We start from the raw sequence: 45742 nt of genomic DNA, 5'->3' as shown, positions 1-45742 counted from the left end.
AAGGCAAGTGAAGCGAAATGACTACCTATCAAGATCTGAAAACTCTCGGTCTCACCCATTTTTCTTCACAATCCAATCAAGCGATGTTCCGCACAAATCACGGTTAAAGCGGCCCTTTCCCACGCCACCCACTCGCTTCACATCTCACGATTGCTCACTGCGGACACTTCAGTCTCGCGGTCCTGATCTTCACGCTTATGCCCAGCAGTATTTACAGGAGTTAAGTACGGCACTGATTGATGATGTGGTGAAAGTAATGGATACGCCGTCCGACAAGCCGTTGATGTAAACACCGATGCCCTTGCAGATGCGAGGGCATTTGGCATTTCAGACCTGACTGATCTCAAGCACAAACGAAATCTTCTGCTGACTCGCACTCCACACATAGCGCAGATGCTTGCCCTGCTTTGGAATCGACACCGCCGGGGGCCTGAATGCGGCAACACATTCGTGGCCCGGCAAACGGACGCTGTTGTACAGCAAGCCCCAGGATTGAGACTCACGCAGTTGTCGGGCAAACGTCTGGGAAGGACCATAGGCGTCTGGATCGGGTTGATGTAAATCGGGAAAGTCGTGACGAACATCATGCAGCGGTTTCACCACGCGATTGACGTAAGTACGCATGGTCAACTCAAGATCCACCTCGTTGGTGGCCGCAAGGAAACGTTCCTGGTGATAGCAGGTTTCGGCGATGGCGGCGGCCTGGCTGCTGGCGGCGTAGTAGACGCCGAAGGTGCCATCGGTGAAGCGGCTGCTTTTGCCGATGTGGGTAAATGCCGCCATCACCGGCGTTGAACCGGGGCCGGAGAGTCGGTCTTCGGGGCGTACGCGGGCGAGGACGCCGGCCTGTTCGATCAGGCGATCATTGGTCAATGCTTCCAGCGCGTAGGCGATTTCCAGGTCTTCGGGATCGAGCACGTCTTCGAACAGCGCAATCGGCGGGAAGCTGCTGTTGACGATCCGATAAGCCTTGGGCCATTGCGGCTCGGCCAGCGGCGGGGCCTTCAACCGCGCACCCCATCGAGGTAGCGGCGCACGTCGGCAATGTCGACCACCCTCCCCGCCAGCATGTAATCCAGCGCCGTTCGCCCATTGAATGGCGCAGCCGTGTTAGGGCTACTGACCCACGTATAAGCGCGTTCGCGACTGTTGCTGAAGATGATGCTCAACGCCTTGTGGATACCCATCAGGTACGAGATGCGCTCCAGCGTGTCGTGCGGCAGGCGAATGTTCGGCGGCAGGTGTTTGTACTTGTAGAACGTGGTGTTGCCGACGCCACCCAGCAGCGTGCGTTGCTGCTCGGCGTTGCAGCCCCAGCGCTCCATGAGGTTGAAGAAAAACTTCAACGCCACGCGCCCGGCTTCGGGGACGTCGAGTTGTTCACGCGGGGTGAGGGCTGGGGATGAGGTAGGCATGTTCGTCCTTTTTAACTGTCACGCAACTTGAGCGTAGTACAAATATGAATATTTTCCATGAAATTATTCGCATACGAATAAACGCCTAAGAATTCCCAAGTTGACACGTTAATGTTCCGTGGCAGAGGATCTGCCTCAAGAGCGCGAAACCGACTGCCATCAGGTGGCGATAGTCGGCGTTAGGAACCCCGTTGATGACCTGAAGATCAGCGCTCGGGTGAGACCTCTACCCTTGTTTAAGGGAGCAAAAAGCCGACAGCAATGTCGGTTTTTTTATTGCCTGGTTTATTTGAGCATTTCGCTTGCCTAATCGAAGTGCTGGCGAATTTTCCCTATGTGCATTCACATGCGGACGCTCTTCAGCGCCCCGTGAATGGCAGCTCCAGAGTCGCAACAACCTGGTGAAGAAGAAATTGGAAAGCATCCCTGATGCTAAGGGTACTCGCGCTCAAAGCTGAAAAATATGCGCCTATCTCGCCGGGGAAATTACAGGAGCCATAAGCCGTTTCTCCTCGAAAAACCCTCCCTGCGCACCAAAACCACGCACTTTTCTTGACCCCAATCACCCCCACGTCATCAAAAATCCCGATCCTGTGTCAGCTTCCAGCCATCGGCGGGGACATCAATTCGCTACTAAACCCGCGACAACTATGCTCAGGTGCTGGAATATAGCCGGCATATGACGGCGGATCGGCCGTCTCGTAAACAACAATACCCAGCCCACTTCAGAGGGCATTACCCATGGATAGCAGAACCTTACGCAACCTCATGCGCATCGTGCAGACCGGCTCGTTGTCGGCCGCAGCCGAGCATTCGTGCCTGACTGTGCAGGCCCTGGCCGCGCAGTTGAACAAGGTCGAAGAGCAGTTCGGTTTCCGCTTGTTTCGTCGTTCCAACAAAGGGCTGACGCTGACGCCACAAGGCACTGAGCTGACGCCCTACATGGACAAAGTGCTGATTGCCACGCGACAGATGGAAGAAAAGGTCGAGGCGCTCAAGGTGCCCGGCCAGCGCACATTGAAGGTTGCGTTGAACAACACGTTGTCGTCTGACTTCAACCGGCGAATGATCGGGCGCCTGATCGAGGTGTTTCCCGATTACCAGATGGAATTCAGCTACGCCGAGTCGATGGAAAACCTCAGCAAGCTGAAGAACGAGGACTTTGACCTCGCAGTGCTGATCGGCCCGCAGCGGCCGGGTTTGCCGAGTATTGTCCTGCCGGATGTGCAGGTGCAGGTGGTCGGTGCCCATTGCGGGCAGGAAAACGATCCACTGACGTTGCTGGGCAACAAGTTTCAGGTGCGTCCTGCGGAAGATTGTCCGTATTCCCACAGCTTTTTGCGTTTTCTCGACGCAGGCCTTGGCAATCACGAGAACGGTCAGCGCATGGTCTATTCCTGCAGCGAGACCCTGACGCTGTCGTTGATCACGCAGATGGACGCGGTCGGCATGGTGTCTCGTGAGGCCGCGCAAAAGAACGGCCTGACGATTTTTCCCGGTTTCGAGGATTTCCTCGAAGTGCGACTGGCGGTGAACAACCCGAACCTGTCGGGCCAAGCCCTGAACGACGTGGTCGATCTGCCGCTACATGAACGAGCCGAGCGCAATGTACGCAGCCGTCCCAACCGCCACACTGAGAAAGAGGTTTTTGCTGAAATACGCACATAACAGCGTCGGAATGGCTGCATAAAATTCCGGGCGATCGAGCTGTATGTGCTGATCCTTGATCAACAAGGGTGTCAGGCTGATCGCAGCGACGATCGCCACCGGCAGGTATTCCAGCGCTCGTGCAACGAATGGCGGCCAGTGCTCGGTGTTGACCTGCAGTGGCAGCGCGCGTGGCAGAAAGGTCACGGCCATCATCAGCGCGACCACCAGGATCAGGAACGTCTGGTCAGGCATACACCCACTCCGCAGCCCACAAACGTGGCGATGAATACATTGAATGGCGAAGTGCCGACCAGGCTCAGTGCGCCCATGCACGCCACGGCAGCTGCTGCGGCGATGAGTTTGTTGCGGGTGTTGCACAGCGACACCAGCACGTAGAGCATCATCGCGGTCAATGCGTAGTCGAGCTGATATTTGATCAAGTGCGACGCATATTGCGCGCAGACGGCGCCCAGCAAGCCGCCCAGTACCCACGAGGTGTGGCAGAACAGGTTGAAGCCGATCAGATAACGGATGTTGACCGGCGCGCCGGTGCCCAGTTTGACGCTGTGAAACGCAAAGGACTCGTCGGTCAGGCCACCGGCATAGGCCCAGCGTTCCATGCGGCTCAGCCCCAGTGCGCGCAGGGCTTTGGCCATGTACACCGACATCAGCATGTGCCGCGCGTTGATCAGAAACGTGGTCAGCACGATGGTGGTCAGCGAAGCCCCACTGGAGATCAGCGCCAGCGCGGCAAATTGCGAAGCACCGGCGTAGACGAACAGGCACATCGCAACCGGCAGCCACATCGGCAGCCCGGCGTTGACCGCCATCAGCCCGAACACGAACGACACCGTGAAATAACCGGCCACCACCGGGCTGGCTTCGGCAAACGTGCGCGATGGCTGATGGGCAGCCATCAGCGGCGCACTGCCGGACGTTTCATTCATAGATCCCTCTCAAATGTCCGCTCGCCGTGGGGTTCGCAAAAACCCTGGGCAGTCCAGAATCGCTTGCCCGCGAGGTTAGCATCGTCGACGAACAGAAACATCCGTAATACACCGACCCGCTTCATGTCGGCCGACGCCGCTTCCACCAGCCGCTGACCGACGCCCTGGCTGCGATAGCGCAGGCTGACCGCCAGATGGTTGATGGTGCCGCGGCTGCCAAGCATGCCGCCGAGCACCGCGCCAACGATCTCGCCCTCCACATCGAAGGCCAGATAGGCTGTGGTGGTCTTCTGGATCAATACACCGCGCAGACATTTCGCGTCCTGCCACTCACAGAACGACACTTCGTCGAACTGGCGGAAGAAGCGCTCCATGCGCTGCGCGTCCTTGGCGGTGGCGCGTCGCAGCACCACCGGCGTCGAGCACTCGACGCCATCGATTGGGGTGATCTGATTAGCGAACAATGTCGAAAGCGGTCCCGGGCCGCGAGAAGGAAATCGCCAGAATCTGCCGGTACGCCATCGCATGAGTGTGCGTATTGCGGGCTGGGGTCACGTAGTGGCGCATATCACGATCAAGGAAGTAGGTGGTGTCGAGAATTTCCTGGTAGGTGGTCGACGCCAATTGATGCTCGTGGATATCGTAAAGACGACTCTCCGCCCCCTCGACATTGTTGCGTCCCCAGAAGTGCACGCCGCTGAACGGATAACCGTCGCAGTGAATCCCTTCCGGGGTGATTTCCAGTTGCTTGCCGGGTTTGATCTCGATACGGATCTGATGGATCTGGCACTGCCAGATTTCATCGTGCAATTCTTCCGGCAGCACGCTTTTGTACACTTCAAAATCGGTGTCGATCAGGCTGCGCATCACCGGCGAAGTAATCACTTCATCGGAGAAGTCCTGGAAGTGCCGTACAACACCGCCCACATAGGCGTTGTTTTCTTTGGACTGAACGTAGGCGCGATGCTCCAGTTGCTTGAGTTCGCGTGTTTTCGGGTTGTACTCGAAGTCGCTGTAACGACGGTAACGCATGCCGGCTTCGGCCTGACCGTAATAGCTGTCAGGCTCCATGTTTTCCCAACTTTTGGTCAGTCTGACGAAGTCGGCAAAATGACCGTAGAGATTGAAGTCACCACCCTGGACGTTGACATATTTGTCGCGCCGTAGCGATTCGCCCACTTCTCTGTTCAAAACGATCATTACCAAATTCTCCGCTGCGTTGAGCGGCCTAATCTATTAGGTGGAGAATTTGCGTCCATGAGAAAGAATTTCAGGCATTTAAAGCCCTGTTTGAAACGGTACTTGAAGACGCTTGAAAACAACTTTTACGTGACAAAAACACGGGTTTTTTACGGTTTTTGCAGAAAAGACCTCGAAAAAAAACCCCGAGGTAAGTCGGGGTTTTCTCATGTTTCTTACACCCGATCGTTCATCAGAAGATGTTGATCGGGTAGTCCACGAATACACGCAGCTCGTTGCCGCTGACGTTGTACTCGCTGGATTTCTGCGACACACGCAGGATCGAGCTGCGCAGTTTCACGCTCAGATCTTTAGCCGGACCGCTTTGTACGACGTATTTGACCTGGTTGAAGATCTCGCGCTCGGTACCGCCTTCGCTGGTGGAGGTGGTGATGTTGTCGCCACGCACATAAGCGAAGTTGTAGCTCAGACCCGGTACGCCAAATGCGCCGAAGTCCAGACCGTAGCCCAACTGCCAGCTGCGCTCGTCTTCAGCGTTGAAGTCCGACCAGTAGGAGTTGGCCAGGTAGATAGTGTTGCCACCGTCACCGACACGACCTTGCTCTTTCTGATAGCCGCCGTAGGCGTAGCCCAGGTTGCTGTCGCCGGTGGAGCGCTGGTGCGCCACGGTGAACGAGTGAGGGCCGGTGGCGAACGTCGCTGCCAGGCTCCAGATCTTGTTGTCATCGCCGGTAGCGCCACTTTCGCGGACGTAAGAGTCGTCCAGCTTGGTGCGATAGCCATTGAAGTCCAGGGTCAGGGACTGATCCTTGTCGATCGGGAACACGTAGTTGGCGTTCACGTATTGCTTCTTCAGCACGTCCTCGACGTCGGAAGCGTACAGCGCCGCCTTGAATCGTTCGGTGAACTGGTAGCTACCGCCCAATACGTTGATCGCCTTCAGACCACCGCTGTCACGGCCTTCAGCGCTTTTGCGCGACTCGGCAGTGAAACGACCGGCGTCCAGTTGCAGGCCTTTGATCTCTTTGGAAGTAATCAAGGTACCCGTGTAGCTTTCCGGCAGCAGACGCGAGTTGTCGTAGTTCAGCACCGGCAGAGCCGGCATCTGGTCGCCGTAGGTCAGCACGGTGTTGGACAGACGGAATTTGACCGCAGCACCGCCCTTGGACAAGTCGTTGGCAGGTTTGCCGCTGTCGCCACGCTTGAAGAAGTCGATGCCGCCGGCACCGCTGCGATCTTCGCTGCGCTCCAGGTTCAATGCGTACAGACCGAAAGCATCGACACCGACACCGATGGTGCCTTGGGTGAAGCCGGACGAGAACGTACCGATGGCCGCTTGGCCCCACTCGGATTTGTCCGCGTTGCCGTCTTTGTAATCACGGTTGATGTAGGCATTGCGCAGCAGCACTTTGAGACTGCTGTCTTCTACAAAACCCTTGGACTCGGCCTGGCCGTCAGCCATGGCCTGTGTGGCACTCAACATCCCCAGTGCGATCAGACTGATTCGCTTGTTCAACATTTTGTTTTCCTTATTACGGGTTGAAACGCGCTGTGTCGAACGGCTGAAACGGCGCTATTGCACTCTTTTTTCACCCCGAAACAAAAAGACCCGCCCACGGCAAGACCGTGTCGGGCCCTTTTATTATTTTGAGTCATGGCGGTTGGCCACAGGCGTTGGGCCGAATCGTAGCCGCGCCCTCAATAATGTGTCAATTTCAAGAATCGTCTTTAAATAGGTAAAAATCGTCTAAGAATCGTAAATTTTGCGATAGCGCATTGCTCGGAAATGCGCTGAGCCAGTGAATCCAGTGCGATTACGCGCAGCCGTCGAGACGGCATTGCGCGGCGGATTGTCCCGGCTCAACCGCGACCACCGCTTGTCCCAACCAGTCGGCGAAAGCCTGCGGCTTGCCAAGCCATGGGCTGATGTCGATCAGGGTGAATTGCCCGTCCTGCTCCAGCGCCAATGTCGGAAAACCCTGGCCGCCCAGTCGCGCCAAGAGTGCACGGCTGGCTTTTACATGCGCGGTCGTATCAACGGACTTAAACGCAGCCGCAAAGGTGGTCTCGGCGTAGCCCAACTCACTGGCGAGTTCGAAAAGCACGGATTCTTCGGCAATCCGCCGTCCTTCAACGTAATGCGCCGTTTGCAAACGCCCAAGCAATTGAAGGCCGCGGCCGTCGATGGACTCTGCCGCCATTACCGCCGCAATCGGCGGGGTCGAATCGAAAACCGCCGAGTGATCGCGCAGGAGACCTTCGAAATACGCCTCACCAAAGGGTTGCCCGGTGTACTCGGCAATACGCCGATCATGGGGCATGACGTAGTCGCGCAGTTGCGGCGAAACGCGCTGACGGTTCGCACCGCTCATCATTCCGCCGGCATGGCCAATGACCGGCAGCACTTGCTGCGCCGCTTGCACCAGCGGTTTGGCGCCGTAGCACCAGCCGCACAATGGGTCGTAGATGTAATGAAGGATCATGGGAGGACTCCGGCAGGCAATCAGGAAAAATCGATGGCGGCAGATTATTCCTCCGCGCATAGGGGAAAAACGCCGGTATGGCTTTCAGACTGTTTCGCGTATCGGTCGAATGAACCGATCGGTCAGGTTGTATCGAGATCGACACAAATTGAAACAATCCCGCAAAGGAACTTTTCAGGAATAAATTACGGAAGCAAATGTAAAGCATTACCATTCGCGCGTTTGAATTTCCCTACCCTTTCGGATGCGCTTTTTCATGCCTGCCCCGTTCCGTCTCACGCCCGTTACCCTTGGATTGTCTGCCGTTCTGTCCAGCGGTTTTGCTTACTCCGCCACCGAATTGCCCGCCACCGCAATCAGCGCCGAAGAACAAGCGGAGGACCCGCGCGTCAAGATCAGCAACACCGCGACCCGCACCTCCACCCCGGTGCGTTATGTGCCGCAGGCCATCGACTCGATCAAGACCGCGAACGTCGCCGACTACGGCACCAATGACATCGGCGATGCCTTGAGCGGCATTCCCAACGTCAGCAGCAGCGCCGACACGCGCTTCGACAGCCTGCGCATCCGCGGCTTCGACGCCAGCAACGACTTTTATCTGGACGGCATTCGCGACGACAGCCAATACAAGCGCGACCTGCACAATATCGAGCGGGTCGAAGTGCTCAAAGGTCCGGCAGCCGTACTTTATGGCCGTGGCAGCCAGGGCGGGATCGTCAACCGCGTGAGCAAGCTGCCCGAGTTCGGCCGTCGCTCGACCATCGAGGCCCAGGGCGGCACCGAAGACCTGCGCAGCCTGTACGCCGACCTCAGCACCGACCCCAGCGAAAACCTCAGCCTGCGCCTGAACATGGGCAACATGGATGAAAACAGCTTTCGCGACGGCGTCAGCGGCAACCGGCAGTTGTTCGCGCCATCGATGAGCTGGCAACTGACCCCTGACCTGAACTGGCTGGTGCAATACGAATACAGTCGCTACAACCGCACCCCGGATCGCGGCATTCCCGGTGTGAATGGCCGCCCGGCGGACGTTGGTCGCGACACTACTTACGGCAACGATCACGATTTCATCGACGACAAGGCGCAATCCCTGCGCTCGAAACTCACCTACGAGTTCAACGACGCCTGGCAACTGCGCCAGACCTTCGGCGTGTTCAAGCTCGACAGCGATTTCGACAACACCTACCTGACCGGCTTCGATCCGAAAACCAACAAGGTTGCGCGCCAGCACTGGCAGCAGGACCTGACCACCCGCAACGTCTACAACAACCTCGAACTGGAAGGCGGATTCGATACCTTTGGCCTCGAGCATCGCCTGTTGACCGGCGTCGAGATCGGCAGCCAACGCCGCGATCCGAAGTTGTACAACGCCGCCACCGGCAAGACGCCCGGCGCACAACCGGTGCCGTCGCTCGACCTGTTCAACCCCAACCGCGAGCTGCGCCACACCGGCAGCCTGCAAACGTTCAGCGACAGCCACACCGAAGTCGAGAGCCGCGCAGTCTACGTGCAGGACCAATTGCGCCTGAACGATCAATGGCAACTGCTGGCCGGCCTGCGCTACGACACGTTCGATATCGAGTCGACCAACAAACTCAAGAACATCACCGAAGACCGCGACAGCCACAGCACCAGTCCGCGTTTCGGGATTGTCTGGACGCCGCTGCAGAACCATTCGTTCTACGCCTCCTGGTCCAAGACTTTCTCGCCGGTGGGCGGCGGCCTGATCGGCATCACTCCGGGCGCTGCCGGCAACACCAATGACTTGAGTCCGGAGCTGACCAAACAGAAAGAAATCGGCGTGAAGAGCGACTGGCTCGATGATCGCTTGAGCACCACGCTGGCGGTCTACGACCTGGAACTCTACAACCGCCGCACCAGCGATCCGAACGATCCGACCCTGACCGTCATGACCGGTTTGCAGCGCTCACGGGGCGTCGAGCTGACCGCCACCGGCAAACTGGTCGGCAACTGGTACATGCGCGGTGGCGTCGGCGTGCAGGACACCACCATCGAGAAGGACAACAACGGCCTGGAAGGCAAACGCGTCAACAACGTGGCCAAACACAACGGCAGCCTGTTCCTGACCTGGAAACCGGAGATGGGCTGGTACGGCGAAACCGGCTTGACTCTGGTCGGTCAGCGTTATGCCGACAACGCCAATACCACCGTGCTGCCGGGTTATGGCCGCTGGGATGCGCTGCTTGGCTATCGTTTCAAGGACTGGGATTTACGCGCGGCGCTGAACAACATCACCGATCGTGAATACTACGCCTCGGCCACCAGCCAGTATCAGATCCAGCCAGGCGCACCGCGCAGCGTGGTGATGACCGGCACCTACAGTTTTTAAAAAAAGGATCAAAAGATCGCAGCCTTCGGCAGCTCCTACAGGCACACCACCCCATGTAGGAGCTGCCGAAGGCTGCGATCTTTTCTGTTTTCCATAAAAAAGCGCCGCCATCCCGGCAGCGCTTTCAGCAATCCTTGTTGTTTTTTCTTATCCCTGCATTACAGCCCATAACGCTTCCAGTTCGGCCTCGCTGAACAGGCCAGCGGGGTAGCGCTCGATCATCATCCGGCGCGGATCAGGTTCCCTGATCTGACGCGTTCCGTTGGATTTCAAAAAGTGCGCGACAATCTGGAGCGATTCACCGTTTACGACCATGGGATGCATATTCCGCTCGCTGACTACGTTCACTTCGGCGTTCATTTCAGCGCTCTCTCCCCGTTCGTGAGCGGCTAAGTTATCCAAGGTTTATGACAGAACTGTTGAAGTTCCCCCCTCTCCCTAGTGCGCGTAGTCCGATACAAGAGCTATGCCAAGGTCGGCGTATTGTCGACAAGCGGATACAAAGAAGCCCGCAGTCCAGTGGGGCCGCGGGCTTCTGCGCATACATAGCAAGCTAATCTTCACTTGATTGATTTATTAATCAACTCAAGCTGTTACGTCTCAACTCACTCTTTGTGCGGCGCGGGTTGCTGTTGGGTAAGGCAGTGGATATTGCCGCCACCCAGTAACAATTCACGGCCCGGCACCATCACCACTTCGTGCTGCGGGAACAGCGTCTGCAGGATTTCCCGCGCCGGGGCATCCATTGGATCGTCGAAGCTCGGCGCGATGATGCCGCCGTTGACGATCAGGAAATTCACGTAGGAACCGGCCAGGCGCACGGACGGGTTACGCTCCTGCGTACCGTCAACCGGATCGACACCGGCGCACTCTTCTTCGGTGGCGTACAGCGGCCCCGGAATCGGCATCTTGTGCACCGTGAACGGGCGACCTTTGGCGTCGGTGCTGCTTTGCAGCACGTTCATTGCGGCCTGGCAGCGCGGGTAGTTCGGGTCCTGCGGATCGTCGGTCCACGCCAGCAGCACTTCGCCCGGGCGCACGTAGCAGCAGAAGTTATCCACATGGCCGTCGGTTTCGTCGTTGAACAGGCCGTCCGGCAGCCAGATGATCTTGTCCACAGACAGATTGTCGCGCAGCACCGCTTCGATCTCTTCGCGGCCCAGATGCGGGTTGCGGTTGTGATTGAGCAGGCACTCTTCGGTGGTGATCAGCGTGCCTTCGCCATCGACGTGAATCGAGCCGCCCTCGAGCACAAAACCTTCGGTGCGATAACGCGGGCTGCGCTCGATTTCGAGGATCTTGCCACCGACCTGCGAATCACGGTTCCACGGCGAATACAGACCGCCCTCGAAGCCACCCCAGGCATTGAAATCCCAGTTTACACCGCGCACTTCACCGCTGTTATTGATGACGAAAGTAGGGCCGCTGTCGCGCACCCAGGCATCATCGCTGGACATCTCGACCACGCGGATATTCGGCACGTCGAGGCGCGCGCGAGCATTTTCGTACTGGCCGGCGGACACGGCGACGGTCACCGGTTCGAAACGCGCGATGGCCTTGGCCACGGCAGCATGGGCCGCCTGCGCCGGCTTGCCACCCAGGCGCCAGTTGTCCGGACGCTCGGGCCAGATCATCCAGGTCTGGGTCTGCGGCGCCCACTCGGCCGGCATGTAGAAGCCATCGTCACGCGGGGTACTTTTCAAAGTGGTCATCGGCACAGGACTCCTGGGGAACCGTCGAAGGGTTACAAAGCAATGGCGACTTTATAACCGATAAATATCGGCATTAAAAGCTAGCCAACAACCGAACATCTAAAATCCCACAACAATTATCGATATAAATCTGAATCCCTGTAGGAGCTGCCGCAGGCTGCGATCTTTTGGCTTTGCCTTTGAAAAGCCAGATCAAAAGATCGCAGCCTGCGGCAGCTCCTACAGGGGTATGGGTTACAGGCCTTCTTCGAGCACCTGATCCAGCATGTCGACGAAGAAATCCACACTGCGCCGCGAGGTGACCATCGGCGGTTTGATCTTGAGAATGTTCAGGTCATCTCCGGTCGGCTGCATGAAGATCCCCAGCTCGCGCAAGCGATCGCACAACAGCGTGGTTTCTTCGGTAGCCGGCTCCAGGGTCTCGCGATTGCGGATCAACTCCACGCCCAGATAAAACCCGGAACCGTGCACCGCGCCCACCAGCGGATGTTTATCGATCAAGGCTTCCAGCCGCGCCTTGAAATGCCCACCGACCACCTGGGCGTTTTCCCAGAGTTTTTCTTCTTCCATCACATCCAGCACCGCCATGCCGATCTGGCAACTCACCGGACTGCCGCCAGCGGAGGAAAAGAAGTAGCCCTCGGCTTCCAGCGCTTCGGCGATTTCCCGGCGCGTAATGACGGCGCCGAGCGGCTGACCGTTGCCCATGCCCTTGGCCATGGTAATGATGTCCGGCACCACGCCCTGCTCTTCGAAACCCCAGAAAAAATGGCCCATGCGTCCGTAACCGACCTGTATTTCGTCGGCGATGCACACCCCGCCCTGGGCACGTACCAACGCATACACTTGCTTCAGGTAATTGGGCGGCAGGGAAATACCGCCGGCGTTGCCATACACCGGCTCGCAGATGAACCCGGCCAGTTGACGCTTCTGCGCGGCGATATGCGCCAGTTGCGCTTCGACGCTACGCACATAACCCGCCGCAGAATCGAGGCCACGGAATTCACCGCGATAGATATTCGGCGCGGTCACCGGATGCACCCAGTCAGGGCGACTTTCAAGTGCACGCGGATTGTCGGCGATTGACGTCGATACCGCATCGGCACCCACCGTCCAGCCGTGATAAGCCTCAAGCACGCTGAGCATGTCGCGGCCGCCGCTGTAAGCCCACGCCAGGCGGATCGCCAGATCGTTGGCCTCGCTGCCGCTGTTGACCAGAAACACCCGGTCCATGCCTTCCGGCGCCAGGTTCAGCAAACGTTCGGAGAACTCCGCCACGGCTGCATAGTTGAATCGCGAGTTGGTGTTGAGCAGCGACCACTGCCGCGCTGCCACCTGCGCCATGCGCGGATGACCATGACCGAGCACCGCGACGTTGTTGAGCATGTCGAGGTAGGAGCGGCCCTGCATGTCGATCAGGTGATTGCGCCAGCCGCGTTCGATGCGCGGCGGGTCGACGTAATAGTGTTTTTGCGTGCGGGCGAAACTGGCGTCTCGCCGCTCAAGCAAGGTTTTCGCGTCCAGCTCCGGCTCGGCATCGCAGGCCAGGCCCAACAGCGTCGCCGGTGACGGACACAACCCCTGCCACGCAGCCGCGCGCGAAGGGCTGCAGAACAACGGCGCATCCAGCGAAGCGACGCGGCTCAACTGCACAAGCAGTGGCCCATTGACCGCACCCAGCACCTGACCTTTGACCAACGCCGCGCCACTGTGCAACGAGGCGTTCACGCCCCACAGGCGCACGCTCAGCTGCGGCCCGTCGAGTTGCAGCACACCGTACGGCGCGTGATGCAGCACACCGGCAAACGGCGCTTCCACGGCCGAACCCTGCGGCACGCGCAGTTCAACGTGCAGCGGGAAGGTCTGGGGTTCAACCGCACTGTCCGCTCGCGTCTGCGACAAGCGATATTGCCCGTAACGACTCGCCGCCAGGCCATGCGCGGCGGCAGCTTCAGTCAGCAGTCGCTGATCGATGCCCTCCTGCTCCCAGTTGCCCGCCTCGAAATGCGGACTCAGAACGCCAAGATCGATCAGCGCGAATTCGCGCCCGACCAGTTCCGGCAGCAAAGGTGCGAAGCCATCACTGCCAATGGCCGGCAGCGACTGGCCGACCGCCGTGAGGATCGCCGCTTCCATCAGCGCCAATGGCACCGAAGTCGCCACGTGGAAAATTTCCCATTCGTGGCCAAGGTTGTCGCGGCTGTAGGTGTTGCCCGGGTCGATGCTGACCTGCTGCTCGCCACTGAGTACCAGCACCGCCGCCCGCGCAACGATCAGCGGCCACAGTGCCTGCAACTCTTCGTGCTGCAGCGGATTGACCGCGTGATAGGCCTGCACCGCCGGCAGAATCACGAACGGATCACCACCGGCATGGTGCAGCAACGCCGCGCAGGTCACCGACAGATCGGTGATGCGCCATGTGCGCACCAGATCGCCAAAATCGATCACGCCCTGCAATTGCCAATGACGTTTGGCATCGCGTTGCCACACGGCGTTGTCATCGGTGATGTCCATGTGAATCGCCTGCACCGGCAGTTTGTCCTGCAACGGCTGCAAGCGGCGTTCGGCCTGTTCGGCCGCATCAGCGATCAGTGCGCGTTGCTGTTCATCCTTGATCACCGGCAGCAGATGGTTGATCAGCGCACTGGCGTGGCGTGCATCCCATTGCAGCGTGCGCGCAAGGCCCGGGTGATCGAAGCCGGCCAGCGCCAGGTCCATCTCGCCACACAGCCGCCCGAAACCGGCCACCACCTCCTGGCCCAGATGCTCAAGATGAGTCAGCGACTGGCCTTCGATGTAGTCCAGCAGCCGCACGTGTACCGGCCCGCCGTTGGCCGGCAGCGACAACAGGTCTTCGCCATTGATGGCCGGGATCACCTTGGGTACGTGTATCGATGAATGCTCGGCAAGGTATTTGAGGCCTGCATGCTGGGCCTGCAGCTCCACCAGCGCGTAATCGCCACGGCAGATTTTCAGGACAAAGCGCCCACGCTCACTGTCGACCCGGTAATTGAGGTCCTGCTGACTGCCCAGCGCCTGTAACGTGCCGCTGAGGCCGTAATGCTCTGCCAGCCACTGCCGGGCCAGTGCCTCAGAGACCTGCGGGCTGGGCAAACTGGCGCGATGAATCAACGTGGCGAGCGGCATGGAACGACCCCTGAAATTTTATTAGGCGCCTATATCGCCATCGGCTCGAAGGATAATCAACCCCCGACCGGTGAGCGTACCCTCGGCCATGTGCGAATCGGCAACGCCCGTGCGTCGAATATCCAGCGGCAAAACGCGGCGCAGACAAAATAGCGGGGGCATCCCTCTTGCACCGCCCCTCACCTGCCGACAAGCTATGCTCCACTCGCTTTATCGTCTTACGGAAAAAGGCCAACCTGCATGCGTATTCTCATCACCGGTGGTGCCGGTTTCATTGGCTCCGCACTGGTTCGCCATCTGATTCGCAACACTGACCACGAGGTGCTTAACCTCGACAAACTGACCTATGCCGGCAATCTGGAGTCCCTGACCAGCATCGCCGACAACAGTCGTTACGAATTCGTCCAGGCCGACATCGTCGACCAGCCCACGGTGAGCGCCATCCTGCAGCGCTTCCAGCCTCATGCGATCATGCACCTGGCTGCCGAATCCCATGTCGACCGCTCCATTGACGGTCCGTCGGAATTCATCCAGACCAACATCGTCGGCACTTACAGCCTGCTGGAAGCGGCCCGAGCCTACTGGTCAGGGCTGAGCGAGCCGCGCAAAAGCGCTTTCCGCTTTCACCATATCTCCACCGACGAGGTCTATGGCGACCTGCATGGCGTCGATGACCTCTTCACCGAAAACACGCCTTATGCGCCGAGTTCGCCTTACTCCGCGAGCAAGGCCGCGTCCGACCACCTGGTCCGCGCCTGGCAGCGCACCTATGGCTTGCCGGTCCTGCTGACCAACTGCTCGAACAACTACGGGCCGTATCACTTCCCGGAAAAACTGATTCCACTGATGATCCTCAATGCCCTGGCAGGCAAACCGCTGCCGGTGTACGGCAATGGCCAGCAGGTACGTGACTGGCTGTTCGTCGACGATCATGCGCGGGCACTGCTCAAGGTGGTCACCGAAGGCGTGGTTGGCGAAACCTACAACATTGGCGGCCACAACGAGCAGAAGAATATCGACGTGGTAAACGGCATCTGCGCGCTGCTCGAAGAGCTCGCCCCGCACAAACCGCAAGGCGTCGCCCGGTTCGCCGACCTGATCACGTACGTCGAGGATCGTCCCGGCCATGATCTGCGTTATGCGATCGACGCCGGCAAAATCGAACGCGAGCTTGGCTGGGTGCCGGAAGAAACCTTCGAGAGCGGACTGCGCAAGACCGTCCAATGGTATCTGGACAACCTCCAGTGGTGTGCTCGTGTCCAGGACGGCAGCTACCAGGGCGAACGCCTCGGTTTCACGGATATCAAGGATCTGCACGCATGATGAAAGGAATAGTTCTGGCCGGTGGCTCCGGTACGCGGTTGCATCCGATCACACTGGGTGTATCGAAACAGCTGTTGCCGGTCTACGACAAACCGATGATCTATTACCCGATCTCGGTACTGATGCTGGCCGGCATCAAGGACATCCTGGTGATTTCCACCCCCCAGGATCTGCCGCAATATCGCAATCTGCTGGGCGACGGGAGCCAGTTCGGCGTGTCGTTCAGTTATGCCGAACAACCGTCCCCGGACGGCCTCGCCCAGGCCTTTCTGATCGGCGAGCAGTTTATCGGTAACGATCCGGTTTGCCTGATCCTCGGCGACAACATTTTCCATGGCCAGTATTTCGGCGAGCAGTTGAAGAAGGCTGCCCAGCAAAAGGCGGGCGCAACCGTATTCGGCTACTGGGTCAAGGATCCGGAGCGTTTCGGCGTGATCGATTTCGACAGCGAGGGGCGCGCGCTGTCCATTGAAGAAAAACCGGCGAAACCAAAGTCCAGCTACGCCGTCACCGGGCTGTATTTCTACGACAACGATGTGATCAGGATTGCCAAGGCGGTCAAACCCTCGCCCCGTGGCGAACTGGAAATCACCGACGTGAACAATGCCTATCTGCAGCGAGGCGATCTGCAGGTCGAGCGCTTCGGTCGCGGATTCGCATGGCTGGATACCGGCACCCATGACAGCCTGCTGGAGGCCTCTCAGTACGTGCAGACGATCGAACACCGGCAGGGCCTGAAGGTCGCGTGCCTGGAAGAAATCGCTTATCAGAACGGCTGGATCACTCGCGATTACCTGCTCGAACGCGCCCAGTATTTCGGCAAGACCGGATATGGCCAGTACCTGTTCTCGATTGCCGGAGACCACCAATGAATGTCATTGAAACCGGCCTGCCGGGTGTCGTGATCATCGAGCCGAAGGTATTCGGTGACGAGCGCGGTTTTTTCTATGAAAGCTTCAATGCCAGGGCGTTCGCTGAAGCGACGGGAGTAAACGCCCGGTTCGTCCAGGACAACCACTCGCGTTCGCAAAAAGGCGTGTTGCGAGGCCTGCACTATCAGCTGGAAAACACCCAGGGGAAACTGGTACGGGTGACCGTAGGGGAAGTGCTGGATGTGGCCGTGGACATCCGCCGCAGTTCGCCGAATTTCGGCAAATGGGTCGCCGTACGCCTGTCCGCCGACAACCATCGTCAGCTCTGGGTTCCGGAAGGCTTTGCCCACGGTTTCGTCGTGCTGAGCGAGGTGGCCGAGTTTCTCTACAAGACCACCGACTACTACACGCCGTCGGCCGAACGCAGCATTCGCTGGGATGACCCGACATTGGCCATCGACTGGCAATTGCAGGAAGCGCCGAAGCTGTCTGCCAAGGATCAGGACGGCAAAAGCCTGCAAGAGGCCGACCTGTTCCCATGAAAATCCTTATCTGTGGTCGCAATGGACAGGTCTCGCAGGAGTTGCAGGCGAGCCTGGCCGGTCTCGGCAGCCTGGTGGTACTGGGGCGCGACCGCCTCGACCTCGCGCAACCGGCGCAAATTCGCCAGCATGTCAGGCAAGTCGCGCCTGATCTGATCATCAACGCAGCGGCGCATACCGCCGTCGATCAGGCACAGAGCGAACCGGAGCTGGCGTTCGCCATCAACGCGACCGGCCCCGGCATCCTGGCCGAAGAAGCCGCCTCGCTGGGCGTTCCGCTGATTCATTACTCCACCGACTACGTATTCGACGGCAGCAAGCACGAGCCTTATGTCGAGTCCGACGCGCCCAATCCGCTGGGCGTCTACGGTGCAAGCAAGCTGGCCGGCGAGCAAGCCATTGCCGCCGTTCATGAACAACATCTGATCCTGCGCACCAGTTGGGTCTATTCGACCCATGGCCGCAATTTCCTGTTGACCATGCAGCGCCTGCTTCAGGAAAAACCCGAGTTGCGGGTCGTCGCCGATCAGATCGGAGCGCCGACCTGGGCCGGTAGCATCGCCCGCAGTACCCGCGCACTGATCGAGCGCTGGCAAGCCGGTCAGCCGGGGGCCTGGGGCACCTACCATTTGACCGCACAAGGTGAGACATCCTGGTTCGGCTTCGCCCAGGCCATCGGCAACGCGCTGCGTGAACAAGGCAAGCCTTGCGCAACGCTGCTGCCGATTCCCTCCAGCGACTATCCGACGCCTGCCGCCCGGCCATTGAACTCGCGTCTGGATTGCAGTCGTTTGCAACGCGAATGGGGCGTCAGTCAGCCCGACTGGCAAACCGCGCTGCATGAGTGTCTTGCCCGGCAAGCCTAGGCATAATGCGCCTGTACCCACAGGCGCACGCTCATGAAACCAACCCAACCCCGGCGTCCCCGTTGGCGCAGCCTCGCCCTGCTGGCCCTATGTCTGGCACCGCTGCTGTGGCCGCTGGAACATCTTGCCGAGCGCTATTACCGCAGTGAACTGGCCGGGCAGAACCGCCAGACCCTCGACCTCTACGTCGCCAACCTGCTGGGCACCCTGCACCGTTACGAAGTATTACCGCAGATTCTCGGCGACCTGCCGGCGCTGCGCGCCGTGCTCGGTGCACCGGACGACGGCGTCACCCAGGGCAATGCCAATCGCCTGCTGAAAAACATCGCCGCCCAGACCGGCGCCGAAGTCATGTACCTGATGGACACCAGCGGCCAGACGCTGGCGGCCTCAAACTGGGACAAACATGACAGTTTCGTTGGGCGCAACTTCTCCTTCCGGCCGTATTTCAGCGAAGCGATGGCCGGACGCCTCGGACGCTTCTTCGGCCTGGGCACCACGTCGGCCAAGCGCGGTTACTTCTTCGCGGCGGCAGTGCGCAACGGCGAAAAGATCATCGGCGTGCTGGTGATCAAGGTCGACCTGGACCATACCGAAAGCCTCTGGGGCAAAACCCCGGAACAACTGCTGGTGACCGACCACAACGGCGTGGTGATCCTCACCTCGCGCCCGGAATGGCGCTTTCGTTCGACCCGCGTCCTCAGCGACAGCGAGCGCGCTGCCATCACCGCGATCCAGCCCTACCCGACCCGCGAGCCGCGCCCGTTGAACCTCAGCCCCAGCGCGTGGCTGATCCAGACCCACGACATCGCGGAAACCGGCTGGAGCGTGAGCATTCTCGCCCCGCGCACCCTCATCGACCGCCCGGTGCGCACCGTCGTGGCCATTGGTGGCGCCACCCTGCTGGTGGTGATGTTGCTGCTTGGCCTGATGATGCAGCGCCGTCGCCATTATCTGGAGCGCATCGCTTTCGAGGCCAAGGCGCGACGTGAACTGGAAGGCCGGGTCGCTGAACGGACCAGCGACCTCGAAGGCCTCAACCGGCGCCTCAAGGAAGAAGTGCTGGAGCGTGAACAGGCCCAGCAGGAGCTGGTGCGCGCCCAGGACGATCTGGTCCAGGCCGGCAAGCTGTCGGCACTGGGGACAATGTCAGCGAGCATCAGCCACGAACTCAATCAACCGCTGGCGGCGATCCGCAGCTACGCCGAAAACGCCGAAGTGCTGCTCGATCATCAACGCACCGACGACGCCCGTGGCAACCTCAAACTGATCAGCGAACTGACCGGGCGCATGGCTTCGATCATCGCCCACCTGCGAGCGTTCGCCCGCCGTGATCGCCACGCGCCGGAGAGCGTCGCCCTGCAACCGGCGCTGGACGATGCGTTGGCGTTGCTGGCCAAGCGGCGCCGCAGCATGGAGGTCGAACTGATTCGCGATCTGCCCGCCGCTACGCTGTGGGTCGAGGCCGGGGAAACCCGCCTGCGTCAGGTGCTCGGCAACCTGCTCGCCAACGCGCTGGACGCCCTCACCGAAAAAGGCCCGCCGCGCAAACTGTGGCTGAGTGCCGAATCCACCGCCGAGGGCGTCAATCTGTACATTCGCGACAACGGCCCGGGCTTCTGCATGGAAGCCCTCGGTCGCGCCAGCGAGCCTTTTTACACCACCAAGACCCGCACTCAAGGCCTTGGTCTGGGCCTGGCAATCTGTGAAACCCTGATGCGCGCCTTCGGCGGTGAACTGTCGTTTGCCAACCACAAGCAAGGTGGCGCCTTGATTACCCTGCGCCTGCGCGCCGGCGCGCCCGGGGTCAGCCTGCAACCGTCCGAGGATCGAAGTGCATGACCATCGACAATCGCATTCAGGTAGTGCTGATCGACGACGATCCGCACCTGCGTCAGGCCCTCGGTCAGACACTGGATCTGGCCGGCCTGAAAATCCTTCCGCTGTCCGAAGCCAAAGGCCTGGCCGCACAACTGGAGCGTGACTGGCCCGGCGTAGTGGTCAGCGACATCCGCATGCCGGGCATGGACGGACTGGAATTGCTCAGCGAACTGCATGCGCAGGATCCCGAGCTGCCGGTGCTACTGATCACCGGTCACGGCGATGTGCCGCTGGCGGTGCAGGCGATGCGGGCCGGCGCCTATGACTTTCTGGAAAAGCCGTTCGCCAGCGATGCCCTGCTCGACAGTGTGCGCCGTGCCCTGGCCCTGCGCCGACTGGTACTGGACAACCGCAGCCTGCGCCTGGCCCTGAGCGACCGCAACGAATTGAGCGCGCGACTGGTCGGCCATTCGGCGCCGATGCTGCGCCTGCGCGAGCAGATCGGCGCGCTGGCCGCGACCAAGGCCGACGTGTTGATCCTTGGTGAAACCGGTGCCGGCAAAGAAGTCGTGGCCCGGGCGCTGCACGACTTGTCGAGCCGGCGCAACGGCCCGTTCGTGGCGATCAACGCCGGGGCACTGGCCGAATCGGTGGTCGAAAGCGAACTGTTCGGGCATGAACCGGGTGCCTTCACCGGCGCGCAGAAACGCCGGATCGGCAAGTTCGAATTCGCCAACGGCGGCACACTGTTCCTTGATGAAATCGAAAGCATGAGCATGGACGTGCAGGTAAAACTGCTGCGCATGCTGCAAGAGCGCGTGGTCGAACGGCTGGGTGGCAATCAGTTGATCCCGTTGGACATCCGTGTCATCGCCGCGACCAAGGAAGACCTGCGTCAGGCGGCCGATCAGGGTCGCTTTCGCGCCGACCTGTATTACCGCCTCAACGTCGCGCCGCTACGCATTCCGCCACTGCGCGAACGCGGCGAAGACGCGCTGGTGCTGTTCCAGCATTACGCTGACGAAGCCAGCGCCCGCCATGGTCTGCCGCCCCACGAACTGCAACCGGCGCAACGGGCGCTGCTGCTGCGCCACCCTTGGCCCGGCAACGTGCGCGAGCTGCAGAATGCGGCTGAACGTTTCGCCCTCGGCCTGGAACTGGCGCTGGACGACAATCAGGCGAGCACCAACGCCGACAGCCGCGTGCAAGTGCTCGACGGCGGCCTGAGCGAGCAAGTGGAGAATTTCGAGAAGTCGCTGATTGCTGCCGAACTCGCACGCTCGCACAACTCGGTACGCAGCCTCGCCGAGGCCTTGGGCATTCCGCGCAAGACCCTGCACGACAAGCTGCGCAAGCACGGCTTGAATTTCGCTGACAGCGCCAGCCATGGAGACGAAAACGAATGAGCCGCGACGCTGCTTACCTGCAATCGATCCTGCACCACGACATTCCCCTGACCCGGGACATGGGCCTCACGGTACTCGACTGGCATGAGCAGCAATTGCGCCTGCGCCTGCCGCTGGAGGCCAACATCAATCACAAGAGCACGATGTTCGGCGGTAGCCTCTATTGCGGCGCGGTTCTGGCCGGTTGGGGCTGGTTGCACTTGCGGCTCAAGGAAGAAGGCATCGATGACGGGCACATCGTGATTCAGGAAGGGCAAATCAGCTATCCGCTTCCCGTCACCGAGGACGCCACGGCGATCTGCCCGGCGCCGGATGCAGCGGTGTGGAAGAAGTTTCTGACGATGTACCGGCGCTACGGACGCGCTCGCCTGACCCTGAACACGCGCATCGTCAACGCTGCGAGCGATGAAGATGCCGTCAGGTTTACCGGGCAATATGTGCTGCACCGCTGACGCAGTGACAGGCCTTGTTTGAATAATGGCCATCAGCCAATTTTCTACTGAACGAATCCCCGCAAACCCGCGTCATACCCCTCCTTGAGCTAGCGTAGGAAAACTACCGCTTGGCCGTGCGATTAGTCCTTAGCGCCCCATCCATGTTTAACTTGAACGTTCATTCAAGTTAAACCGGTGGTTCGCTGCCCGCTCACAACAGGAGGCTTGCCTTTGCTGAGTCCGATCATTTCAGCCACGTTTCAACCCCTCGAGGTGCACGTTTCATGAGTGCATCGTCCACCCCCGCCAGCGGTCTGGTACGCATGAATCCGCCGGTGTTCTACTTCGCCGCGACGGTCATTCTGCTGTTTGGTCTGGTTGTCATTGCCATGCCGCGAGAGGCCGGCGCCTGGTTGCTGGCCGCACAAAACTGGGCGGCCAACACGGTCGGCTGGTACTACATGCTCGCAATGACGCTGTATCTGATCTTCGTGGTGGTCACCGCGTTGTCGGGCTACGGCAAGATCAAACTCGGTGCCGACCACGACGAACCCGAATTCAGTTATCTGTCCTGGGCCGGCATGCTGTTCGCCGCTGGGATCAGCATCACGCTGTTTTTCTTTTGCGTATCCGAGCCACTGACGCACCTGGCCCAACCGCCACAAGGCGAGGCCGGCACCGCCGATGCGGCGCGCCAGGCGATGCAGATCCTGTTTCTGCACTGGGGCCTGCACGGCTGGGGCGTGTTCGCCTTTGTCGGCATGGCGCTGGCCTATTTCGCCTACCGGCATAACCTGCCGCTGGCACTGCGTTCGGCGCTGTACCCGTTGATCGGCAAACGCATCAACGGCCCCATCGGTTACGCGGTGGACGGCTTCGGCATCATCGCCACGGTGTTCGGTCTGGGTGCCGACATGGGTTTTGGTGTGCTGCACCTCAACTCCGGTCTGGACTACCTGTTCGGCATCGCTCACACCCAATGGATTCAGGTCGGCCTGATCACCCTGATGATGGGGGCGGCAATCATCGTCGCCGTCTCCGGTGTCGATAAAGGCGTGCGGGTGATGTCCGACATCAACATGCTGCTGGCCTGTGCGCTGCTACTGTTCGTGCTGTTCGCCGGCCCCACCCAGCACTTGCTCAATACCTTGATCCAGAACCTCGGCGATTACCTCGGCGCCTTGCCGATGAAGAGTTTCGATCTCTACGCCTACGACAAACCGAGCGACTGGCTCGGCGGCTGGACCGTGTTCTACTGGGCCTGGTGGATTGCATGGTCGCCGTTCGTGGGCCTGTTCATCGCACGGATTTCCCGCGGCCGCACCATCCGTGAATTCGTCTTCGGCGTGCTGCTGATTCCGCTGGGTTTCACCCTGGCGTGGATGTCGATCTTCGGCAACAGCGCCATCGATCAGGTGCTCAACCACGGCATGTCGGCACTGGGGATGTCGGCCCTCGACAATCCGTCGATGAGCCTTTACCTGCTGCTGGAAACCTACCCGTGGAGCAAGACCGTCATCGCGGTGACGGTGTTCATCAGCTTCGTGTTCTTCGTCACCTCGGCCGACTCCGGCACCGTGGTGCTCTCGACCCTGTCGGCCAAGGGCGGCAACCCGGACGAAGACGGGCCGAAATGGCTGCGGGTGTTCTGGGGCGCGATGACCGCGCTGATCACCAGTGCGCTGCTGTTCTCCGGCAGCATCGATGCACTGAAGTCGGCGGTGGTGCTGACCTCGCTGCCGTTCTCGATGATCCTGTTGCTGATGATGTGGGGCCTGCACAAGGCGTTCTATCTGGAGTCGCAGAAGCAGATCGCGCAGTTGCATTCGCTGGCCCCGGTCTCCGGTTCACGCCGTGGCAAGGGTGGCTGGCGTCAGCGTCTGAGCCAGGCCGTGCACTTCCCGTCACGCGACGAGGTGTACCGCTTCATGGACACCACGGTGCGGCCGGCGATCGAAGAGGTGACGGCAGTGTTCGCCGAGAAAGGCCTGAACGTGGTCACCCAGCCGGATCCGGCGCACGACAACATCAGCCTGGAAATCGGTCATGGCGAACAGCATCCGTTTGTCTACCAGGTGCAGATGCGCGGCTACTTCACGCCGTCGTTTGCGCGCGGAGGCATGGGTTCCAAGCAACTGAACAACCGCCGCTACTACCGCGCTGAAGTGCACTTGAGCGAGGGCAGTCAGGACTACGATCTGGTGGGCTACACCAAGGAGCAGATCATCAACGACATCCTCGACCAGTATGAACGCCACATGCAGTTCCTGCATCTGGTGCGTTGATCAGCGGCTGGGCGCCGGGACGTTTCACGACTCGGCGCTCAGCACCATGAACAACACCATCGCCGCCATCGGCACCCCGAACACCGCACTGCCCACCGCGATTTCCGACCCCAGCGGCTGCCCGGCATGCACCACCCCCACCGCGCCATTGATCACCGTCAACGCCAGCCACAGCGCGGCGAAACTGTAGGCCAGCGTCTGCCGGCTGAAGCCAATGCGCTCGCCGATGTAGAGCATCAGGGCGAGCAGGACCAGGCCGAAGAAGATGATGATGGCGGTGTGCATGATCGGGGTCTGCCTGATAGGGATGTGTTGTTTGGCGGGACCTCATCGCGAGCAGGCTCGCTCCCACAATGGACCTCGATTGTTCACTGATTCCGTGTTCACCGCAGATCCCTATGGGAGCGAGCCTGCTCGCGATAGGACCAACTCGGTGTTTTTTAGAGCATAGCCAATTCAGTCCACATCCATTCAAGCCAGGCTCAATCGTTGGCATAACCAAGAACCTGTAGGAGCTGCCGCAGGCTGCGATCTTTCGCTTTTAAAAGCCCGAATCAAAAGATCGCAGCCTGCGGCAGCTCCTACAGAAGCATGTGCGTCAGGTACTTTCGCGCTCGATCATTTGGCACTGCAGCAGGTTCAGCCGCTGCACATCATCGCTCGGCAACACCCCGAGGCTTTCCAAAACCCGTGTTGCCGCCAGTACGCCAATCTCCAGTGCCGGCGGTTTGATCGTGCTCAGGCTCGGCAGCAGCATTTCGGCGAAGGGGTAATCGCCGAAGCCGAGCACGGCGCAGTCTTCGGGGATTTTGAGGCCGGCGCGTTGTCCGGCGAGCAGGCCGCCGGCGGCGAGGTTGTCGTTGGCGAAGATAATCGCGTCGGGGCGGGGAGCGGCGCTCATCAGCGCTTCCATCGCTTGCTTGCCGGCTTCGAACGGCGCGCGGTCGGCGTCCGGGGCAAAAACCCACGGCTCAAGGCCGAACCCGCGCACGGTCGCGGCGTAACCGTCGCGGCGTTCGAGGGCACTGAGGTCACCGGGAGCGCTGTTCTGCACGAAGGCGATGCGGCGATAGCCTTTGTCGTGCAGATAACGGGCAGCGGTCACGCCGACCTCATAGTGCGAAAAGCCGATCTGCATCGGTTCGCGATCCGGCTGGTAATCCCAGGTTTCGATCACCGGAACATCCGCTTCGGCGATCATCTTTTCCGTGCCCGAACTGTGAAAGTGGCTGGTCAGCACCAGCGCTGCCGGCGACCAGCCGAGAAACGCGCGCACGGCGTTTTCTTCCTGCTCGGTGCTGAAGTAACTCGACGCCAGCAGCAACTGATAACCGTGGCGGCTGAGGGTGTCGCTGAAGCCCTGAATGGTGTTGGCAAAGATCGGCCCGGAGATGTTCGGGATCACCATGCCGACGATCCTCCCCCGCGCTGAGGCCAGCCCGCCGGCCACCAGATTCGGCACATATCCCAACTCGGCCACCACCGCCGCAATTCGCTCGCGACGTTCCGGCGAGACGGTTTCCGGTTGATTGAAATAGCGCGACACGGTAATCGCCGACACCCCCGCCTCGCGCGCCACCGCATTGAGGGTCACGCGTCCGGCACCACGGCGTTTGCGGGGCTTTTCCTGACTCAAGGCTCGATCCCTCTTAAAAACCAAAACGCATATAAAAGTAATTTTTCAGTATTGGACGCTCTATGCCCAGCTTGCCAATACTGGCGATGTTAGCGCTAACAAAGCGCTTTGTCTGCTACTCGCTCGAGCGAATGCCCAAGACACCGATTCAGGCGCTGTCGTCGCAGAACGGCAGCGGTTCAGGGCCAATTTCGAGCGGGCAACCATGCACAACATTCCTGGGGCGACACACAAACTGGCGCAATCGATTCGCGCCGCTGGCTGGATTTTTACCGGGCTGGCGGCGTTGCCCCTGGCCGATACTTTCGCCGCCGACAGCAGCGATCAGGAGCCAACCCTCAAGTCCGTCACGGTCACTGCCACCCGCCGTGAAGAGTCACTGCAAAAGGTGCCGGTGGCAGTCTCGGTGATCGATGGCGAACAACTGGAACGCGACAACCGTAACGGCGTGGCGAGCATCGTCCAGCAGGTGCCGTCACTGAATTTCCGTACCGGTGCGTCGAACAAGGACACCTCGTTGTTCGTGCGGGGCGTCGGTACGATTTCCACCTCCCCCGGCGTCGAGCCAACGGTGGCCACGGTGATCGATGGCGTGGTCTACGCGCGTCCCGGTCAATCGACTCTCGACCTGCTGGATCTGGAGCGCGTCGAAGTGCTGCGTGGCCCGCAGGGCACGCTGTTCGGCAAGAACGCCTCGGCCGGTGTGCTCAACATCACCAGCAAGGCGCCGACCAACGAGATCCACGGTTACATCGACCAGTCGTACTACAGCGGTAACGAAAGCCGCACCCGTTTCGGCATCGGTGGCAGCCTGATACCGGACACGCTCAAGGGTTCGATCAGCACCCTGTTCGGCACTTACGACGGCAACGTCGATAACCAGCACAACGGCCAGGAGGTCAACGGCTACAACCATCGCGGTGTGCGCGGCAAACTCGAATTCACCCCGAACGATGACGTGACCTTCACCCTGATCGCCGACTACATGCAGTCCCACGACGACGGCCCCAATGGCGTCGTCAGCAAATCGCTGACCCCGGCCTTCGCCAACGCGCTGAGCCCGGTGAACGCGACCAGCCACAACCGTGACATCAACACCGACACCCGCACTCACGTCGAGGACACCAACAAAGGCCTGTCCGGCCAGCTCGACTGGCAACTGGGCGATTACACCTTGACCTCGATCACCGCGTGGCGCGGCTGGGACAACACTCAGTATCAGGACGGCGATCGGCTGAGCACGATCACCCCGGCGTTCCCCGGCACCGCCGACAAGGGCGCCCTGGCCTTCGATCAGTACTCGCAGGAGCTGCGCCTGGCCTCGCCGAAAGGTGAATTCCTAGAGTACGTCGGTGGCCTGTTCTATATGCACGGCAAGGACGACGAGACCTATCAGCGCACCTTGACCACCACCACGCGCACCGACCGTGGCGTCGCCGATTACAGCACCACCAGCGACAGCTACGCCGCATTTGGCGAAGCCACGCTGAACTTCACTTCGGACCTGCGTGGCATCGCCGGCCTGCGCTACACCCACGATGATCTGGAATACGATCACCGCCGCGTCTCGACCTCGGCGACCACGGTCAGCGGCATTCAACCGGCCACCAGCAGTTCCGGCTCGGTGGACGAGGACGGCTGGTCCGGCCGGCTTGGCGTGCAGTACGACCTCAGTGATGCCGTCACCACGTACCTGACCTATTCGCGCGGCTACAAAGGCCCGGCGTACAACGTGTTCTTCAACATGCAGCCGCGTGACACCGAGGCGCTGAAGCCGGAAACCTCGAACACCTGGGAGGCAGGGATCAAGGCCACCAGCTGGAGCAACCGGCTGACCACCAATCTCGCGGTGTTCCACAGCGATTACGACAACTACCAGGCGAACTTTTTCGACACGGTCGCCGGGCAAGTGGTGACGCGTCTGATCAACGCCGGCAGCGTCAGCACCGAAGGCGTCGAACTCGATTACGCCTTGCAGGCGACCCAGCAACTGAAGTTCTCCGGGGCGCTGGCCTACACCCGCGCGCGCATCGACCAATTCAGCTGCCCGGCGGGGGCTGCGGCGTCGTGCAACGTCAATGGCAAGCCGTTGCCGTTCAGCCCCGACTGGAAAAGCTACGTGCGCGCCGATTACAGCATCCCGCTGGACAACGGCCTCGATATCGAACTCGGCACCGACTACAGCTGGCAGAGCGAGGTGCAGTACGACATCAGTCAGAACGCCGACACCAAACAAGGTGCCTACGGCATCTGGAACGCCAGCGTCGCTCTCGCCGATTACAGCAACGGCTGGCGCGTGGCGCTGCTGGGCAAGAACCTCGCCGACAAATCTTATTCACCCCTGCTCGCCAGCGGCGGCAACTACATCTACCGCGCCGTGCCACGGGATGACGAGCGCTACTTCGGCGTGCAATTGCGCAAGGATTTCTGAGATGAGCAGACAGCTGAAACTCGGCGCCTTTCTCATGGCCACCGGGCACCACGTCGCCGCGTGGCGTCACCCGCAGGTGCCGGCCAATGCCGGGCTGGATTTCGCCCACTACAAGCGTCTGGCGCAGATCGCCGAGGCGGCGAAGTTCGATGCGCTGTTCGTCGCCGACAGCGTTGCCGCGCCGACCCAGACCATCGCCAGCCGCATGGCGCGCTCCGATCACTTCGAGCCGCTGACTCTGCTCTCGGCCCTGAGCGCCGTCACCGAACACATCGGCCTGATCGCCACGGCGACCACCAGCTACAACGAGCCGTACCACGTGGCGCGCAAATTCGCCTCGCTTGATCATCTGTCGGGCGGGCGTGCGGGGTGGAATCTGGTGACTTCGGACAACGCTGCCGAAGCGCTGAATTTCGGGCGCGAAGAGCACATCGCCCACGCCGAACGCTACAGCCGCGCCCGGGAGTTTCATCAGGTGGTCACCGGGCTGTGGGACAGTTGGGAGGACGATGCCTTCGTGCGGGACAAGGCCAGCGGCGCGTATTACGACCCAGCGAAGCTGCATGTGCTGGATCATGTCGGTGAACACTTTCGGGTGAAAGGCCCGCTGAACGTGGCGCGCTCGCCGCAGGGACAACCGGTGATCGTGCAGGCCGGTTCATCCGAAACCGGGCGCGAACTGGCGGCTCAAACCGCTGAGGTGGTGTTCACCGCGCAGACGTCGTTGGCCGGCGCGCAGGCGTTCTACGCCGACCTCAAGGGACGCCTGACCAAATACGGGCGCAGTGCCGATTCACTGAAAATCATGCCCGGGGTGTTTGTCGTCGTCGGGCAGACAGAAGCCGAAGCGCAGGAAAAATGTGAAACGTTTCAGCAATTGGTCGAGCCGGAGGTTGGCGTGGCGTTGCTTGGGCGTATGCTGGGCAACTTCGACTTGTCGAAATACCCGCTGGACGGACCGTTGCCCGAGTTACCGCTGACCGACAGCGGCCAGCAGAGCCGGCAGAAATTGCTGACTGACCTGGCGGGCCGGGAGAACCTGACCCTCGCCGAATTGGGCCGCAGGATTGCCGGTGGGCGTGGGCATTACAGCCTGGTCGGCACCCCGGCGCAGATCGCCGATCGCTTGCAGGCGTGGTTCGAACAGGGCGCGGCGGACGGTTTCAATGTGCTGGTGCCGCACCTGCCGGGCGGGCTGGAAGATTTCACCCATGGCGTGGTGCCGGAACTGCAACGGCGTGGGTTGTTCAGAACCGAGTATGAGGGTCGGACCTTGCGCGAGAACCTGGGCCTTGCCCGACCGCAAAACAGATTTGTGTAAACACCCTGTGGTGAGGGGATTTATCCCCTCACCACAAAATTGGGATTCACCCTCAATTTGCTGTTAATCAAACAAGAGAGGATTCGATGACTTACACCGCTGCCGAAAACCGCTACGACTCCATCCCTTACCGCCGCGTCGGCCGCAGCGGTCTGGTGCTGCCGGCGTTGTCGTTGGGCCTGTGGCACAACTTCGGCGACAGCACGCCGATCGACACCCAGCGTGCCCTGCTGCGCACCGCGTTCGACCTGGGGATCAACCACTTCGACCTGGCCAACAACTACGGCCCGCCGTACGGCAGCGCCGAGATCAATTTCGGTCGTTTGTTGCGTGAAGATTTCAAGCAGTACCGCGATGAGCTGATCATCTCGAGCAAGGCCGGTTGGGACATGTGGCCTGGCCCGTACGGCCAGGGCGGCGGTTCGCGCAAATACGTGCTGGCCAGTCTCGACCAGAGCCTGCAGCGCCTGGGTCTGGACTACGTGGATATCTTCTATTCGCACCGCTTCGACCCGGACACCCCGCTGGAAGAAACTGCCAGCGCCCTCGCCACCGCCGTGCAGCAGGGCAAGGCGTTGTACATCGGCATCTCGTCGTATTCAGGGGTGAAAACCCGTGAAATGGCAGCGCTGCTCAAGGAGTGGAAAGTGCCGCTGCTGATTCATCAGCCAGCGTACAACCTGCTCAATCGCTGGGTGGAAAAAGACCTGCTCGACACCACCGAAGAGCTCGGCACTGGCGTCATTGCGTTCACGCCGCTGGCGCAAGGTCTGCTGACCGACAAGTACCTCAACGGCGTGCCGGCGGATGCGCGGGTCAATCGCCCGGGCGGCGGTTCGCTGCAGGCTTCGCACCTGTCCGAGGCCAACATTGCCCACGTGCGTGCGTTGAACGAGATCGCCAAGCGTCGCGGCCAGAGCCTGGCGCAACTGGCGCTGGCCTGGACCCTGCGTGATCCGCGAGTGACCTCGGCGCTGATCGGCGCGAGCCGGCCGGAGCAGATCATCGAGAACGTCGGGGCGTTGAAGAACCTGAGCTTCAGTGCCGAGGAACTGGCGGAGATCGACCGCTTTGCCCAGGAGGGCGGGATCAATCTGTGGGAGAAGCCTTCGACGGCGGAATAATTGTCAGGCGCCGGTTGATCTGGCGCCTGCATTGACGCTTTCGCGGGCAAGCCCGCTCCCACAGGATTCCAGTCGTACACAAAGTCTGTGAACGGTGCTGTACCTGTGGGAGCGGGCTTGCCCGCGAAGGGGTCAGTTCAGACAACGAGGAAATCGGGTCTTATCTGAAGAACGGCACATCCCCCAACACCGTCGCCCGCTGCATCACCCGTCGTGCCGGGCGGTAATCATCCACCGCGTAATGCTGGGTCACGCGGTTATCCCAAAACGCAATGTCGTCCTGCTGCCAGCGCCAGCGAATGGTGAATTCCGGGCGGGTTGCGTGGGCGAACAGAAATTTCAGAATCGCCTCGCTCTCGGTATCCGACAACTCGTTGATCTTCGAGGTGAAGCCTTCGTTGACGAACAACGAGCGGCGCCCGCTCACCGGGTGCGTGCGGATCACCGGGTGCGACAGCGGTGGATTCTTGCGCCGTGCCTCTTCCCACTGCGCCAGCGCTTCTGGCGTATTGCCGTAACGCTCCAGCGGAAACGAGCGAGTGAAGTCGTGGGTCGCGGTCAGCCCTTCGAGCAGGGTTTTCATCGGCGCCGACAGCGCTTCGTACGCGGCAATCCCGCTGGCCCACAAGGTGTCGCCACCAAACTCCGGCAGCAACTTGGCGCTGAGCACCGCGCCCATCGCCGGGGTCGGCAGGAAGGTCACGTCGGTGTGCCAGATCGCGTTGTCACGGACGTCGGTGACGGCGGTGTCGAGGATCAGCACTTCGGGCTGTTCCGGCACGTTCGGATAGATCGGGTGAATGTGCAGGTCGCCAAAATACGCGGCGAAACGCGCCTGTTGCGAAGGCTCGATCGGCTGGTTGCGGAAGAACAGCACTTGATGCTTGAGCAGCGCCTGCTCGATGGCGTCGCGCTGTTCCAGGTTCAACGGCTGGCTGACGTCGACGCCGCTGATCTGCGCGCCGAGGGCCGAGCTTAAGGGGGTGATGGTCAGGCTGCTCATGGTGGTTCTCTTCAATTCCGGATAACCGACCCTGTGTAGGAGCTGCCGCAGGCTGCGATCTTTTGATCTGGTTTTTAAAAGATCAGGATCAAAAGATCGCAGCCTGCGGCAGCTCCTACACAGGACGATTCATAAATTATTCAGTGCGCCTGGCCGTGCCACGGCACCAGTTTGCGCTGCAGCGCACGCAGGCCCATTTCCATGGCGAAGGCGATCAGGGCGATCACCAGAATCCCCAGCACCACCACATCGGTGACCAGAAATTGCGCGGCCGACTGCACCATGAAGCCCAAACCGCTGGTAGCGGCGATCAGTTCAGCGGCGACGAGGGTCGACCAGCCGACGCCCAAACCAATGCGCACACCGGTGAGAATGTCCGGCAGGGCGCTGGGCAAAATCACATGGCGAATCAGTTGTGCGCGAGTGGCACCGAGCGACTGCGCGGCGCGCAATTTCGCCGGGTCGACAGTGCGCACGCCGGTCGCGGTAGCGATGGCAATCGGCGCGAAAATCGCCAGGTAGATCAGCAGCACTTTCGACAACTCGCCAATGCCGCACCAGATCACGATCAGTGGCAGATAAGCCAGTGGAGGAATCGGCCGGTAGAACTCGATCAGCGGATCCAGCACGCCACGGGCAATGCGGTTGGCACCGATGGCAATGCCCACCGGCACTGCGGTCAGAATCGCAAAACCGAGGCCCAAACCGATGCGGCTAAGGCTCGCGCCCAGGTGCTGCCACAGGGTCGAATCCATGTAACCGGTGGTCGCGAGCAACCAGCCTTTTTGCAGCACGGCGGAGGGTGGTGGCAGGAACAGCGGTTCGATCAAACCAGTGGCGGTCACCGCCCACCAGATCACCAGCAAGGCGAACAGGGTCAGCAGGCTGATCCACCGCGTGCTGAGGCTGCGGCGCACGGGAATCGCCACCGATGGGCTTTTCACTGCGGGGGCGGAAACGTCGTAACTGCTCATGCGCGCTCCTGCCGTTGTACGGCGCTGCGTTGCGAGAACACTTTGCTCAGCACGTGCTCGCGGGTTTCGATAAAACGCGGATCGGATTTGATCGCTCGCGCCGACTCACCGGCGGCGTAGCGCTGACCGAAATCCAGATGCAGACGCTCGACGATCTGCCCCGGATTCGGCGCCAGCAGAATCAGGTCGGTGGCGAGGAACACCGCTTCTTCGATGTCGTGGGTAATCAGGAACACCGGTTTGGCCGTGCGCTGCCAGACTTGCAGCAACAGCTCCTGCATCTGCTCGCGGGTGAAGGCGTCGAGGGCGCCGAAGGGTTCGTCCATCAGCAGCACGCGCGGGTCGGCGGCGAGCGCGCGGGCCAGGCCGACGCGCTGCTTCTGGCCGCCGGAAAGTTGCCAGATTCGGCGGTGTTCAAAACCTGTGAGGTCGACCAGCGCGAGCATTTCACGAGCGCGCTGTTCGCGTTTGTCTTTGGCGACACCCGCCAGCTCCAGACCGAAAGCCACGTTGGCCAGCACATCCTGCCAGGGCAGCAATGCGTCGTCCTGGAACACCACGCCGCGCTCGGCGCTCGGGCCTTTGACTGGCACGCCGTCGAGAGTGATGCGCCCGGCGCTGGGTTCGACGAAACCGGCAATCAGGTTCAACAGCGAAGTCTTGCCACTGCCGGACGGGCCGAGGGCAACCAGCAACTGCTGAGGCCCGAGGGTCAGGGAAATGTCCGCCAGCACCGGTGCAGGGCTGCCGGGATACTGTGCGCTGATGCGCTCCAGCTGTAGCAAGGCCATCGCAGTCAACTCCCGATCAGTTGGTGATGTATTTGGCGCTGACGTACGGCGCGTAGTCCGGCAGGACAGCTTCGACCTTGCCTTGCTCCTTGAGGAACGCGGCGGTGTCGGTAATGGCTTTGGTGGTCGGCGCGCCGAGGGTGATCACCTGATCAGCCGCCAGCGGGTAGACGTTGCCTTGCAGCAGCAATGGAATGTCGCTGGCCTTGGCGCCGGAGAGCTTCACCAGTTTGTCGACGTGGGACTGGTCGGCGAGCCAGGCTTTGGGATCCTTGCGGTAGTCGGCGTAGGCGTCGAGGGTGACCTTGGCGAACGCGGTGACGATTTCCGGGTGCTTCTCGGCAAAATCCTTGCGCACGATCCAGGCATCGAAGGTCGGCGCGCCGAACTTGGCCAGTTCGCCGGAGGTGATCAGCACTTTGCCGTTTTCCTTGGCGACACCGAGTGCCGGATCCCACACGTAAGTCGCGTCGATGTCACCGCGTTTCCAAGCGGCAATGATCGCTGGCGGGGCGAGGTTGAGCACGGTGACTTTCGACGGATCGATATTCCAGTGCTTCAACGCAGCGAGCAGGCTGTAGTGACCGGTAGACACGAACGGCACGGCGATTTTCTTGCCGATCAGATCCTGCGGCGTTTTGATGCCGGAGCCGTCGCGAGCGACCAGCGCTTCGGCAGCACCGATCTGGGTGGCGATGAGGAAGGTTTCCACCGGCACCTTGCGAGTGATCGCCGCGGTCAACGGGCTGGAACCGAGGTAACCGATCTGCACGTCACCGGAGGCAATGGCGGCGATGATGTCGGCACCGTTGTCGAACTTGCGCCAGCTGATGTCGGCCTTGGTGGCTTTCTCGTAGGCGCCATCGGCCTGAGCGACTTTCGCCGGGTCAACGGTGGTCTGGTAGGCGACGGTGAGGTCGGCGGCCTGCGCCAGAAAGCTCGCAGCAGCCAACGAGGCCACGGCCAGCAGGCGAAGCGGGAAATTCAGTTTCATGGGGGAGTGCTCCAAGTCAGGCGACCGATGATCGGCGTGAAAGGAGACTAAATGATCTAAGAATCTAAAAATAAATAACTTTTTAGACTTAGCTTATGAGCGGAAAACTCTAAAGATCAAAAGATCGCAGCCTTCGGCAGCTCCTACAGGGCATGCCCATATCCCATGTAGGAGCTGCCAAAGGCTGCGATCTTTTCAAAGACAGCGCCTAGTTGCTGATCGCCAGAATGCTCGCCTGATACGACCCGACAAACACGTCGAAATCGCCGACTTCGTTCTGCTCAAGCTCCGCCTGTTGCGCCAGCGACGAACGCGCCAGTTCTTCAAACTTTGCTTGTTCCTCGGCCGCCAACGGCTCGCTGCGGAAGAATTCGGCATGTGCCTGGCTTTGACGCAGGGAGAACTGCGCGAAGCTTTCCTTGTGTTCGGCCATTGCCGCCAGTACCTGGGCCGAAGGTGTCAGGGATGGGTCCTTGACCTTGGCCAGTTGCGCGTCCAGCGCCTTGTTGTGCGCATCGCCGCCGTGGCTTTGATCAAGCAGGGCGGCCAGCGGAGCGATTTGCTCCAGCAGCTCGGCGGCCCACTCCTTCAGCTCGACTGCCTGACCGTCGCGCTGCAACTGCAGGCCCGGACGCCGGCCTTCCTTGACCACGCTGAGGAAGTTCGAGGTGGCGTTGCCGCACGAGGTGCTGGTCAGCAGCGGGCTGTCGTTGAGCGCGCAGTACAGCAGGAACGCGTCGAGGAAGCGCGACTCGGTGACGTCGATGCCCATCGGCAAAAACGGGTTGATGTCCAGGCAACGCACTTCGACGTACTGAATGCCACGGGCCATCAGCGCCTGGATCGGCCGCTCGCCGGTGTAGGTCACGCGCTTGGGGCGGATGTTGGAGTAGTACTCGTTTTCGATCTGCAAGATGTTGGTGTTCAACTGCACCCACTCGCCATCCTTGTGCGTGCCGACTTCGACATACGGCGGGTACGGCGTAGCAACGGCCTTGCGCAGGCTGTCGGTGTAGCTCGCGAGATCGTTGTAGCACGGCGTCAGGCCGGCCTGAGCGTTGCTCTGGTAACCGAGATCGCTCATGCGCAGGCTGGTGGCATACGGCAGGTACAGGGTGTCCGGGTCCAGTTGTTCCAGCTGATGCGAACGGCCACGCAGGAAGCCGGCGTCCAGCGCTGGCGAAGCGCCGAACAGGTACATCAGCAGCCAGCTGTAGCGGCGGAAGTTACGGATCAGCGCGATGTAGGACGACGACTGGAAATCGCGGTCGGTGCCGACGAACCCCTCGGCTTCGCGCAGCAACGGCCAGAGCTTTTCCGGCAGGGAAAAGTTGTAGTGGATCCCGGCGATGCACTGCATGGTCTTGCCGTAACGCAGGGCCAGGCCCTTGCGGTAGACATACTTGAGCTGACCGATGTTGGAGGTGCCGTAATAGGCAATCGGAATGTCTTCCTCGGCCGGCAACGGGCACGGCATCGATGGACTCCACAGGTACTCGCTGCCGAGCTTGCTGTAGGCAAAACGATGAATCCTGTCCAGGCTCGCCAGTGTGTCAGCGGGGTCAGGCAGAGCCGGTGTGATGAATTCCAGCAACGACTCGGAATAGTCGGTGGTGATCTGTTCGTTGGTCAGCGCGGAACCCAAGGCTTCCGGGTGCGGCGTTTGCGCCAGACGACCTTCACTGGTCACGCGCAGGCATTCACGTTCGATACCGTGGAGGCACTGTTCGAGCAGAGAGAGGTTGGCGCGCTCGCCGAGCAGAGCCAGGCGGCGGTTGAGAAGTTCGCTCAATTTGGATTCCTTCACGCGTCAGTCGCCCCAATATGGGGGTGGGCAGGACGGTCTACAAGGGTGAAGTTGAAACTGGCGTTTTCGCCTGGTTTTCTAGCCGGTCAGCCACACACATAAACTGTAGGAGCTGCCGCAGGCTGCGATCTTTTGATCTTGCTATTGAAAAACAAAATCAAAAGATCGCAGCCTGCGGCAGCTCCTACAGGATTCGTTGCGCCGAAATTAACTCAAAATGATGAACAACATCTACAGGACAGCGAACGTGCCTTGCGCTTTTGCGACCAGTTTGTCGCCCTGCATCACGTCGGCTTCGACCACCAGCGTGCGGCGGCCCGGGTGGATGACCCGGGCCGTGCACAGCACCTCGCCGTCAGCGACGGCGCGGATGTAGTTGATCTTGCACTCGATGGTCGCGCTCTGCTGGTCGAAGCCGTGGGTGCTGGAACAGGCCAGCCCCATGGCGATATCCACCAGACTGAACAGCGCGCCACCGTGCAACTTGCCGCCGCGATTACGCAGTGGCGGTTCCAGCACCAGGGCGACTTGCGCCACCCCGGTTTCCAGGCTGTGCAGGCGACAGCCCAACAGCTTGAAAAACGCGCTCTCGACGAGCCCGGCCGGAATCTCCATCAGCGTTTCTTCAGCTGCTTGGCGTTGGCGAACAGCGAAGCCATGGCGTTGTTCACCGGCGCGGCGGTGGCGGTTTCCTTGCGCGGCGCGTTGCCCGCAGACTGACGCGGTGCCGAGCCCGGACGCGAACCACGAGCGCCGTCGATTTTCTCGCCCGGGGTGTCGCTCATGCGCATCGACAGACCGACGCGTTTACGCGGAATGTCGACTTCCATGACCTTCACTTTCACCACGTCACCGGCCTTCACCGCTTCGCGTGGGTCCTTGATGAACTTCTCCGACAGCGCCGAGATGTGCACCAGACCGTCCTGATGCACGCCGATGTCGACGAACGCGCCGAACGCGGTCACGTTGGTCACGACGCCTTCGAGGATCATCCCCAACTGCAGGTCTTTGAGGTCTTCGACGCCTTCCTGGAACTCGGCAGTCTTGAACTCCGGACGCGGGTCGCGGCCCGGCTTTTCCAGTTCCTGCAGGATGTCGGTGACGGTGGGCAGACCGAAGGTTTCGTCGGTGAATTTCTTCGGATCCAGACGCTTGAGGAACGCGGCGTCACCAATCAGCGAGCGAATGTCGCGGTCGGTTTCAGCGGCAATGCGCTGCACCAGCGGATAGGCTTCCGGGTGAACCGCCGAGGAATCCAGCGGGTTGTCGCCATTCATCACGCGCAGGAAGCCTGCGGCCTGTTCGAAGGTTTTTTCGCCCAGACGCGCGACTTTCTTCAGCGCCGCACGGGTCTTGAACGCACCGTGTTCGTCACGGTGGGCGACGATGTTCTGCGCCAGGGTCGCGTTGAGGCCGGAGATCCGCGCCAGCAGCGCCACCGAGGCGGTGTTCACATCGACGCCGACGGCGTTCACGCAATCCTCGACCACCGCGTCCAGGCCGCGTGCCAGTTTCAGCTGCGACACGTCGTGCTGGTACTGGCCGACACCGATGGATTTCGGGTCGATCTTCACCAGCTCGGCCAGTGGATCCTGCAGACGACGGGCGATGGAAACAGCGCCACGGATCGACACGTCCAGATCCGGGAATTCCTTGGCGGCCAGTTCCGATGCCGAGTACACCGATGCGCCGGCCTCGGACACCATGACCTTGGTCATCTTCATGGCCGGGTATTTTTTGATCAGCTCGATCGCCAGTTTGTCGGTTTCGCGGCTGGCGGTGCCGTTGCCGATGGCGATCAGGTCAACCGAGTGCTTGGCGCACAGGGCGGCCAGAATCGCGATGGTCTGATCCCACTTGTTGTGCGGCACATGAGGATAAACCGTGGCGTGATCGAGCAGCTTGCCGGTGGAATCCACCACCGCGACCTTGCAACCGGTACGCAGGCCCGGATCGAGGCCCAGAGTTGCACGCGGGCCGGCCGGCGCGGCCAGCAGCAGGTCGTGCAGGTTGTGGGCAAAAACGTTGATCGCCTCGGTTTCGGCGCCGTCGCGCAGCTCGCCGAGCAGGTCGGTTTCCAGGTGGGTGTAGAGCTTGACCTTCCAGGTCCAGCGCACCACTTCGCCGAGCCATTTGTCGGCCGGGCGGTTCTGGTTCTGGATGCCGAATTGCTGGCCGATCATGCCTTCGCACGGGTGCATGGTGCCCGGCAGTTCGTCGCCGACTTTCAGCGCGGAACTGAGAATGCCTTCGTTGCGGCCACGGAAAATCGCGAGTGCGCGGTGCGACGGCATGCTTTTCAGCGGTTCGTCATGTTCGAAGTAGTCGCGGAACTTGGCGCCCTCTTCTTCCTTGCCGGCGATGACGCGGGCGCTGATCGTTGCTTCCTGCTTGAGGAAATTACGCAGCTTCTCCAGCAGGCTGGCGTCTTCGGCGAAGCGCTCCATCAGGATGTACTTGGCGCCTTCGAGCGCAGCTTTCACATCGGCCACGCCTTTTTCGGCGTCGACGAAACGTGCGGCTTCGGTTTCCGGCGTCAGATTCGGATCGTTGAACAGGCCGTCGGCGAGATCGCCAAGGCCGGCTTCCAGGGCGATCTGACCCTTGGTGCGGCGCTTTTGCTTGTACGGCAGGTACAAGTCTTCGAGGCGGGTCTTGGTGTCGGCGAGTTTGATGTCGCGCTCAAGGGCGGGCGTGAGTTTGCCCTGCTCCTGGATGCTGGCGAGGATGCTGATGCGCCGTTCGTCGAGTTCTCGCAGGTAGCGCAGACGCTCCTCCAGATGACGCAACTGGGTGTCATCGAGGCTGCCGGTGACTTCTTTCCGGTAACGGGCGATGAAGGGAACGGTAGAGCCTTCATCGAGTAGCGCGACGGCCGCTTCGACCTGTTGCGGGCGTACGCCGAGTTCCTCGGCGATGCGGCTGTTGATGCTGTCCATAAAACCACCTGACATATTGTGAAAGCAGGCTCGCAGGCACGAAAACAAAGGCCCGGAGTCTGGTTGAGCGGCTAGAAAATTGCCGCTGCCTGGGTCAAAAGGCACCCCATTGACCCGTGAAATCGAACAATTACTGCGGCCACCGGTAAAAAAGCCCGGCCACCTGCGGTAACGATTCAGACGTTGCCTGGCACAAAACGCCGCGCATTATAACCAGCGTTCTGTCATTCGGGGGTGCAGCAGTCTGTAGGCTTAAACCCCGGTTTTCTGGCAGTGAAGGAAAAATCTGCTAACAATGCACACGGTGCGTATAACGGCAGCTACGCCATAATGCGCGCCGAGCTAAAAGGAGCATCCAATGAGCAGCACTGTAAATAATGCTGAAGGCGAAAAAATTCTTATTGTTGACGACGATCCGGGGCTGAGCAGCCTGCTGGAACGTTTTTTCGTCAGCAAGGGCTACCGCGCCCGCACCGTACCGAATACCGAGCAGATGGATCGTCTGCTGTCGCGTGAAGTGTTCAATCTGGTCGTCCTCGACCTGATGCTGCCGGGCGAAGACGGCCTGACCGCATGCCGTCGTCTGCGGGGAGTGAACAATCAGATTCCGATCATCATGCTCACCGCCAAAGGCGATGAGATGAGCCGCATCAAGGGCCTGGAACTGGGCGCCGATGACTACCTGGCCAAGCCGTTCAACCCGGATGAGCTGATGGCTCGCGTCAAAGCGGTTCTGCGTCGTCAGGCCGCACCAGTGCCGGGCGCGCCGGGCAGCGAAGACGAAAACGTCACGTTCGGTGATTACGTGTTGTCGCTGGCGACCCGTGAACTGAAGCGCGGCGACGAAGTGCACATGCTCACCACCGGTGAGTTTGCGGTACTCAAGGCGCTGGTGATGAACGCACGTCAACCGCTGACCCGCGACAAGCTGATGAACCTGGCCCGTGGCCGCGAGTGGGATGCCTTGGAGCGTTCCATCGATGTGCAGATTTCCCGCCTGCGCCGGATGATCGAGCCCGATCCGTCGAAACCGCGCTACATCCAGACGGTCTGGGGCGTGGGCTACGTGTTCGTGCCGGATGGCGCCGCCACCAAGTGATCGGCGATTTGTAGGAGCGGGTCTGCGCAGACCAGGTTGAAGACCCTGCGCAGACTCGCAATCCGCAATATGCGAGCATTGCTCGCTCCTGCAAGTGTGTAACGGTTATCGATGAAAACCCCCGTCTGGTTCCCCCAAAGTTTTTTCTCCCGCACCCTTTGGCTGGTGCTCATCGTCGTGCTGTTTTCCAAAGCGCTGACCCTGGTTTATCTGTTGATGAACGAGGACGTGCTGGTGGATCGTCAGTACAGCCACGGCGTCGCCCTGACGCTGCGTGCCTATTGGGCCGCCGATGAAGAAAACCGCGCGAAGATCGCCGATGCCGCGACCCTGATCCGGGTAGTCGGCGCCGGAGTACCGGAAGGCGAACAGCACTGGCCCTACAGCGAAATCTACCAGCGGCAGATGCAGGCAGAGCTTGGCGGCGACACTGAAGTGCGTTTGCGCATGCACTCGCCGCCGGCGCTGTGGGTACGTGCGCCGAGCCTCGGTGATGGCTGGTTGAAGGTGCCGCTGTACCCGCATCCGTTGCGTGGCCAGAAAATCTGGAACGTACTCGGCTGGTTCCTCGCCATTGGTCTGCTATCCACCGCCTCGGCGTGGATTTTCGTCAGTCAGCTCAACCAGCCGCTGAAACGTCTGGTGTATGCCGCGCGCCAGCTGGGTCAGGGCCGCAGCGTACGTCTGCCGATCAGCGACACACCGAGCGAGATGACCGAGGTTTATCGCGCCTTCAACCAGATGGCCGAAGACGTCGAACAGGCCGGCCGCGAGCGCGAACTGATGCTGGCGGGGGTGTCCCATGATTTGCGCACGCCGCTGACCCGCTTGCGCCTGTCACTGGAGTTGATGGGGGATCGCAATGATCTGACCGAGGACATGGTGCGCGACATCGAGGATATGGACGCGATTCTCGACCAGTTCCTCGCGTTCATTCGCGACGGTCGCGACGAGTCGGTGGAAGAAGTGGATCTCAGCGATCTGGTGCGTGAGGTGGCCGCACCGTACAACCAGAACGAAGAAACAGTGCGCCTGCGCCTGGAGCCGATCCAGCCGTTCCCGTTGCGTCGGGTATCGATGAAGCGCCTGCTGAACAACCTGATCGGCAACGCCCTGAACCATGCCGGCAGCGGCGTCGAGGTTGCAGCCTATGTGTCCGGCGATACCAGCGCGCCGTATGTGGTGCTGAGCGTGATGGACCGTGGCGCGGGGATCGACCCGTCGGAGCTTGAGGCGATCTTCAACCCGTTCACCCGTGGCGACCGTGCCCGGGGCGGCAAAGGGACGGGGTTGGGACTGGCTATCGTGAAGCGGATTGCTTCGATGCATGGCGGCAACGTCGAATTGCGCAATCGGTCCGGAGGCGGATTGGAAGCGCGGGTGCGGTTGCCGTTGGGGTTGATGTTGCCGCGCGATGCGGTTTAACAGTTGAAAAAAAGATCGCAGCCTTCGGCAGCTCCTACAGGGTACGGACTCCCATGTAGGAGCTGCCGAAGGCTGCGATCTTTTGCTTTTAACCTTTGCCTTTGGTCCGGGTCATGTTCGGCCCGCCATTCTTTTCAAGATGCTCGATGATGATCCCCGCCACGTTCTTGCCGGTGGTGGTCTCGATCCCTTCCAGGCCCGGCGAGGAGTTCACTTCCATCACCAGCGGCCCGTGATTGGAGCGCAGGATATCCACACCCGCCACCGCCAGGCCCATGACCTTGGCCGCACGCAACGCTGTCATGCGCTCTTCCGGGGTGATCTTGATCAGGCTGGCGCTGCCGCCGCGATGCAGGTTGGAGCGGAACTCGCCCGGCTTGGCCTGACGCTTCATCGCCGCGATCACCTTGTCGCCAACCACGAAGCAGCGGATGTCCGCACCGCCGGCTTCCTTGATGTATTCCTGAACCATGATGTTCTGCTTCAGGCCCATGAACGCCTCGATCACCGACTCGGCCGCCGTCGCGGTTTCGCACAGCACTACGCCGATGCCCTGAGTACCTTCCAGCACCTTGATCACCAGCGGTGCGCCGTTGACCATGTCGATCAGGTCGGGAATATCGTCCGGCGAGTGGGCGAACCCGGTCACCGGCAGGCCGATGCCGCGGCGCGACAGCAGTTGCAGCGAACGCAGTTTGTCCCGCGAGCGGGCGATGGCCACCGACTCGTTGAGCGGGAATACCCCCATCATTTCGAACTGGCGCAACACCGCGCAGCCGTAGAACGTCACCGACGCACCGATCCGCGGGATCACCGCGTCGAAGCCTTCCAGCGGCTTGCCGCGATAGTGGATCTGCGGCTTGTGGCTGGCGATGTTCATGTAGGCGCGCAAGGTATCGATCACGACCATTTCATGCCCGCGTTCGGTGCCGGCTTCGACCAGGCGACGGGTGGAATACAGACGCGGATTGCGCGACAGCACAGCGATCTTCATGCAACACCTGTGGAGGAGGTAGATACCGGGAACACCGGCTTGTCTTGTACATATTTGATGCCCGGATTGACCACCAGCTGGCCATCGATCAGGGCTTTGGAACCGAGCAACAGGCGATAGCGCATGGACTTGCGGCAGGCGAGCGTGAACTCGACCGGCCAGACCCGATCACCGAGGGCCAGGGTGGTGCTGATCACATAGCGCACCTGGGCCTGGCCGTTGGAGCTTTTAATGGTCTTGCGCGTGACCAGCGGTGCTTCGCAGCGCCGGTGACGCAACTGCACCACCGTGCCCAGGTGCGCGGTGAAACGCACCCACTTCTCGCCATCGCGTTCGAACGGCTCGATGTCGGTGGCGTGCAGGCTGGAGGTGCTGGCGCCGGTGTCGATTTTCGCCCGCAGGCCCGCGACTCCCAGATCCGGGAGCGCCACCCACTCGCGCAGACCGACAACGGTCAAATGGTCAAATGTCTTCAAAAAAGTGCTCAACCGTGGCAACCGCTCAGCCCGCAAGGGGCCGGATTCGCGGTATTCACGCAGAATAAGGGTTAAAAGGCGACAGATTTCTACGGCCCGGATCGCCGACGCCTCAAGCAGGTGTCGGGTGGTGCGCATTGTAATCCGGGATGCTGCAATTCATGGCACGAGAGAAACGGTAGTACAGTTCATCAATATTTCAGAATGAGGAAATTCCATGGCACAAAAAAGCGAAGAGGACGAAAAGGTCCGTCTCGACAAGTGGTTGTGGGCTGCACGTTTTTATAAGACCCGGGCTCTGGCCAAAGCGGCCATCGAGAGTGGCAAGGTGCATTGCCGGGGAGAGCGCTGCAAGCCTGGCAAAGAGCCACGCATTGGTGATGAGTTCGAAATCCGGACCGGTTTTGAAGAACGCACGGTGAGGGTTGAAGCCTTGTCGATCGTGCGTCGCGGCGCACCCGAAGCGCAGACGCTGTATTCCGAGACCGAGGCGAGTATTGCCAAACGTGAAGCGGCAGCGGCGATGCGCAAGGCCGGGGCGTTGGGCGTGAGCACCGACGGCAAGCCGAGCAAGAAGCAGCGGCGGGATCTGTTCAAGTTTCGTGGCAGCAGCCACGAATAAAAAGATCGCAGCCTGCGCCAGCTCCTACAGGAAAATGTATTCCCATGTAGGAGCTGCCGCAGGCTGCGATCTTTTCAGCATTCACCCCATTAACGGGCAGACACCACACTCATCCGCGAAACCACCGGCAGCTTGCTCAGCAGATTGAAAACCGGCGCAGTGACCTTCAGCCAGAAGTTGGCGGCGTGATAAGCGAACGGTGTGTAGTAACCCCAACCCAACGCCCACACCGCCAGCAGCATGCCGCCAATGTAATCGTCCTGACCCCAGTGCGCGCCGGCCACCAGACGTGGCAGCATGAACAGCAACGCCAGGCCCCAGATCGTCAGGAACTGGCCGACCGAGCGACTGAACACCCCCATGAACAGCGCCCAGATCAACAACACCGAAGCATGGTCGCCGGGGAAGCTCTGGCTCGAGCGGTCCTTCAGCTCCCAGGCCTTTTCCAGATGCGGAAAATAGTCACTCAGGTGCACCGCGCCTTCCAGCACCATCGACGGGCTGCTGTGCTGCCAGTCCATGTAGTCGGCGAATTTGGAAAACAGCGCGCGAATCACCACCATCAGCAGCAGAATCGAGAGAAAACCGAAGAACGCGCGACGCACGTCAATCGCCTTGAACACCCAGTCACCCTTGATCAGCAGTGTCAGCAGGATCAATCCAACCACGATGTCGAACGGGCGCAGACTTGCAATTGCCCAGATGTGGAGCCATATGGGGTTGCTGGCCAGTGGTGCATTGAGTGAGCGGAACAGCCACTCGTCGAAAATCACACACAGCATCTGGCCCGTAGGCCATAACCAGAAAGCCAGTAGCGCCAATGGCACTACGTTACACAGAACCAGCCGGCCGAGGTTCCACCTTGATTGGAACAAACCCGGATTGTTCATAAAATGCCTCCCGTGGCTGAACATTTCGCACCAAATGGGTGCGGATAAGCGCGGGATTTTCAACTTTTGTAACCATTTTGTCATCAATTCAGATACCCAGACCTATGACCGACCTACCGGATACCGACTACACCCAACGCTTCATCTTCGATGACAGCGACACTCGCGGCGAACTGGTGGCGCTGGAACGCAGCTATGCCGAAGTCCTCGCCAAGCACCCGTACCCGGAGCCGGTTGCGCAACTGCTGGGCGAACTGATGGCGGCCGCTTCGTTGCTGGTGGGCACCCTGAAATTCGACGGTTTGCTGATTCTGCAGGCGCGCTCCGAAGGCCCGATTCCGCTACTGATGATCGAGTGCTCCAGCGAGCGCGAGATCCGGGGTCTGGCGCGCTACAACGCCGACCAGATCGCTGCGGACGCCACCCTTGCCGACCTGATGCCGGGCGGTGATCTGACCCTGACCGTCGACCCGACGATCGGCCAGCGTTACCAGGGCATTGTCGACCTCGATGGTGAAACCCTGTCGGAATGCTTCACCAATTATTTCGTCATGTCGCAACAGGTCGGCACGCGCTTCAAGCTGTTCGCCGACGGCCGTCGTGCCCGCGGCATGCTGCTGCAACAACTGCCGGCCGACCGTCTGAAAGACGAAGAAGAGCGCGCCGCCAGCTGGCAGCACGTCACCGCACTGGCCAGCACCCTGACTGCCGACGAATTGCTTAGCCTGGACAACGAAACCGTCCTGCACCGCCTCTACCACGA

At 60.7% G+C, this 45742-nt stretch carries 40 protein-coding genes and 1 pseudogene; 18 read left to right on the top strand and 23 right to left on the bottom strand.

Translation table 11 applies throughout. The features are described 5' to 3' along the window. A pseudogene (locus DBR18_RS28525) lies at positions 1 to 289 on the top strand (hypothetical protein); the annotation flags it as partial. A 38-nt stretch (positions 290 to 327) separates the two neighbouring features. Here DBR18_RS28525 and DBR18_RS14385 read toward each other — a convergent pair. Beyond that, positions 328 to 1008, bottom strand: coding sequence for an RES family NAD+ phosphorylase (locus tag DBR18_RS14385; protein WP_108590811.1), 681 nt, complete (start codon positions 1006 to 1008; stop codon positions 328 to 330). Then, positions 1005 to 1415 (bottom strand): MbcA/ParS/Xre antitoxin family protein, encoded by a 411-nt coding sequence (locus DBR18_RS14380; protein WP_007961687.1) that lies wholly within the window; start codon positions 1413 to 1415, stop codon positions 1005 to 1007. The genes DBR18_RS14385 and DBR18_RS14380 overlap by 4 nt, the downstream gene beginning before the upstream one ends. A gap of 741 nt (positions 1416 to 2156) precedes the next feature. On the opposite strand from DBR18_RS14380, the gene DBR18_RS14375 reads away from it, so the two are divergent. Further along, entirely contained in the window at positions 2157 to 3083 is a 927-nt protein-coding gene (locus DBR18_RS14375) for a LysR family transcriptional regulator (protein ID WP_007961685.1), read from the top strand. Here the strand turns inward: DBR18_RS14375 and DBR18_RS14370 are convergent. The 6 genes from DBR18_RS14370 to DBR18_RS14345 all read right to left on the bottom strand — a co-directional run bounded on the left by DBR18_RS14370 (position 3000) and on the right by DBR18_RS14345 (position 7695). After that, positions 3000 to 3317 carry an AzlD domain-containing protein gene (locus DBR18_RS14370; RefSeq protein WP_007952614.1) on the bottom strand — a complete coding sequence of 106 codons (318 nt, stop codon included), beginning with the start codon at positions 3315 to 3317 and terminating at the stop codon, positions 3000 to 3002. The two genes, DBR18_RS14375 and DBR18_RS14370, sit on opposite strands and share 84 nt — an antisense overlap. Next, positions 3296 to 4012, bottom strand: coding sequence for an AzlC family ABC transporter permease (locus DBR18_RS14365; protein ID WP_024164477.1), 717 nt, complete (start codon positions 4010 to 4012; stop codon positions 3296 to 3298). The genes DBR18_RS14370 and DBR18_RS14365 overlap by 22 nt, the downstream gene beginning before the upstream one ends. Further along, complete coding sequence (locus DBR18_RS14360; protein ID WP_007952618.1) at positions 4009 to 4386, bottom strand: GNAT family N-acetyltransferase; 378 nt, start codon at positions 4384 to 4386, stop codon at positions 4009 to 4011. The genes DBR18_RS14365 and DBR18_RS14360 overlap by 4 nt, the downstream gene beginning before the upstream one ends. Positions 4387 to 4465: 79 nt before the next feature. Continuing rightward, positions 4466 to 5212, bottom strand: a complete 747-nt coding sequence (locus tag DBR18_RS14355; RefSeq protein WP_007961854.1) for a 2OG-Fe dioxygenase family protein — start codon at positions 5210 to 5212, stop codon at positions 4466 to 4468. A 232-nt stretch (positions 5213 to 5444) separates the two neighbouring features. Beyond that, positions 5445 to 6731: an OprD family porin gene (locus DBR18_RS14350; protein ID WP_108590810.1), complete on the bottom strand. Its 1287-nt coding sequence runs from the start codon at positions 6729 to 6731 to the stop codon at positions 5445 to 5447. Between the two features lie 295 nt (positions 6732 to 7026). Continuing rightward, on the bottom strand, positions 7027 to 7695 hold the full coding sequence (locus DBR18_RS14345) for a DsbA family protein (protein ID WP_108590809.1): 669 nt from the start codon (positions 7693 to 7695) through the stop codon (positions 7027 to 7029). A 256-nt stretch (positions 7696 to 7951) separates the two neighbouring features. On the opposite strand from DBR18_RS14345, the gene DBR18_RS14340 reads away from it, so the two are divergent. Further along, complete coding sequence (locus DBR18_RS14340) at positions 7952 to 10045, top strand: TonB-dependent siderophore receptor (protein WP_108590808.1); 2094 nt, start codon at positions 7952 to 7954, stop codon at positions 10043 to 10045. Between the two features lie 147 nt (positions 10046 to 10192). Here the strand turns inward: DBR18_RS14340 and DBR18_RS14335 are convergent, their stop codons facing one another. The 3 genes from DBR18_RS14335 to DBR18_RS14320 all read right to left on the bottom strand — a co-directional run bounded on the left by DBR18_RS14335 (position 10193) and on the right by DBR18_RS14320 (position 14904). Next, positions 10193 to 10405: a hypothetical protein gene (locus DBR18_RS14335; RefSeq protein WP_108590807.1), complete on the bottom strand. Its 213-nt coding sequence runs from the start codon at positions 10403 to 10405 to the stop codon at positions 10193 to 10195. Positions 10406 to 10650: 245 nt separating this feature from the next. After that, entirely contained in the window at positions 10651 to 11757 is a 1107-nt protein-coding gene (aguA, locus tag DBR18_RS14330; RefSeq protein WP_108590806.1) for an agmatine deiminase, read from the bottom strand. A gap of 234 nt (positions 11758 to 11991) precedes the next feature. After that, positions 11992 to 14904 carry an aminotransferase gene (locus DBR18_RS14320; protein ID WP_108590805.1) on the bottom strand — a complete coding sequence of 971 codons (2913 nt, stop codon included), beginning with the start codon at positions 14902 to 14904 and terminating at the stop codon, positions 11992 to 11994. Between the two features lie 240 nt (positions 14905 to 15144). Between DBR18_RS14320 and rfbB the strand changes: the two genes are divergently transcribed. The 8 genes from rfbB (at position 15145) to betT (ending at position 24453) form a co-directional block, all read left to right on the top strand. Further along, positions 15145 to 16227, top strand: a complete 1083-nt coding sequence (rfbB, locus tag DBR18_RS14315; RefSeq protein ID WP_108590804.1) for a dTDP-glucose 4,6-dehydratase — start codon at positions 15145 to 15147, stop codon at positions 16225 to 16227. Beyond that, on the top strand, positions 16224 to 17099 hold the full coding sequence (gene rfbA / locus DBR18_RS14310; protein ID WP_108590803.1) for a glucose-1-phosphate thymidylyltransferase RfbA: 876 nt from the start codon (positions 16224 to 16226) through the stop codon (positions 17097 to 17099). The genes rfbB and rfbA overlap by 4 nt, the downstream gene beginning before the upstream one ends. After that, positions 17096 to 17641 carry a dTDP-4-dehydrorhamnose 3,5-epimerase gene (rfbC, locus tag DBR18_RS14305; RefSeq protein WP_108590802.1) on the top strand — a complete coding sequence of 182 codons (546 nt, stop codon included), beginning with the start codon at positions 17096 to 17098 and terminating at the stop codon, positions 17639 to 17641. The genes rfbA and rfbC overlap by 4 nt, the downstream gene beginning before the upstream one ends. Then, positions 17638 to 18507: a dTDP-4-dehydrorhamnose reductase gene (rfbD, locus tag DBR18_RS14300; RefSeq protein ID WP_108590801.1), complete on the top strand. Its 870-nt coding sequence runs from the start codon at positions 17638 to 17640 to the stop codon at positions 18505 to 18507. Before rfbC ends, rfbD begins: the two co-directional genes overlap by 4 nt. Before the next feature lie 33 nt (positions 18508 to 18540). After that, the gene (locus DBR18_RS14295) at positions 18541 to 20349 is read left to right on the top strand and encodes an ATP-binding protein (RefSeq protein ID WP_108590800.1); all 1809 of its coding nucleotides are present in this window, start codon (positions 18541 to 18543) and stop codon (positions 20347 to 20349) included. Then, the gene (locus DBR18_RS14290; protein WP_108590799.1) at positions 20346 to 21734 is read left to right on the top strand and encodes a sigma-54 dependent transcriptional regulator; all 1389 of its coding nucleotides are present in this window, start codon (positions 20346 to 20348) and stop codon (positions 21732 to 21734) included. The genes DBR18_RS14295 and DBR18_RS14290 overlap by 4 nt, the downstream gene beginning before the upstream one ends. Then, positions 21731 to 22186 (top strand): thioesterase domain-containing protein, encoded by a 456-nt coding sequence (locus DBR18_RS14285; RefSeq protein WP_108590798.1) that lies wholly within the window; start codon positions 21731 to 21733, stop codon positions 22184 to 22186. Before DBR18_RS14290 ends, DBR18_RS14285 begins: the two co-directional genes overlap by 4 nt. Positions 22187 to 22491: 305 nt before the next feature. After that, positions 22492 to 24453 carry a choline transporter BetT gene (betT, locus tag DBR18_RS14280; protein ID WP_177482389.1) on the top strand — a complete coding sequence of 654 codons (1962 nt, stop codon included), beginning with the start codon at positions 22492 to 22494 and terminating at the stop codon, positions 24451 to 24453. A gap of 24 nt (positions 24454 to 24477) precedes the next feature. Here the strand turns inward: betT and DBR18_RS14275 are convergent, their stop codons facing one another. Further along, a complete protein-coding gene (locus DBR18_RS14275; RefSeq protein WP_025110994.1) occupies positions 24478 to 24738 on the bottom strand; it encodes a hypothetical protein in 261 nt (86 codons plus the stop codon). A gap of 313 nt (positions 24739 to 25051) precedes the next feature. Continuing rightward, complete coding sequence (locus DBR18_RS14270; RefSeq protein ID WP_108590796.1) at positions 25052 to 26089, bottom strand: LacI family DNA-binding transcriptional regulator; 1038 nt, start codon at positions 26087 to 26089, stop codon at positions 25052 to 25054. Positions 26090 to 26294: 205 nt separating this feature from the next. Here DBR18_RS14270 and DBR18_RS14265 point away from each other — a divergent pair, with 205 nt between their 5' ends. From DBR18_RS14265 to mgrA, 3 genes are all read left to right on the top strand, one after another. Next, on the top strand, positions 26295 to 28520 hold the full coding sequence (locus DBR18_RS14265; protein ID WP_108590795.1) for a TonB-dependent receptor: 2226 nt from the start codon (positions 26295 to 26297) through the stop codon (positions 28518 to 28520). Between the two features lies 1 nt (position 28521). Continuing rightward, positions 28522 to 29841 (top strand): LLM class flavin-dependent oxidoreductase, encoded by a 1320-nt coding sequence (locus tag DBR18_RS14260; RefSeq protein ID WP_108590794.1) that lies wholly within the window; start codon positions 28522 to 28524, stop codon positions 29839 to 29841. A gap of 86 nt (positions 29842 to 29927) precedes the next feature. After that, a complete protein-coding gene (mgrA, locus tag DBR18_RS14255) occupies positions 29928 to 30965 on the top strand; it encodes an L-glyceraldehyde 3-phosphate reductase (protein ID WP_108590793.1) in 1038 nt (345 codons plus the stop codon). Between the two features lie 160 nt (positions 30966 to 31125). Here mgrA and tauD read toward each other — a convergent pair whose 3' ends face one another. From tauD to DBR18_RS14215, 7 genes are all read right to left on the bottom strand, one after another. Continuing rightward, entirely contained in the window at positions 31126 to 31968 is an 843-nt protein-coding gene (gene tauD / locus DBR18_RS14250) for a taurine dioxygenase (RefSeq protein WP_108590792.1), read from the bottom strand. A gap of 140 nt (positions 31969 to 32108) precedes the next feature. Then, positions 32109 to 32942 (bottom strand): taurine ABC transporter permease TauC, encoded by an 834-nt coding sequence (gene tauC, locus DBR18_RS14245; protein WP_007964710.1) that lies wholly within the window; start codon positions 32940 to 32942, stop codon positions 32109 to 32111. Further along, positions 32939 to 33733 carry a taurine ABC transporter ATP-binding subunit gene (gene tauB, locus DBR18_RS14240; protein ID WP_108590791.1) on the bottom strand — a complete coding sequence of 265 codons (795 nt, stop codon included), beginning with the start codon at positions 33731 to 33733 and terminating at the stop codon, positions 32939 to 32941. The genes tauC and tauB overlap by 4 nt, the downstream gene beginning before the upstream one ends. Before the next feature lie 16 nt (positions 33734 to 33749). Continuing rightward, on the bottom strand, positions 33750 to 34727 hold the full coding sequence (tauA, locus tag DBR18_RS14235) for a taurine ABC transporter substrate-binding protein (protein WP_108590790.1): 978 nt from the start codon (positions 34725 to 34727) through the stop codon (positions 33750 to 33752). Positions 34728 to 34935: 208 nt separating this feature from the next. Beyond that, positions 34936 to 36519, bottom strand: coding sequence for a glutamate--cysteine ligase (gshA, locus tag DBR18_RS14230; protein WP_108590789.1), 1584 nt, complete (start codon positions 36517 to 36519; stop codon positions 34936 to 34938). Between the two features lie 246 nt (positions 36520 to 36765). After that, a complete protein-coding gene (locus DBR18_RS14220) occupies positions 36766 to 37149 on the bottom strand; it encodes a PaaI family thioesterase (protein WP_108590788.1) in 384 nt (127 codons plus the stop codon). Then, positions 37149 to 39473, bottom strand: a complete 2325-nt coding sequence (locus tag DBR18_RS14215; RefSeq protein WP_108590787.1) for a Tex family protein — start codon at positions 39471 to 39473, stop codon at positions 37149 to 37151. The genes DBR18_RS14220 and DBR18_RS14215 overlap by 1 nt, the downstream gene beginning before the upstream one ends. A gap of 358 nt (positions 39474 to 39831) precedes the next feature. On the opposite strand from DBR18_RS14215, the gene ompR reads away from it, so the two are divergent. After that, positions 39832 to 40572: a two-component system response regulator OmpR gene (gene ompR / locus DBR18_RS14210; protein WP_108590786.1), complete on the top strand. Its 741-nt coding sequence runs from the start codon at positions 39832 to 39834 to the stop codon at positions 40570 to 40572. Positions 40573 to 40683: 111 nt separating this feature from the next. After that, entirely contained in the window at positions 40684 to 41997 is a 1314-nt protein-coding gene (locus DBR18_RS14205) for an ATP-binding protein (RefSeq protein ID WP_108590785.1), read from the top strand. Positions 41998 to 42085: 88 nt separating this feature from the next. Here DBR18_RS14205 and rimK read toward each other — a convergent pair whose 3' ends face one another. Both rimK and DBR18_RS14195 read right to left on the bottom strand, forming a co-directional pair. Continuing rightward, the gene (gene rimK, locus DBR18_RS14200; protein ID WP_007949201.1) at positions 42086 to 42991 is read right to left on the bottom strand and encodes a 30S ribosomal protein S6--L-glutamate ligase; all 906 of its coding nucleotides are present in this window, start codon (positions 42989 to 42991) and stop codon (positions 42086 to 42088) included. Continuing rightward, on the bottom strand, positions 42988 to 43434 hold the full coding sequence (locus DBR18_RS14195; protein WP_169432582.1) for an ATP-dependent zinc protease: 447 nt from the start codon (positions 43432 to 43434) through the stop codon (positions 42988 to 42990). Before DBR18_RS14195 ends, rimK begins: the two co-directional genes overlap by 4 nt. A gap of 250 nt (positions 43435 to 43684) precedes the next feature. On the opposite strand from DBR18_RS14195, the gene DBR18_RS14190 reads away from it, so the two are divergent. Continuing rightward, entirely contained in the window at positions 43685 to 44089 is a 405-nt protein-coding gene (locus tag DBR18_RS14190) for an RNA-binding S4 domain-containing protein (RefSeq protein WP_108590784.1), read from the top strand. An 89-nt stretch (positions 44090 to 44178) separates the two neighbouring features. On the opposite strand, the gene DBR18_RS14185 is transcribed toward DBR18_RS14190, so the two are convergent. After that, positions 44179 to 44979 (bottom strand): phosphatase PAP2 family protein, encoded by an 801-nt coding sequence (locus DBR18_RS14185; protein WP_108590783.1) that lies wholly within the window; start codon positions 44977 to 44979, stop codon positions 44179 to 44181. Positions 44980 to 45083: 104 nt separating this feature from the next. Here DBR18_RS14185 and DBR18_RS14180 point away from each other — a divergent pair. After that, positions 45084 to 45742: Hsp33 family molecular chaperone HslO (locus DBR18_RS14180; protein ID WP_108590782.1), on the top strand; the 659-nt coding region annotated here is incomplete at its 3' end.

Source organism: Pseudomonas sp. HMWF021 (genome assembly GCF_003061005.1).
Taxonomy (GTDB): Bacteria; Pseudomonadota; Gammaproteobacteria; order Pseudomonadales; family Pseudomonadaceae; genus Aquipseudomonas.
This window is presented reverse-complemented; position numbering and strand designations above follow the sequence as displayed.

Coding starts and splice junctions, on each gene's coding strand:
- DBR18_RS14335 (WP_108590807.1), bottom strand. CDS start 10,405: ATGAACGCCGAAGTGAACGTAGTCAGCGAGCGGAATATGCATCCCATG.
- DBR18_RS14370 (WP_007952614.1), bottom strand. CDS start 3,317: ATGCCTGACCAGACGTTCCTGATCCTGGTGGTCGCGCTGATGATGGCC.
- rfbD (WP_108590801.1), top strand. CDS start 17,638: ATGAAAATCCTTATCTGTGGTCGCAATGGACAGGTCTCGCAGGAGTTG.
- DBR18_RS14345 (WP_108590809.1), bottom strand. CDS start 7,695: ATGATCCTTCATTACATCTACGACCCATTGTGCGGCTGGTGCTACGGC.
- DBR18_RS14350 (WP_108590810.1), bottom strand. CDS start 6,731: ATGTTGAACAAGCGAATCAGTCTGATCGCACTGGGGATGTTGAGTGCC.
- betT (WP_177482389.1), top strand. CDS start 22,492: ATGAATCCGCCGGTGTTCTACTTCGCCGCGACGGTCATTCTGCTGTTT.
- DBR18_RS14320 (WP_108590805.1), bottom strand. CDS start 14,904: ATGCCGCTCGCCACGTTGATTCATCGCGCCAGTTTGCCCAGCCCGCAG.
- DBR18_RS14375 (WP_007961685.1), top strand. CDS start 2,157: ATGGATAGCAGAACCTTACGCAACCTCATGCGCATCGTGCAGACCGGC.
- tauC (WP_007964710.1), bottom strand. CDS start 32,942: ATGAGCAGTTACGACGTTTCCGCCCCCGCAGTGAAAAGCCCATCGGTG.
- rfbA (WP_108590803.1), top strand. CDS start 16,224: ATGATGAAAGGAATAGTTCTGGCCGGTGGCTCCGGTACGCGGTTGCAT.
- DBR18_RS14190 (WP_108590784.1), top strand. CDS start 43,685: ATGGCACAAAAAAGCGAAGAGGACGAAAAGGTCCGTCTCGACAAGTGG.
- DBR18_RS14260 (WP_108590794.1), top strand. CDS start 28,522: ATGAGCAGACAGCTGAAACTCGGCGCCTTTCTCATGGCCACCGGGCAC.
- DBR18_RS14380 (WP_007961687.1), bottom strand. CDS start 1,415: ATGCCTACCTCATCCCCAGCCCTCACCCCGCGTGAACAACTCGACGTC.
- DBR18_RS14365 (WP_024164477.1), bottom strand. CDS start 4,012: ATGAATGAAACGTCCGGCAGTGCGCCGCTGATGGCTGCCCATCAGCCA.
- DBR18_RS14215 (WP_108590787.1), bottom strand. CDS start 39,473: ATGGACAGCATCAACAGCCGCATCGCCGAGGAACTCGGCGTACGCCCG.
- ompR (WP_108590786.1), top strand. CDS start 39,832: ATGAGCAGCACTGTAAATAATGCTGAAGGCGAAAAAATTCTTATTGTT.
- DBR18_RS14185 (WP_108590783.1), bottom strand. CDS start 44,979: ATGAACAATCCGGGTTTGTTCCAATCAAGGTGGAACCTCGGCCGGCTG.
- DBR18_RS14290 (WP_108590799.1), top strand. CDS start 20,346: ATGACCATCGACAATCGCATTCAGGTAGTGCTGATCGACGACGATCCG.
- DBR18_RS14285 (WP_108590798.1), top strand. CDS start 21,731: ATGAGCCGCGACGCTGCTTACCTGCAATCGATCCTGCACCACGACATT.
- DBR18_RS14340 (WP_108590808.1), top strand. CDS start 7,952: ATGCCTGCCCCGTTCCGTCTCACGCCCGTTACCCTTGGATTGTCTGCC.
- DBR18_RS14275 (WP_025110994.1), bottom strand. CDS start 24,738: ATGCACACCGCCATCATCATCTTCTTCGGCCTGGTCCTGCTCGCCCTG.
- aguA (WP_108590806.1), bottom strand. CDS start 11,757: ATGACCACTTTGAAAAGTACCCCGCGTGACGATGGCTTCTACATGCCG.
- DBR18_RS14355 (WP_007961854.1), bottom strand. CDS start 5,212: ATGATCGTTTTGAACAGAGAAGTGGGCGAATCGCTACGGCGCGACAAA.
- DBR18_RS14220 (WP_108590788.1), bottom strand. CDS start 37,149: ATGGAGATTCCGGCCGGGCTCGTCGAGAGCGCGTTTTTCAAGCTGTTG.
- mgrA (WP_108590793.1), top strand. CDS start 29,928: ATGACTTACACCGCTGCCGAAAACCGCTACGACTCCATCCCTTACCGC.
- rfbB (WP_108590804.1), top strand. CDS start 15,145: ATGCGTATTCTCATCACCGGTGGTGCCGGTTTCATTGGCTCCGCACTG.
- tauB (WP_108590791.1), bottom strand. CDS start 33,733: ATGGCCTTGCTACAGCTGGAGCGCATCAGCGCACAGTATCCCGGCAGC.
- rfbC (WP_108590802.1), top strand. CDS start 17,096: ATGAATGTCATTGAAACCGGCCTGCCGGGTGTCGTGATCATCGAGCCG.
- DBR18_RS14205 (WP_108590785.1), top strand. CDS start 40,684: ATGAAAACCCCCGTCTGGTTCCCCCAAAGTTTTTTCTCCCGCACCCTT.
- DBR18_RS14295 (WP_108590800.1), top strand. CDS start 18,541: ATGAAACCAACCCAACCCCGGCGTCCCCGTTGGCGCAGCCTCGCCCTG.
- tauD (WP_108590792.1), bottom strand. CDS start 31,968: ATGAGCAGCCTGACCATCACCCCCTTAAGCTCGGCCCTCGGCGCGCAG.
- rimK (WP_007949201.1), bottom strand. CDS start 42,991: ATGAAGATCGCTGTGCTGTCGCGCAATCCGCGTCTGTATTCCACCCGT.
- DBR18_RS14265 (WP_108590795.1), top strand. CDS start 26,295: ATGCACAACATTCCTGGGGCGACACACAAACTGGCGCAATCGATTCGC.
- tauA (WP_108590790.1), bottom strand. CDS start 34,727: ATGAAACTGAATTTCCCGCTTCGCCTGCTGGCCGTGGCCTCGTTGGCT.
- DBR18_RS14360 (WP_007952618.1), bottom strand. CDS start 4,386: ATGGAGCGCTTCTTCCGCCAGTTCGACGAAGTGTCGTTCTGTGAGTGG.